The 57,671-nt window shown below is 44.5% G+C and carries 55 protein-coding genes and 4 tRNA genes (2 of these 59 running past the window's edge); 35 read left to right on the top strand and 24 right to left on the bottom strand.

Annotated features, from left to right (window positions below; all coding sequences use genetic code 11):
- The 3 genes from RJ47_RS15670 to RJ47_RS15660 all read left to right on the top strand — a co-directional run.
- A protein-coding gene (locus RJ47_RS15670; protein ID WP_039485035.1) for an efflux RND transporter periplasmic adaptor subunit crosses the window boundary here: on the top strand, window positions 1-91 show its 3' end. The gene continues 998 nt to the left of window position 1, outside the view; the window shows 91 of its 1,089 coding nt (coding positions 999-1,089); its start codon lies off the left edge, out of view; it ends in the stop codon at window positions 89-91.
- Entirely contained in the window at window positions 84-3,185 is a 3,102-nt protein-coding gene (locus RJ47_RS15665) for an efflux RND transporter permease subunit (RefSeq protein ID WP_039485033.1), read from the top strand. Before RJ47_RS15670 ends, RJ47_RS15665 begins: the two co-directional genes overlap by 8 nt.
- A gap of 70 nt (window positions 3,186-3,255) precedes the next feature.
- Window positions 3,256-3,816, top strand: coding sequence for a DNA-3-methyladenine glycosylase I (locus RJ47_RS15660; RefSeq protein ID WP_039485031.1), 561 nt, complete (start codon window positions 3,256-3,258; stop codon window positions 3,814-3,816).
- Here RJ47_RS15660 and RJ47_RS15655 read toward each other — a convergent pair.
- The 4 genes from RJ47_RS15655 to cls all read right to left on the bottom strand — a co-directional run bounded on the left by RJ47_RS15655 (window position 3,813) and on the right by cls (window position 8,553).
- Window positions 3,813-4,670: a lipase secretion chaperone gene (locus tag RJ47_RS15655; protein ID WP_039485029.1), complete on the bottom strand. Its 858-nt coding sequence runs from the start codon at window positions 4,668-4,670 to the stop codon at window positions 3,813-3,815. The genes RJ47_RS15660 and RJ47_RS15655 overlap by 4 nt on opposite strands.
- Before the next feature lie 10 nt (window positions 4,671-4,680).
- Window positions 4,681-5,595, bottom strand: a complete 915-nt coding sequence (locus tag RJ47_RS15650; protein ID WP_197058147.1) for a lipase family alpha/beta hydrolase — start codon at window positions 5,593-5,595, stop codon at window positions 4,681-4,683.
- Between the two features lie 235 nt (window positions 5,596-5,830).
- Entirely contained in the window at window positions 5,831-7,036 is a 1,206-nt protein-coding gene (locus RJ47_RS15645; protein WP_039485024.1) for a cystathionine beta-lyase, read from the bottom strand.
- Window positions 7,037-7,098: 62 nt separating this feature from the next.
- Entirely contained in the window at window positions 7,099-8,553 is a 1,455-nt protein-coding gene (gene cls / locus RJ47_RS15640) for a cardiolipin synthase (protein WP_038138621.1), read from the bottom strand.
- Between the two features lie 366 nt (window positions 8,554-8,919).
- Here cls and RJ47_RS15635 point away from each other — a divergent pair, with 366 nt between their 5' ends.
- From RJ47_RS15635 to RJ47_RS15550, 18 genes are all read left to right on the top strand, one after another.
- Entirely contained in the window at window positions 8,920-10,353 is a 1,434-nt protein-coding gene (locus tag RJ47_RS15635) for a sodium-dependent transporter (RefSeq protein ID WP_419831548.1), read from the top strand.
- Between the two features lie 130 nt (window positions 10,354-10,483).
- On the top strand, window positions 10,484-12,100 hold the full coding sequence (locus tag RJ47_RS15630) for a methyl-accepting chemotaxis protein (RefSeq protein ID WP_039485018.1): 1,617 nt from the start codon (window positions 10,484-10,486) through the stop codon (window positions 12,098-12,100).
- 71 nt (window positions 12,101-12,171) lie between these two features.
- Window positions 12,172-12,867 (top strand): TIGR01621 family pseudouridine synthase, encoded by a 696-nt coding sequence (locus RJ47_RS15625; RefSeq protein ID WP_039485016.1) that lies wholly within the window; start codon window positions 12,172-12,174, stop codon window positions 12,865-12,867.
- Between the two features lie 11 nt (window positions 12,868-12,878).
- A complete protein-coding gene (locus RJ47_RS15620) occupies window positions 12,879-13,814 on the top strand; it encodes a class I SAM-dependent methyltransferase (protein ID WP_039485267.1) in 936 nt (311 codons plus the stop codon).
- A 387-nt stretch (window positions 13,815-14,201) separates the two neighbouring features.
- Window positions 14,202-14,402, top strand: coding sequence for a Flp family type IVb pilin (locus RJ47_RS15615; RefSeq protein WP_039485014.1), 201 nt, complete (start codon window positions 14,202-14,204; stop codon window positions 14,400-14,402).
- Window positions 14,403-14,409: 7 nt separating this feature from the next.
- Window positions 14,410-14,847 (top strand): prepilin peptidase, encoded by a 438-nt coding sequence (locus tag RJ47_RS21650; protein WP_072036331.1) that lies wholly within the window; start codon window positions 14,410-14,412, stop codon window positions 14,845-14,847.
- Window positions 14,848-14,856: 9 nt separating this feature from the next.
- Entirely contained in the window at window positions 14,857-15,660 is an 804-nt protein-coding gene (gene cpaB, locus RJ47_RS15605; RefSeq protein ID WP_039472780.1) for a Flp pilus assembly protein CpaB, read from the top strand.
- A 53-nt stretch (window positions 15,661-15,713) separates the two neighbouring features.
- A complete protein-coding gene (locus tag RJ47_RS15600) occupies window positions 15,714-17,009 on the top strand; it encodes a type II and III secretion system protein family protein (RefSeq protein WP_005470599.1) in 1,296 nt (431 codons plus the stop codon).
- A 20-nt stretch (window positions 17,010-17,029) separates the two neighbouring features.
- A complete protein-coding gene (locus tag RJ47_RS15595) occupies window positions 17,030-17,521 on the top strand; it encodes a hypothetical protein (protein ID WP_038189598.1) in 492 nt (163 codons plus the stop codon).
- 3 nt (window positions 17,522-17,524) lie between these two features.
- A complete protein-coding gene (locus RJ47_RS15590; protein ID WP_038138603.1) occupies window positions 17,525-18,760 on the top strand; it encodes an AAA family ATPase in 1,236 nt (411 codons plus the stop codon).
- The gene (locus tag RJ47_RS15585; protein WP_005470579.1) at window positions 18,760-20,043 is read left to right on the top strand and encodes a CpaF family protein; all 1,284 of its coding nucleotides are present in this window, start codon (window positions 18,760-18,762) and stop codon (window positions 20,041-20,043) included. Before RJ47_RS15590 ends, RJ47_RS15585 begins: the two co-directional genes overlap by 1 nt.
- Entirely contained in the window at window positions 20,040-20,960 is a 921-nt protein-coding gene (locus tag RJ47_RS15580) for a type II secretion system F family protein (RefSeq protein ID WP_038189337.1), read from the top strand. The genes RJ47_RS15585 and RJ47_RS15580 overlap by 4 nt, the downstream gene beginning before the upstream one ends.
- Entirely contained in the window at window positions 20,960-21,850 is an 891-nt protein-coding gene (locus RJ47_RS15575; protein WP_052125098.1) for a type II secretion system F family protein, read from the top strand. The genes RJ47_RS15580 and RJ47_RS15575 overlap by 1 nt, the downstream gene beginning before the upstream one ends.
- Complete coding sequence (locus tag RJ47_RS15570; protein ID WP_038214877.1) at window positions 21,843-22,604, top strand: tetratricopeptide repeat protein; 762 nt, start codon at window positions 21,843-21,845, stop codon at window positions 22,602-22,604. Before RJ47_RS15575 ends, RJ47_RS15570 begins: the two co-directional genes overlap by 8 nt.
- Complete coding sequence (locus RJ47_RS15565) at window positions 22,601-23,092, top strand: TadE/TadG family type IV pilus assembly protein (protein WP_052125097.1); 492 nt, start codon at window positions 22,601-22,603, stop codon at window positions 23,090-23,092. The genes RJ47_RS15570 and RJ47_RS15565 overlap by 4 nt, the downstream gene beginning before the upstream one ends.
- A complete protein-coding gene (tadF, locus tag RJ47_RS15560; protein WP_005470592.1) occupies window positions 23,082-23,633 on the top strand; it encodes a tight adherence pilus pseudopilin TadF in 552 nt (183 codons plus the stop codon). The genes RJ47_RS15565 and tadF overlap by 11 nt, the downstream gene beginning before the upstream one ends.
- A 4-nt stretch (window positions 23,634-23,637) precedes the next feature.
- Complete coding sequence (locus RJ47_RS15555; protein ID WP_038214880.1) at window positions 23,638-24,894, top strand: TadE/TadG family type IV pilus assembly protein; 1,257 nt, start codon at window positions 23,638-23,640, stop codon at window positions 24,892-24,894.
- 45 nt (window positions 24,895-24,939) lie between these two features.
- Entirely contained in the window at window positions 24,940-25,566 is a 627-nt protein-coding gene (locus tag RJ47_RS15550; protein ID WP_039485265.1) for an OmpA family protein, read from the top strand.
- 182 nt (window positions 25,567-25,748) lie between these two features.
- Here the strand turns inward: RJ47_RS15550 and RJ47_RS15545 are convergent, their stop codons facing one another.
- The 7 genes from RJ47_RS15545 to RJ47_RS15515 form a co-directional block, all read right to left on the bottom strand.
- Window positions 25,749-27,236, bottom strand: coding sequence for a GGDEF domain-containing protein (locus tag RJ47_RS15545; RefSeq protein ID WP_039485008.1), 1,488 nt, complete (start codon window positions 27,234-27,236; stop codon window positions 25,749-25,751).
- A complete protein-coding gene (locus tag RJ47_RS15540; RefSeq protein WP_231565962.1) occupies window positions 27,236-28,252 on the bottom strand; it encodes a BMP family ABC transporter substrate-binding protein in 1,017 nt (338 codons plus the stop codon). Before RJ47_RS15540 ends, RJ47_RS15545 begins: the two co-directional genes overlap by 1 nt.
- A gap of 158 nt (window positions 28,253-28,410) precedes the next feature.
- Entirely contained in the window at window positions 28,411-29,016 is a 606-nt protein-coding gene (locus RJ47_RS15535; protein ID WP_038189322.1) for a CDP-alcohol phosphatidyltransferase family protein, read from the bottom strand.
- Window positions 29,009-29,656, bottom strand: coding sequence for an ATP-binding cassette domain-containing protein (locus RJ47_RS15530; RefSeq protein WP_039485003.1), 648 nt, complete (start codon window positions 29,654-29,656; stop codon window positions 29,009-29,011). Before RJ47_RS15530 ends, RJ47_RS15535 begins: the two co-directional genes overlap by 8 nt.
- Window positions 29,622-31,328 carry an ABC transporter permease gene (locus tag RJ47_RS15525; RefSeq protein ID WP_039485000.1) on the bottom strand — a complete coding sequence of 569 codons (1,707 nt, stop codon included), beginning with the start codon at window positions 31,326-31,328 and terminating at the stop codon, window positions 29,622-29,624. The genes RJ47_RS15530 and RJ47_RS15525 overlap by 35 nt, the downstream gene beginning before the upstream one ends.
- Before the next feature lie 24 nt (window positions 31,329-31,352).
- Window positions 31,353-32,495 carry an ABC transporter substrate-binding protein gene (locus tag RJ47_RS15520; RefSeq protein ID WP_038189316.1) on the bottom strand — a complete coding sequence of 381 codons (1,143 nt, stop codon included), beginning with the start codon at window positions 32,493-32,495 and terminating at the stop codon, window positions 31,353-31,355.
- Between the two features lie 181 nt (window positions 32,496-32,676).
- The gene (locus tag RJ47_RS15515) at window positions 32,677-33,123 is read right to left on the bottom strand and encodes an META domain-containing protein (RefSeq protein WP_039484997.1); all 447 of its coding nucleotides are present in this window, start codon (window positions 33,121-33,123) and stop codon (window positions 32,677-32,679) included.
- A 191-nt stretch (window positions 33,124-33,314) separates the two neighbouring features.
- Here RJ47_RS15515 and RJ47_RS15510 point away from each other — a divergent pair, with 191 nt between their 5' ends.
- Window positions 33,315-33,563 (top strand): DUF1289 domain-containing protein, encoded by a 249-nt coding sequence (locus RJ47_RS15510; protein WP_039472739.1) that lies wholly within the window; start codon window positions 33,315-33,317, stop codon window positions 33,561-33,563.
- A 130-nt stretch (window positions 33,564-33,693) separates the two neighbouring features.
- On the opposite strand, the gene RJ47_RS15505 is transcribed toward RJ47_RS15510, so the two are convergent.
- The 7 genes from RJ47_RS15505 to RJ47_RS15475 form a co-directional block, all read right to left on the bottom strand.
- The gene (locus RJ47_RS15505) at window positions 33,694-33,915 is read right to left on the bottom strand and encodes a hypothetical protein (protein ID WP_038138574.1); all 222 of its coding nucleotides are present in this window, start codon (window positions 33,913-33,915) and stop codon (window positions 33,694-33,696) included.
- 297 nt (window positions 33,916-34,212) lie between these two features.
- Window positions 34,213-34,611 (bottom strand): GspS/AspS pilotin family protein, encoded by a 399-nt coding sequence (locus tag RJ47_RS15500; RefSeq protein ID WP_038214905.1) that lies wholly within the window; start codon window positions 34,609-34,611, stop codon window positions 34,213-34,215.
- Between the two features lie 2 nt (window positions 34,612-34,613).
- The gene (locus tag RJ47_RS15495) at window positions 34,614-34,910 is read right to left on the bottom strand and encodes a YciI family protein (protein WP_038138569.1); all 297 of its coding nucleotides are present in this window, start codon (window positions 34,908-34,910) and stop codon (window positions 34,614-34,616) included.
- A 101-nt stretch (window positions 34,911-35,011) separates the two neighbouring features.
- Complete coding sequence (gene yciA, locus RJ47_RS15490; RefSeq protein WP_038138566.1) at window positions 35,012-35,410, bottom strand: acyl-CoA thioester hydrolase YciA; 399 nt, start codon at window positions 35,408-35,410, stop codon at window positions 35,012-35,014.
- A gap of 177 nt (window positions 35,411-35,587) precedes the next feature.
- Complete coding sequence (locus RJ47_RS15485; RefSeq protein ID WP_038138563.1) at window positions 35,588-35,815, bottom strand: hypothetical protein; 228 nt, start codon at window positions 35,813-35,815, stop codon at window positions 35,588-35,590.
- A 182-nt stretch (window positions 35,816-35,997) separates the two neighbouring features.
- Window positions 35,998-38,493, bottom strand: a complete 2,496-nt coding sequence (locus RJ47_RS15480) for a response regulator (protein ID WP_039484995.1) — start codon at window positions 38,491-38,493, stop codon at window positions 35,998-36,000.
- Entirely contained in the window at window positions 38,486-39,688 is a 1,203-nt protein-coding gene (locus RJ47_RS15475; protein WP_039484992.1) for an acyl-homoserine-lactone synthase, read from the bottom strand. The genes RJ47_RS15480 and RJ47_RS15475 overlap by 8 nt, the downstream gene beginning before the upstream one ends.
- Window positions 39,689-40,264: 576 nt before the next feature.
- Here RJ47_RS15475 and ihfA point away from each other — a divergent pair.
- Window positions 40,265-40,561, top strand: coding sequence for an integration host factor subunit alpha (gene ihfA, locus RJ47_RS15470; RefSeq protein ID WP_005476979.1), 297 nt, complete (start codon window positions 40,265-40,267; stop codon window positions 40,559-40,561).
- 103 nt (window positions 40,562-40,664) lie between these two features.
- On the opposite strand, the gene RJ47_RS15465 is transcribed toward ihfA, so the two are convergent.
- Window positions 40,665-40,985 carry an HI1450 family dsDNA-mimic protein gene (locus RJ47_RS15465; RefSeq protein WP_038138556.1) on the bottom strand — a complete coding sequence of 107 codons (321 nt, stop codon included), beginning with the start codon at window positions 40,983-40,985 and terminating at the stop codon, window positions 40,665-40,667.
- 2 nt (window positions 40,986-40,987) lie between these two features.
- Complete coding sequence (gene yeiP / locus RJ47_RS15460) at window positions 40,988-41,554, bottom strand: elongation factor P-like protein YeiP (protein ID WP_038138553.1); 567 nt, start codon at window positions 41,552-41,554, stop codon at window positions 40,988-40,990.
- 129 nt (window positions 41,555-41,683) lie between these two features.
- Between yeiP and RJ47_RS15455 the strand changes: the two genes are divergently transcribed.
- Together RJ47_RS15455 and RJ47_RS15450 are read left to right on the top strand one after the other, a co-directional pair.
- Entirely contained in the window at window positions 41,684-42,451 is a 768-nt protein-coding gene (locus tag RJ47_RS15455) for a nucleotidyltransferase domain-containing protein (RefSeq protein ID WP_038138552.1), read from the top strand.
- Between the two features lie 90 nt (window positions 42,452-42,541).
- Entirely contained in the window at window positions 42,542-44,605 is a 2,064-nt protein-coding gene (locus RJ47_RS15450) for a PTS sugar transporter subunit IIC/EAL domain-containing protein (RefSeq protein ID WP_052237966.1), read from the top strand.
- Here the strand turns inward: RJ47_RS15450 and RJ47_RS15445 are convergent.
- The 3 genes from RJ47_RS15445 to RJ47_RS15435 all read right to left on the bottom strand — a co-directional run bounded on the left by RJ47_RS15445 (window position 44,597) and on the right by RJ47_RS15435 (window position 49,503).
- Complete coding sequence (locus tag RJ47_RS15445; RefSeq protein WP_039484989.1) at window positions 44,597-46,960, bottom strand: DNA polymerase II; 2,364 nt, start codon at window positions 46,958-46,960, stop codon at window positions 44,597-44,599. The genes RJ47_RS15450 and RJ47_RS15445 overlap by 9 nt on opposite strands.
- Window positions 46,961-47,029: 69 nt before the next feature.
- A complete protein-coding gene (locus tag RJ47_RS15440) occupies window positions 47,030-48,796 on the bottom strand; it encodes a DUF4105 domain-containing protein (RefSeq protein WP_197058146.1) in 1,767 nt (588 codons plus the stop codon).
- A 221-nt stretch (window positions 48,797-49,017) separates the two neighbouring features.
- The gene (locus tag RJ47_RS15435) at window positions 49,018-49,503 is read right to left on the bottom strand and encodes a DUF3015 domain-containing protein (RefSeq protein WP_005476891.1); all 486 of its coding nucleotides are present in this window, start codon (window positions 49,501-49,503) and stop codon (window positions 49,018-49,020) included.
- A 352-nt stretch (window positions 49,504-49,855) separates the two neighbouring features.
- Here RJ47_RS15435 and uvrY point away from each other — a divergent pair, with 352 nt between their 5' ends.
- From uvrY to RJ47_RS15390, 9 genes are all read left to right on the top strand, one after another.
- Window positions 49,856-50,500 (top strand): UvrY/SirA/GacA family response regulator transcription factor, encoded by a 645-nt coding sequence (gene uvrY / locus RJ47_RS15430; protein WP_038138544.1) that lies wholly within the window; start codon window positions 49,856-49,858, stop codon window positions 50,498-50,500.
- Window positions 50,500-52,332, top strand: coding sequence for an excinuclease ABC subunit UvrC (gene uvrC / locus RJ47_RS15425; RefSeq protein WP_039484984.1), 1,833 nt, complete (start codon window positions 50,500-50,502; stop codon window positions 52,330-52,332). The genes uvrY and uvrC overlap by 1 nt, the downstream gene beginning before the upstream one ends.
- A gap of 72 nt (window positions 52,333-52,404) precedes the next feature.
- Complete coding sequence (pgsA, locus tag RJ47_RS15420) at window positions 52,405-52,962, top strand: CDP-diacylglycerol--glycerol-3-phosphate 3-phosphatidyltransferase (protein ID WP_038138539.1); 558 nt, start codon at window positions 52,405-52,407, stop codon at window positions 52,960-52,962.
- Between the two features lie 239 nt (window positions 52,963-53,201).
- Window positions 53,202-53,275: transfer RNA gene (locus tag RJ47_RS15415), tRNA-Cys, on the top strand.
- A gap of 3 nt (window positions 53,276-53,278) precedes the next feature.
- A tRNA-Gly gene (locus RJ47_RS15410) sits at window positions 53,279-53,354 on the top strand.
- A gap of 84 nt (window positions 53,355-53,438) precedes the next feature.
- Window positions 53,439-53,525, top strand: a tRNA-Leu gene (locus tag RJ47_RS15405).
- Between the two features lie 16 nt (window positions 53,526-53,541).
- Window positions 53,542-53,617 (top strand) — tRNA-Gly (locus RJ47_RS15400).
- Window positions 53,618-53,775: 158 nt separating this feature from the next.
- Window positions 53,776-54,285 (top strand): hypothetical protein, encoded by a 510-nt coding sequence (locus tag RJ47_RS15395; RefSeq protein ID WP_039484982.1) that lies wholly within the window; start codon window positions 53,776-53,778, stop codon window positions 54,283-54,285.
- Between the two features lie 35 nt (window positions 54,286-54,320).
- The gene (locus tag RJ47_RS15390; protein ID WP_005470701.1) at window positions 54,321-55,763 is read left to right on the top strand and encodes a sensor domain-containing diguanylate cyclase; all 1,443 of its coding nucleotides are present in this window, start codon (window positions 54,321-54,323) and stop codon (window positions 55,761-55,763) included.
- Window positions 55,764-55,775: 12 nt separating this feature from the next.
- On the opposite strand, the gene RJ47_RS15385 is transcribed toward RJ47_RS15390, so the two are convergent.
- The gene (locus RJ47_RS15385) at window positions 55,776-56,852 is read right to left on the bottom strand and encodes a PQQ-dependent sugar dehydrogenase (protein WP_039484978.1); all 1,077 of its coding nucleotides are present in this window, start codon (window positions 56,850-56,852) and stop codon (window positions 55,776-55,778) included.
- A gap of 227 nt (window positions 56,853-57,079) precedes the next feature.
- On the opposite strand from RJ47_RS15385, the gene RJ47_RS15380 reads away from it, so the two are divergent.
- Window positions 57,080-57,671 carry the 5' portion of a TetR/AcrR family transcriptional regulator gene (locus RJ47_RS15380; protein WP_005470716.1) on the top strand. It continues 197 nt past the right edge of the window, so 592 of the gene's 789 nt are visible here — the first part of the coding sequence; its start codon is at window positions 57,080-57,082; its stop codon lies beyond the right edge, outside the window.

The raw sequence follows: 57,671 nt of genomic DNA, 5'->3' as shown, positions 1-57,671 counted from the left end.
CAAAGACCAAGTTGTCGTGGTCGCAGGCGTATCACGATTAAGGGAAGGTATGCAGGTAGAAGTGATTGAGAAGGAGGCGGGTCATGAGTGAACAAAATCTCAACGCGCGTCAACGTGATGAAGACGTAACGGGTATCGCAGCGTACTTTATTCGAAATAGAGTCATCAGTTGGATGATCTCGCTGATCTTCCTCATTGGCGGCACCGCAGCATTCTTTGGATTGGGGCGCCTCGAAGACCCTGCATTTACCATCAAAGATGCGATGGTTGTTACTTCATATCCTGGTGCGACACCTCAGCAGGTAGAAGAAGAAGTGACGTACCCACTGGAAAAAGCCATCCAGCAATTAACTTATGTGGATGAGGTGAACTCGATATCCAGTCGGGGTTTGTCGCAAATCACGGTGACGATGAAAAACAACTATGGTCCCGATGATTTGCCACAGATCTGGGATGAGCTACGCCGTAAGGTCAATGACTTAAAAGGTCAGTTACCTCCGGGTGTCAATGATCCGCAAGTGATTGATGATTTCGGTGACGTTTACGGAATCCTACTAGCGGTCACAGGTGAAGGTTATAGCTACAAAGAGTTGCTCGATTATGTTGACTATTTGCGTCGAGAATTAGAGCTCATTGATGGTGTAAGTAAGGTCTCGGTATCGGGTCAGCAGCAAGAACAAGTGTTTATCGAAATCTCGATGAAACGCATGAGCAGTTTAGGGCTTTCGCCAAACACCGTGTTCAATCTGCTGTCTACTCAAAACGTTGTCTCTGATGCAGGCGCGATTCGAATTGGTGACGAGTACATTCGTATTCAGCCTACGGGTGAGTTCCAAAATGTGGACCAACTTGGGGACTTGATCCTCACTGAGAGTGGTGCTCAGGGGCTTATCTACTTGCGGGATGTTGCTGACATCAAACGTGGTTACGTTGAAGTACCAAGCAATATCATCACGTTTAACGGCGATCTGGCGCTCAACCTGGGTGTCTCCTTTGCGCAGGGTGTAAACGTCGTCGAAGTTGGTAAACGCTTTGACCGACGCCTTGCCGAGCTCAAGTACCAACAACCCGTTGGTGTCGATATTTCGGAAATTTACAGTCAGCCAAAAGAAGTCGACAAATCAGTCAGTGGTTTTGTCGTCAGTTTGGGACAGGCTGTTGCTATCGTAATCATCGTGCTCCTTTTCTTTATGGGATTGCGCTCTGGTTTGCTCATCGGCTTGATTCTTCTGCTTACGGTGCTCGGTACATTCATCTTCATGAAGTACTTCGCTATCGATTTGCAACGAATCTCTCTTGGGGCGCTTGTTATCGCTTTGGGTATGCTGGTGGACAATGCCATCGTGGTGGTCGAAGGGATATTGATAGGTACGCAAAAAGGTCGAACGAGGCTGCAAGCTGCGACAGATATTGTCACGCAAACCAAGTGGCCGTTGCTTGGCGCGACGGTGATTGCCGTGACGGCGTTTGCTCCTATCGGCTTGTCGGAAGATGCGACTGGTGAATATTGTGGCACGTTGTTTACGGTTCTGTTGATCTCGTTGATGTTGAGTTGGTTTACCGCAATTTCATTGACGCCTTTCTTCGCAGATATCTTCTTTAAAGGTCAAAAAGTTCAACAAGATGGTGCAGAGAGCGATCCGTACAATGGCATGATCTTTGTGGTGTACAAAAGCTTCCTTGAGTTTTGTATGAAACGAGCTTGGTTGACCGTCATTGTACTGATTCTTGGATTAGCCGCGAGTGTGGTTGGCTTTACCCACGTTAAGCAATCGTTCTTCCCATCTTCTACAACACCGATTTTCCAAGCGGATATTTGGCTGCCTGAAGGGACGGACATTAGAGCGACCAACACTAAGTTGAAAGCCCTTGAAACGTGGATCTCTGAGCAAGATGGAGTGGACCATATCACCACAACCGCGGGTAAAGGTTTGCAGCGCTTTATGCTCACCTACGCGCCAGAGAAAAGCTATGCCGGTTACGGAGAGATTACGACTCGAGTGACCGATTATGAGAAACTTCATGACCTTATGGCACGTTTTCGTCTGCACGTAGAAGAGAACTTCCCTGAGATTAACTACAAGTTGAAGCAAATTGAGCTTGGTCCTGGCGGCGGTGCTAAGATTGAGGCGCGTCTAGTAGGCTCTGATCCTACCGTATTGCGTAGCCTTGCAAAGCAAGTGGAAGACATCATGCACGCGGATCCAGGTACGACAAACGTTCGTCATGACTGGCGTGAAAGAACGAAGGTGCTTGAACCTCAGTTTAATGAAAGTCAGGCTCGTCGCTATGGTATTACCAAGTCAGACGTCGATGAGTTTCTCGCGATGTCTTTCTCAGGAAAAGCGGTGGGCGTCTATCGTGACGGTACTACTCTAATGCCAATCGTGGCGCGTTTGCCAGAGGACGAGCGTGTAGATATCCGCAACATCGAAGGTATGAAGATCTGGAGTCCAGCGCTCAGTGAATATATTCCACTGCAACAAGTGACGATGGGCTATGACCTTCGCTGGGAAGACCCGATCATCGTGCGCAAAAATCGTAAACGTGTCTTGACCGTTATGGCTGATCCCGATCTATTAGGTGAAGAGACGGCGGCGACGTTGCAAAAACGTTTGATGCCACAAATCGAAGCAATTGAACTCCCTCCTGGCTATTCGTTGGAGTGGGGCGGTGAGTATGAGTCTTCAGGTGACGCTCAAGCTTCGCTGTTCACAACGATGCCAATGGGTTATCTATTCATGTTCTTAGTGACGGTGTTCTTGTTTAACTCGGTCAAAGAGCCTCTGATTGTGTGGCTGACGGTACCGCTCGCGATTATCGGTGTGACGACAGGACTGTTGGCGCTCAATACCCCATTTGGTTTTATGGCGTTGCTTGGCTTCTTGAGTTTGTCGGGGATGCTTTTGAAAAATGGCATCGTATTGTTGGATCAGATCGAGATCGAAATGCATTCAGGCAAAGATCCTTATGTTGCCGTGGTCGATGCAGCGCTGAGCCGCGTGCGTCCAGTGTGTATGGCGGCCATCACCACGATTCTCGGCATGATTCCTTTGCTGCCTGACATATTCTTTAAGCCAATGGCGGTAACGATTATGTTTGGTTTAGGTTTTGCGACTGTTCTGACACTAATCGTTGTGCCAGTGTTGTATCGTTTATTCCACAAGGTCGCGATACCAAAATAGCGTAACTCGCCAATAACGTTTTTCAAACGCCCTTGATGAAGAATCCGGGGCGTTTTTATAAGGATTGAAAATGGATAACAAAACATGTGCTTGGGCGATGAACCACCCACTTGAACGTGAATATCATGATGCAGAGTGGGGTGTGCCCGTTTATGACGATAACGTGTTGTTTGAGTTCATCACGTTAGAAGGCGCGCAAGCCGGTTTAAGTTGGATTACGATTTTGAAAAAGCGAGAAGGGTATCGCCAAGCATTTGAAAATTATGACTTAGATAAGCTCATTCAACATGATGAAGTACGTACTGAGTTCATCGTTGAACACTTCGACGTGGTTAAGCACCGTGGCAAAATTAACTCGGTATTTAGCAACGCTAAAGCGGCAAAGCAATTAATCGAAGAATACGGAAGCTTATCTAATGCTCTATGGCAGTTTGTTGATGGCAAGCCTATTGTGAATCACTGGACAGATATGAGCCAAGTGCCAGTCTCTACGGAACAGTCCAAAGCGATGAGTAAGTTCCTTAAAAAGAAAGGCTTTAAGTTTGTGGGTGAAACAATTTGCTACGCCTTTATGCAGGCCGTGGGCATGGTGGATGATCATGTTGTTGGTTGCCCCAAAAAGCAAAATTAGTTTTTTGATTGTTCGTCGTGAATACGCTCTAGAGCTTTGATTCGCCTTTGTTGGTGTGGTTCAAAACTCTGATTTCTTAGCGAGGTGATTTCTTGTTGAATTGCTTCAGGTCCTAAAGCGGGATTGTTTAAAATGTCTGACCGTTGGCCGAAGTAGTGGTCAAGTGACGCTTTGAAGGCGGCCCTGTTGTCGTCAAGATCTTGCAGTCGCTGAGCACCTTGTTCACCAACCAACTCAACCCTCGCTAGATACTTTTGCTGTGAACTTAACTGTGATGTATTGACTAGTTGAAGCGTGAGAGCGTTATTTCGTTCGCTTTCCTGAATGTGGCTTGGTTGCGCGATTAAGAGTTGTTCTAAACGCTGCTTTTGGTCTATCGGGTCTAAGTTGTTCTCTTTAATGACCAGTTTGTCGACCGCGAGTTGGCGTAACCTGTTTTCCTCATCAAAAAGTTGTTTAATTTGCTCGTCATTAAAGAACTGCCGCTGCAGCGCCAGAATTTCATCATTGATTCGCTGTAACTCCGAAACTGAAAGTGACGTCGCGCCTAACGGCTCAAGATTCGTAAGCGCTCGTTTGTAGGCGAGGTAGGTGTCAAAGAGCGCAATACTGACGTTGATCGATGTTTGTTCAGCAGCATCAGAACGCACATTTGTCCGCACTTGATCAAGTGATTGCTCGCCAACACTGCTTAACGAATATTCAAAAAAATCCTTTTGGGAAGAAAGGTCGACAGCAACATCTTGTTGTGATTCTGCTTTGATTGGCATTGGTGAGGTCAGCGGATGAAAATAAGTCGCTCCAACGAAAAAAAGAGAAACGACAAACAGTGAGAACAGAGCGACTTTTTTCATAACGGACTCCTTACAAACCTTGTTGTTTCAGGCGGTTTGCATGTTGACGGTATAGCGTTACTGGATCTGTCTCGAATAAATGATGAATACCAAGCAACCCATTGATTTCATCGAGATGGTTCATCTTGTAATCGTCGCGAATGACTTTGCCTAAATGCGTACTGCAACTGGCAACCAACCCATCGTTTGGACCATCAAACGCCAGCCCTAAAACCATCATGGCACCGTCCGTTGGATCAAAGACGTTGGTAAAGTTTGCTGCACCTGTCCAAGAGTAATAGTACACACCATTAGATGCGAGCAGGTCACCGTTACCGCATTCGGTGCTTGGGATGCCCTCTGGGTAATATCGGTTAAAAGTCAGTGAGCCTTCGGTCGTAAGAGCATCTAATGACGCCAAAGGATCTTGCTCAAGATCGGAGCCTCCAGATAGCAAGTTAATCAATGTCACTAGCCCTTGTGCGAGTTTTACGGCTACTCCTTCACTGATTGAGCCCTCAGGTACCGTTCCACGAACAATGTCTGCCACCTTTGACCCTTTATGTACCCCACCAACACTTGTTACTGAAGCGACCAAGTCTGGGCGAATCGATGCAACGTAACGGGCGGTAGGGCCACCATGACTGTGTCCAATCAAGTTGACCTTTTGAGCGCCAGTGGCCGCGAGTAGAGTCTCAACTTGGTTTAAGAGCTGTTCACCTCGCGCTTCGCTACTATGAGTTGCAGATACTTGAGCAACATAGACGGTGGCGCCATCTTTAGTCAGTGATTGAGGTATGCCGTAGAAATAATCGACGCCAGCCAATGAATCAAAACCGAACAGTCCATGTACCAAAACGATAGGGTACTTGGTTTCGGTATACCCAGATGCATGGGCGAGGTTGACGACGGGCTGGACTATTGCCAAAGAGACGAAAAGAGTCAGTGCTTGGTAGAGTTTCAAATTGTTGCTCCTTCTGGTTAGACCTCTGATGAGAAATTACAACGTAGAAGAAACGCGACAGATAAGGCAAGAAACAATGTAAATAAAATGTTAACTCGTGAGCTTGAGATAAAAAACAACAGATTGGTTTAACTCGACCAAAGGTATGAGAAATATTGAAGAGTGTAGATAAAACAAAAAGCCCCGCAAATGCGAGGCTATAAGTTTGTTAGTGTCGTTACGCAGTCGCTTCTTTCTCGAAAATCAGCGCGTTATAACGCTCTAACCCTGCTTCTAGATCGGAAATTAAGTCGTCTACGTCTTCCAGACCAATGTGGACGCGAATCAATGTACCTTCAAAATTGGGATTCGCAACGGTACGCAAACTGTTGAAACTTTTTGGCTCGTTGGCAAGGATTAAACTCTCAAATCCTCCCCATGAATAGCCCATACTGAAATGTTTCATTCCATCAAGCAATGCTGTCGTCGCGCGAGGATAACTGGTTTTCAATACGAAAGAGAACAGACCGTTTCCACCCGTAAAGTCGCGAGTAAAGAACTCATGACCTGGACATGTCTCAAGGGCAGGGTGTCGAACATGATCGACTTCTGGACGGCTTTGTAACCACTTGGCCACTTTTAAGCTATTTTCCGCATGTTGGCGAAGTCGAACATCCAGGGTACGAATCCCCCGTAGGCCCAAGTAAGCATCATCAGGAGAAACGCATTGGCCCATTAAGTAGCTTTGCTCGCGCAATTGATCCCAATGCTTTTCGTTGGCGACTGCGGTACCCAGCATAACGTCGGAATGTCCCACGATGTACTTAGTCGCCGCCTGAATTGAGATATCTACACCGTACTCAAAAGGAGAAAAGTTAACGCCAGCGGCCCATGTGTTATCAAGCATTACAACAATGTCAGTTTCGTGAGCAATACGGGACAGAGTTGGAACGTCTTGTACTTCCATCGTGATTGAACCAGGCGACTCTAAAAATAGAACTTTAGTATTTGGCTGGATGAGTTCACGAATACCTTCACCAATTGTTGGGTCGTAATAGGTTGTTTCTACGCCCATTTTTTTCATGATCTTGTCGCAGAAATCTCTTGTAGGTTCGTAGCACGTATCAACCATCAAGATGTGATCGCCTGTCTCTACAAAGGCAAGTATGGCGTTTGATATCGCTGCGGTGCCACATGGATATAAAGCGCATCCCGCACCACCTTCTATCTCAACCATCGCGTCTTGGAATGCAAAGTGGGTATTTGTCCCTCTGCGCCCATAGAACAGAGTCTTGTTTGCTCTGTTAACGGTAGCGTGGTGCTTTTCGGCTACGGTGTTGAAGACAACGGTAGAGGCGCGTTGTACTGGGGGATTAACGACTCCGTTTGTCCATTTGCCATCACGGCCGGCTGTGACAAACTTAGTTTGTTTATTTTCTGACATTTGAAGTCCCTATCTCTAACTGTTGCCTTATTTAAAACATGACAACACTCAATAAGCAAGGGCTAGAGCAGGGGATTAAACAAGTAAAAGACTCGCTCAAGAAAACGTGAGTACAATGAGCGCTTCTGCCATTGTTTCAAACTGACTCGATGCGACTCCTGCATGTAGCTGTTTTGTAGCCAGAACATTTCTTTGGTAAATGACTCGTCGTCAATAGCCAGTGTCAGCTCGAAATTGAGCCATAAGCTACGCATATCCATGTTTACCGTGCCAACAAGGCAAAACTGTTCATCGATCACGACCGATTTTGTATGCAGAAGGCCGCCATAGAACTCGTAGATCTCAACACCGGCCTGCATGAGTTCGGTATAGAAGGCGCGCGATGCCCATTGGACCATGATTGAATCGTTCTTATGTGGAATGATTAGCTCGACTTTGATACCCCGCTGAGCGGTCATTTTAAGCGTTTCAAGTAAATCGGAGCTCGGGACAAAGTACGGCGTGGTGATCCGCACCGACTGATTCGCTTGGTTAATCGCCAATGTAAGCACTTGAGAGATCAGATGCTCTGGCATTCCCGGTCCAGATGGCACAACTTGAACAGGGTGTTGCGGCTCTTCGGGATTAATTCTGCATTCAGGCAGTTTGGGTAGCCTACGGTTTCCTGTTTCGACCTCCCAGTCCCAACCGTGAATGGCGGATAGGACGTTCACGGTCGGTCCGGTCAAGCGAACCATAATGTCTATCCACTGACCAACACCGCTACTTTGTTTAAAAAAGGCAGGGTCAACCATATTCATCGATCCCGTGTAGCCAATGTTATCGTCGATAACGATGATTTTTCTGTGCTGCCGAAGATCGAGGCGGCGAAGAAAAATACGCCAAGGGCTGACTTCTAGCGCTTGCACTACCTCTATGCCAGCGGATTTCATCATCTTGTACCATTCGCTTCGAAAGAAACGCGGGCTACCCGCAGAGTCGAGTAAGAGTCTAACTTTAACTCCACGTTTAGCCGCTTTAATCAGAGAAGCGGAGACGGCATCAACAAGGCCGCCCGGGTGCCAGATATAGAAAACCATGTGGATGCTTGATTTTGCCGTCTCAATATCTTGAATGACGGAATGGAGGATCTCATTGGGTGAACTTTGCAGAGAAAGTGTGTTGCCGCTCAATGCAGGCAAGCCTAGACGATTATTACACAGTTCATCGATTCGGTAGATATGGCGGCCAAAACTCTCTGGTGCATGTGCATGGCATTCATTCAAACTAGAAAACCATTGCTCGAAGGGAGCAAACATAAGCTTCGCTCTCTCGGCTCGCTTCCTGCCCAAGTTCAGTTCTCCAAACAGGAAGTAGCAGGCAACACCAACGATCGGGATGATATAGATGATCATCAACCAAGCAAGGGAAACACTAACAGCACGCCGTTTTAATACAACGCGAATCGTTACACCGGCCACAAGAATCCAGTAAAACACGATCCCGGCAAGGGTTAGAAAGTGATAAAACTTGTCCATTCAACTACCTAGAACACATATCGAGCGACTTAATAGTAATCTGCCATAGTCATAGTCACAACAACAAACTGGGTTGAATTAAGAGAGTATTGCAAAGTTTACAAAAAGAGGATTTGTGTTAGAGGAGTGTTAAAACTAGTGGGTAGAGCTTGCTATTGTGTAAAAAATCAGCATTTAAACACAATAATTACATTTGTGGTGAAGAAATGTACTTTTCGGGGTTTCAATTTTACTTTTAAACTGCTTTACTTGCTACAACGTTAGCGTCACTCAAAATTCTAATTAGTGTAAAAAAATATATACACCCACTTTTAAAGACGCCTAACAGAAGCAAACACAACTTATATAATGATTTTAATGGAGTAAATCGTGGCTACTAGTTCAAGTTCAAAGCCCCGTGATACGTGGGGGTCTAAATTAGGCTTCGTTATGGCTGCAGCAGGTTCTGCTGTTGGTCTTGGTAACATTTGGAAGTTTCCTTATACGGCAGGTGAAAGTGGCGGTGGTGCATTCGTTGCTATCTACCTTCTTTTTGTCATCTTTATCGGTTTTAGCGTCATGCTTACCGAATTCACGATTGGTCGTAAGACAGGTCTATCAGCAGTAGGTGCGTTCAAATCGACTGACCGTCGTTGGACGTTTACCGGTGTTATGGGTGTATTAAGTGGTCTACTTATTATGGGTTTCTACCCTGTAGTAGGTGGTTGGGCACTGGCTTACATCTTCAAAGTAGGCGGTGGTTTACTAAGTACCCCTGAAGCGATCGGTGACAGCTTTGGTGGTTTCATCTCTGATCCAGTTCAGCCACTTATGTGGATGGCTGTATACCTATTCCTTAACATCCTGATTGTTATGAAAGGTATCTCTGGTGGTATCGAGAAAGCAGGTAAGGTTCTAATGCCTTTATTATTCCTGATTCTGATTGTTGTATCAGTGAAAGGTTTAATGCTGCCAGGTGCAATGGCAGGTCTAGAATTCTTGTTCATGCCTGATTTCTCTAAAGTAGACAGTAATGTTGTTCTAGCGGCGCTAGGCCAAGCATTCTTCTCTCTATCACTTGGTATGGGCTGTATGATGACATACGGTTCTTACCTTAAGAAGAAAGAGAACCTAGTTCAGACGACAGGTATGGTTACTGCGATGGATACAGGTGTTGCTATCCTTGCTGGTGTTGCAATGTTCCCTGCAATGTTTGCATTTGGTATGGAACCAGCGGCAGGTCCAGGTCTAGTGTTCGTCGTCGTTCCTCAGTTATTTGCTGAAATGGGTGGCGTAATTGGTCTTCTATTCGCTCTAATGTTCTTCATCGGTCTAACGGTTGCGGCTCTAACTTCTTCAGTATCTCTTCTAGAAGTAGTGGTGTCTTACCTAATCGATGAAAAAGGCATGAAGCGTTCAACTGCGGTTATCTCTTCAAGTGTTGTTATGGCGACACTATGTGTGTTCGCATCACTATCGCTTGGCGGTGTTGGTCCAACACTATTCGGTACTGGCGCATTTGACATCTTCGACCTACTGACAGATAAGATCTTCCTAGCGGTTGGCGGTATGTTAGTGTGTATCTTTGCTGGCTGGCGTCTATCTCGTGCAGAGCTTGAGAAAGAAATTACTAATGACGGAAAAGTATCTTTCCCACTGTTCGGTCTATGGTACAACCTAGTTAAGTACGTAATTCCAGTTGCAATCGCAATCGTTGCCTTCATGGGCATTAAGTCTGGCTTCGATAGCGGTAAAGGTGAAATCATGCTGCTTGGTATCGGTATCATCGCTTTAGCTGGTATTTTCTCGAAGAAGCTATAACGCTAAGAAAGAACGAATCAAAAACCTCCCAATTGGGAGGTTTTTTCGTTTCTGTCAGCTACTTTTATTAAAGTTATTGATAACTAGTGCCGATACAGAACGATATCAGTAATAAATTGGAAGGTGCTTTGTGAAGTGGTCTGTTCGTAAAAAAATGTATGCAGGTTTTGGTTGTGTTTTAGCAATCATGACGATTATGGCCGCAACGATATGGGCTGAAGTCATTCGCTCACACGCAGTTGCGCATGAGATTCGTACGGATGATGTACCAGAAGTTGTCGGTTATCTTGTTCTTATTGATGAAGCCGGTGATGTTTACCGTGATGCGACTGGAGCCATTACAGGTGTCCCTGGCGCTATCAATGACTATCGAACCAACAAACAAGAATTTTCTGACGCGATAACCGTAGTAAAAAACCTCGAGGTTAGAGGAGGGGCGGATTATCAACGAGTTGAAAAGATTGAGAGTTTGATGTCTGGTTTTACACAAGGCTTTGAGCGAGAAATCGTCCCTTTGATTGGTAACAAAGATCAGTTGGATAAACAAATTTCCCAACTTCGGCAATTATATGAGACTTACTTATCGCCGATAGAAGCGTATCTAGATGAAGCATCGTCGACCGAGGTAGTAGAAACTGATGCAGCGCTGTTGGCGCTCACTGAGTCGTTCTACACAATCGAAACGACTATTATCATACTCTTTGTTGTTGCGCTGGTGCTGACATGTATTGTGGCATATTGGCTATCTCATTCCATTACAACTCGTTTGTCTAAACTTGATTCAGTTGCCCAGAAAGTGGCGAATGGCGACTTGACCACGGAGGATATAGTCGATAACTCAGGTGATGAGCTCTCTAATCTAGCCGGTTCAATCAACCAAATGCAAGCCTCCTTAACAACCCTGATTGGTAGTATATCTGCCGTTGCAGAAGAAGTGAAAGTGGTAACCAAAGAGCTTTCCGATGTAAGCCAAGACATTGTAAGTGGAGCTTCATCCCAAGCCGATAAAGCTAATCTGATTGCCACTGCCGCAGAAGAGTTGAGTTTGACGATTTCAGAAGTGGCACAGCAAGGTAATGCGACTTTCGAGGAAGCGCAGCGTTCTGAAGGAAACGCAGAGTCGGGGCGTAAAGTAATCAATGAAATGGTCGCGTCGATCCAGCAAGTCAGCGTGCAAATGACAGAGATGTCAAAGCAAATGAATGAACTCGGAACGCATAGCGAGCAAATCGGTTCGGTTATTCGAGTGATTGAAGAAATCGCAGAACAAACAAACTTGTTGGCGTTAAACGCTGCTATTGAAGCCGCGCGGGCTGGAGAGTTCGGTCGCGGCTTCGCCGTTGTAGCGGACGAAGTTCGAGCGTTGGCAGAACGCACAACGAAAGCGACACAAGAGGTAGGGGGAATCATCCAACAAATTCAATCAGGCACTCAAGAGGCTGTTACCTACACGGTAGAAAACTGTCAGCTAGTAGAAATCGGTGTCGAGCGAAGCTCTGGTGCAGTGAGTGCTTTGGATGAAATTGTATCAGGCGCTGCCAACGTCCAGGCGATGGTTAATTCGATTGCGACTGCGGCGGAAGAACAGACAGCTGTAACTAAAGAGATAGCCGCTGACATCACGGCAATCAGTGACATTTCGGAGCGTTCGCTACAGCTTGCGAACAACAGCTCACACAATGTCAATGGGTTGAACGCAAAAGTATTGGAACTTGAATCCCTCGTTGGCAAGTTTAAATTGAATTAACCTCATTTTCTCGCTACTGGCTTTCACTAGGATTAAAGGTATACTCTTGCGTCCTAAGTGGAGCCAGTCGTATGTTTGATATCCTTTATACCCACCCAGATTTTATTGCCGTCGTTAAACACCCAAACGTGTCTGTGCATAAAGACGAAGGCGAGACCATGCTACTCCAAGAAGTTGCAGCCAAGACGGGTGACCCTAAGTTGTATCTTGTCCACCGTTTGGACAAAATGACATCAGGTTTGTTATTGCTCGCAAGAAGTTCCAAAGCGGCGAGTGCCTTGGCAACACTCTTCTCTGACAGAGAAATTGAGAAATACTACCTAGCTATTGGCAGTAGTAAGCCGAAGAAAAAGCAGGGCGCAGTAATTGGCGATATGGAACGTTCGAGGCGTTCTACCTGGAAACTTATCAATCGGCGAGACAATCCTGCTATAACCCAGTTTTTCTCGACTGCTAGTGGTCAGGGAGAACGCCTTTTATTGTGTAAGCCTCACACTGGCAAGACGCACCAAATCAGAGTTGCCTTGAAGTCGGTTGGTTCCGCGATTGTTGGAGACGCGATTTACAACGCATCATGTAAAGCCGATAGAGGCTACTTGCATGCTTTTGCTTTGCGCTTTAATTATCTAAATGAAGAATATAAGTTCATTAGTGACCCAAGAGAGAGTACTGAACTTGGCACTAAATGGAGAGATGAAACAACGAGTCAGGCGATTGAATCCTGGCTCAAGCCTTGGGAGTTGTCATGGCCGAAGATCAAAAAGTAATTCCACTACCAATGCAATCAAATCAATTACCTGTCTTCTTTGAACAGCTCACGCAGCGATTAACCGATGCTCCAAACGAAGTAAGACGCCTGTTTCATGGGCGAGGACGCTGCTTCTCTGGTTTAGAGCAAATTACTTGTGACTGGGTAAACGGACAGCTGATTGTTGCTTTGTTTAAAGAGGGAGATGCACGCTTCGTTGAAGAATTAAAGCGTGGCTTGCTTGCCCTGGCGACTTCAGAGTTGTGGCGTTCAACAGCTGGACGCTCAATCGTCATACAGTATCGATACAAGGAAGGTGCTCCTTCTGAAGTGCTAATTGGTGAGTTGGAGAGCACCCCAGTAGTTGTTGAATCTGGAATCAAATACCAACTCAACATTGGACGCAATCAAAACTTCGGTCTGTTTCTTGATATGCGCTTTGGGCGAGATTGGGTCAGAGAGCATGCGCAAAACAAAAACATACTCAACTTGTTCGCCTATACTTGCGGGTTTTCTGTCGCCGCTGTAGAAGGCGGAGCAGACAAGGTTGTAAATGTCGATATGTCGAGGAGCTCTCTTTCAAAAGGGCGTGAAAACCATAAGCTAAATGGACACAACCTAAACAGCGTGAGTTTTCTTGGCTATGACATCTTTCGATCATGGGGGAAAATTCGCAAGCTTGGTCCTTATGACTTAATCATCATAGACCCACCTTCATTTCAAAAGGGGAGTTTCGCCCTAACGAAAGATTATAAAAGAATATTAAGACGCCTACCTGAACTGCTTACTTCAGACGGTAGAGTGTTGGCATGTGTAAACTCTCCTCAAGTAAGTTGCAACTTCTTAATAGACAGCATGAGAGAAGAAGCGCCGAGTTTGCACTTTGTCCAACGTATTGATAATCCGCCTGAGTTTAAGGACATCGATTCAGAAGCCAGTTTGAAAGTGATGGAATTTGCATACTAGTCCTAAAATACAACCCTACCTTATTTTGCGAGGAGAAATAAGGTAGGGTTTTTTTCCAAGTTTAACGTATCAAAAGTGAGATTTTTTGACCTTGCTAACTTCTGAGTGAGTAGGTGTTAAGTCAACTATATTGTACAGTAGTAAGTAAAGATGTGTTTTATGTCGAAATGTTCGTTTTCTGTAAATAAGTGCACTTAACCAAAACAAATTACGTCACATAAATCACTGTCAAATCGTGTTACACTGGTTTTGTTGTTTATTTTATGGTGTAAAATAAGTACCAGTAATTGTTTGTCACTTCGCATTCACTTATATAGAATGCGTACATCTTTGATGCATATATTGTTACAAAAATATATGCAATAGTTCTAGTAAAGGAAAAATATCATGTTAACTAAAGCTTTTGTTGCTGCTCAAAGCGCACTTTACTCATTCAAAAAAGACGAGCGCGGTGTCACTGCAATCGAATACGCAATCATCGGTGTTGCTGTATCTGCAATTGTACTGGCGATGTTCAACAGTGATTTGAGAACTGCACTGACTGGCGCGATGGATAAAATAGTAGGCAAAATTAACGAGGCCTCTTAATAGCGTTTTGGTTACACCTACAATTATTTGGTGGCTGATACTAGCCACCATTTGTCTATTTATATGTTGGCGCGACTATCGTTTCCGATTGGTTTCCAACAATAGTGTTTTGTCACTGGGATGTGTGTTACTTAGCTCTGCTTTCATAAACGGTTCACAAATCTACCCTTTTACTGCGCTGATGCTATTTATACCTGGCTTACTTCTTTGGCGGTTAGGAGTGTTTGGTGCTGGTGACATAAAATTGATATGTGTATTCTCATTGCTTATTCAGCCCGATTTTTTGCTCTTAGTCGGAGTGATTCTTATGCTGCTGGGTGGGCTCGAGGCGCTAGTCTACATACTAATTAAAAAATTTAAGCCTATAAGTATTGTCCATGACGGGCTGCCCTTTGCGATACCAATTGTGTTAAGTGGTGTGTTTGGCATAGGTGCTTCAATTTAGGAATTTAACATGCGCACAAAACTTATTCTCGCTGTCGCCGTTTTAGCCATCATCTTTGGTCTTTATGGATTAGCGGGTAACTTAACACGCCCCACAGACTCCAGCAGCCTACAAACGGCTCAACCACTCAAATTCTATTCCGTCTGGCAAGTTAGAAGCCAAGTCTCTGCAACTGACGTTGTGCGTCCGGAACACTTGCAAGTACTAAAAATCCAAGAAGACGACGCGGCCCTTCAGGGAATTACGGAAGACATGTTGTTCGAATACCCGCTAGGTTCTATTTATCGCTCTGATATGGCCGAAGGTAGCTTGCTGTATCCAACAGATATTGTTGCGCCTAATTCACCAGAATATTTAGATTTAACGCTTGCTGACGGGTATGTTCCTTACCCTCTAAAAGTGTCTCCCGAAGCAGTTGTAGGTGGGGTAATAAGAGCCAGCAGTTATATTGATATTTTGGCGTTGACGGTGCCCGGTAATGCGGCATCTATAGAAGTAGGGGCTTCTGTTTCTGCGCGAGGCAAGGCAATCTCAATATCGCCTGTATTGATGGGCGTCAAAGTGTTGCGCGTCGATCAATCAGATGCCAAAGAAGCGACCGGTGAAGACGTCGCATTGGAGACTCACCTCATACTCGAACTTGATAGAAAACAAGTTTCTATATTGAGTGTTGCGAAGCAGATTGCGACACTGGAAGTACACAAATCTGTGGGGAATTATCGCCCTGCTGACCTTAGTGCTGATGCTGGTGACGTATTACCGGGATTTAAATCAGTGATTGAATATCGAGCTGATGCTGTAACCATTAAGTAGGGAAAACGACAATAATGTATTTAGTTAGAGCGAGCGTTGCTATTTTCATTGCTATGTGGAGCAGTATCACCTTTGCGCAGGTTTTGATGAACCTTGGAGAGGGGGAAGCAAAAGCGATCAATACCAAGGCTGAAATAGCATCAGTTTTTATCTCAGACCCTCAAATTGCGGACTATCAAGTGGTTGATAAGAATAAGTTGGTAATTTTTGGTAAGAAAGTGGGTACAGTTTCGCTGCTCGCTTTCGATGACAATTCTGAGACGATCATCAGCAGAAAGCTCGTAGTAAATCAAAGTCTTATTCATATCCAGCAACAGGTACAAATTCGTTACCCTGATGTTAGCATCTCAATATACAACTTGGGTGAGCAGGTTGTGCTTGCTGGCAAAGTACCCAGTGAAAAAATTCGTGATGAGATAAATATTCTGGTGGGTGAACTTCTTAACAAAGAATATGAGGATTATAAGATTGAGTGGGATCTAGGCGAGAACACCTACGAGATGGAGTTCATGACTAGACGTCACTACAAGGGCATCGTTAACAACATTGAAGTCTCAACAACCAAGCAGGTCAATGTCAAATTATCGATTGCAGAAGTGTCACAGTCTTTTCTCGAACAGTTTGGCGTAAAGTACGGAACGTTGGATAGTAGCGCCAATTTTATGGGTGGCACGTTCGTTGATCAGCTTATTAATTTCAGTGCAGCGGATATTGTCTCTGTGATATCAGCAATCGGTGATGATGCAGTAGGGCAAGTATTGGCAGAGCCGAATTTATCGGTCATATCGGGAGAGACAGCTAGCTTTTTGGTTGGTGGAGAGATCCCCGTTGTGACGGTAGTTGATGGTGGGACCAACGTTCTGTTCAAAGAATTCGGTATTCGACTAGAGATGATGGCGAAAGTTTTGCAAGACGACAAGATCAAGCTATCACTAATGCCAGAGGTCAGCTCGTTAGATACCCAGTATCAAAATGACCGCTATAGCCTACCTGCACTTAAAACACGTCGTGCCCGCACAACCGTAGAGTTGGGTGATGGTCAGAGCTTCGTGTTAGGCGGCTTGTTAAGTACCGAGGATCGCGAGTCGTTGAGCCGAGTTCCGTTTATTGGAGATGTACCCATTTTAGGCGCGTTATTTAGACATACAGAAACAGTCCGAAATAAAACAGAGCTTGTTATTGTCGCGACGGTGAACTTAGTTAAACCAGTCAATCCTTCGCAAATCCAACTACCGACGATGAAACGAACAACGACCATGCAAAGATTTTTTAATGTCGAGTACAGCTACACGCCAGCAAGTAAGGCGTGGGCGGAAGAAGTACTGCAGGCTGGAGGCTTCAAGAAATGAGAAGTTTATCGGTTGTGCTAATGTCGAGTATGTTACTTTTTGGTTGTGCTGAACGTGTCGCAGAGCGAAACGGTATTTCAGTAGATTTGGTCCCAGTGACCTATACCTTTAAAGCGAAAGTAGATAAAACGAACCGTGATAAAGTCGATAAACAAGTGAACGAGTATCTCGATACGCATCGTGAAAAGGTGCAAACTGAGCAGCTATTTTTTACATGGTCTTCTGAACTGGCTAAAGAGCATGTATTGAAAACAAAGAAAATGCTTTTACAGCAAGGTATCGATCCGCAAAATATCCATATAGCAGAACAATCAAATGGTATAGGGCCGTTCAACCTGACTTTATCATTGCAGCAATACCAAGTGCTTGTACCAAGATGTGAAGGTGCCCAAGTCAATCGATTCGACTTTACGACACATGACTGTTTTGTTGAAGGGAATCGTTGGCATTCATTACAGCATCCCGAAAAAATGGTCGATAATAAAGCGCAATACAACGACATGGGTGAGTAGCAAATGTTAGATCTTGTTGAACTATTAAAGCCTTCTGAATCCAAAGAGCCTGAAACGCAAGGGCTGTCTTCTGTCCTGTTTTATCAAACAGAGGTCTGCAGAAAATTAGTTGAAGAAGCGTTCACTTTTGAAGGCCTTGCTGTCCCTAAACTATTAGAAAACGACGACGAAGTAATAAAGAAGTATGCGCGTAGTAGTGCGTTAGAGATTGTTATTGTAGAGCTGAATGAAAGCAACAATGTCACAGAAGATATGCGACGTATCAGTCATTTGTTGCCAAATTCTGCGTCAGTGATTGTAGTCGGAAGTGAAGATGCGATTTCGACTATTCGGAATCTTAAGGAGATGGGTTTCTATTACCTGTTCTGGCCTGTAAGTAAGCAAGAACTGATAGATTTCGTCAAAAACGTTTCTGACAACCGTCAGAGAAATGCTGGCTTGGGTAAGGCGCGAGAAGCAAAAAAAGTCGCGTTTTGGGGAGCGAGTGGTGGCGTTGGTAACTCACTGCTCGTTGCTGAGATTGCTTGTGAACTCTCGAGTAAGAAGAACAGTTCTTGTGTTGTGATTGATCACGACTTTGTCGGGGGCAACCTAGACATACTGCTTGGTCTTAAGAAGTTCGAGAAAAAAGACATCCCACCAGGAGCGTTAACCTCTAATCTGGACACCTCTTATGCGCTCAATATGACGCAAAAGATCACTCCAATGCTGTCCATACTCTCTGTTCAGTCAAAAGATCTCAACGAATTTCAGATGAAGGAATACGTAAGAACTTTATCTGATGAGCTGTCAGAGCAAACTAATTTTTTGATTGAAGATCTTTCCTGCTCAGTGAATTGCAAGCAAGACTTAGAGTACAGTGCAAAAGAGTGTGATGCGATTGTATTGGTATTGAAACCGACCGTTTCATGTCTTCGCGACGCCAGCCGGATAGTCTCCCAATTAAAAGAGTTAGAAACTAAAGCTCGAATCATAGTGGTCATTAACCACACTTCTCCCGAAAAGCACGCGACGGTGACAGAAGAAGAGATCGAGAAGTATCTTCGCAGGCCTATCGATGTAACGTGTCCTTATGATGGCCAAATGAGCAAAGCGCTTCTTGAAGGAAAACACCTTCATGAACTAAAGCTACCAATTAGTAAAAGCATAAAACAGATTACTGCAGCACTATTGGGCGAAAAACATGAAATCGGAAAAGTTGGTGTGCTGAGTAAGTTGTTTAAGAGGAGCCGTAAATAATGGATCACTCTAAGTCAATTTTCATTGCTATTCGCAGTCAAATTTTTGAGGCTTTAGATAGCGAAGCGGTCACCGTGTTATCTAAAGAGCAGTTGAGTAAACAGTTAGCTGAAGCTGTCGAGCTTTTGATTGAACGACAAGGGTGGTCAGTACCATCTATTGTCAAAGCCGATTATGTTCAAAGCCTTGTTAACGAAATCCATGGTTTAGGTCCGATGCAGTCACTTATGGAAGACGAGTCCATCAGTGACATCATGATTAACGGGTGTGATAACGTTTTCGTCGAACGAAATGGCTTGGTTGAGAAGTCAGAAGTTACTTTTATCGACGAAGATCAGTTGATTCAGATAGCGAAACGTATTGCCGCACGTGTTGGACGTCGTGTCGACGATTCTTCACCAACTTGTGATGCGCGTTTGCCAGATGGCAGCCGTGTAAACATTGTTATCCCACCCATTGCGATCGATGGCACTTCGATTTCTATTCGTAAGTTTAAAAAAGGCAGCTTGAGTTTTGATGCACTGGTTGAGTTCGGTGCGATGAGCCCGGAAATGGCCAAGTTACTTATGATCGCTGCACGATGTCGCCTTAATATTCTTATCTCAGGGGGGACGGGCTCGGGTAAAACAACCATGCTGAATGCTCTTTCCCAGTTTATTTCCGAAAAAGAACGTATCGTAACGATCGAAGATGCTGCCGAACTCAAGCTACAACAGCCACATGTTGTACGCTTAGAGACGCGTACCTCAGGTATTGAAGGAACTGGTGCGATTGACCAGCGTGATCTTGTGATCAACTCACTTCGTATGCGACCAGACAGAATTATTGTCGGTGAGTGTCGTGGTGGAGAAGCGTTTGAAATGCTTCAAGCAATGAACACTGGCCATGATGGCTCAATGTCGACCCTTCACGCCAACACGCCCCGTGATGCATTAGCACGTGTCGAAGCGATGGTTATGATGGCCACCAACAACCTACCACTTGAGGCAATCCGTCGTAACATTGTTAGTGCGGTTGACTTGGTCATTCAGATTAGCCGCCTGCATGACGGCTCTCGTAAAGTGATGAGTATATCCGAAGTTGTTGGTCTAGAAGGACAAAGTGTTGTACTTGAAGAGATATTCCGCTTTGTTCCGAATCAGATGCAAGGGGATGATGGGAAAGTGCGCGGAAACTTTATGACTGCTGGCTTAATGCAGCGCTCTGTACTCGTTGAGAAAGCGAAATTTTTCGGCTTAGATGCGCAATTGGGTCAGCTATTTGCTGCTAGAGAAGCGATATGATCTTCTGGCTTGCTCTCATTCTCGGAGGTGTTTTATTCATCATTGCGTTTTGGCCCTCAAAGCGCAAAGAGAATGAGTACCTCGAACAGCTAAATAGAACGCTGTATGTCAACTCCATGGATGAAGACCATAAAGCCGTCAACCTCAATAGTCTGACAGGTGAAACCTTCCGCCAGAAAATCCAGCGTAGAATACGCAATATCAAAATGCAGTTAGGAGCGTTTGCGCTACTTAAAGTATTGGCTTATTGCTTGATCGTTGCTCTGGTTAGTTTCTATGCGAACAACACCTTCATCAGAGTCCATCCTCTGTATGCACTGGTGATAGGGCAAATAGTCGGTATATTTTCTGGTTTGACGATACTCGAGAGTCGTCAGCAAAAAGAGTTTGAAATGGCCTTTCCAGATGCCCTTAACATGCTTGCCAGTGCTGTCAGTTCTGGTGAAAGTTTGATGCACTCAATTATCTTTGTCGGCAAGTCATTAGAGGGCAGTGTAGGCGAAGAGTTTAAACGCATGGGTGAAAGGCTACAAATGGGGGAGTCGCCAGATACAGTATTTAGGAAATCTTGTAACCGTTTCCCTTATCGATCTTTCCAGTTTTTCGTCATCACCCTGAGAGCGAATATGCAACGTGGTGGCCAGTTGAAAGATGTGATTACAAGACTCAACAGGCTAATGTTTGACGCAAGAGCCATCGAGAAGAAGAAATACGCACTAACGTCGGAAGCTCGAACGTCAGCAAAAATTGTTGCTGCTATCCCTTTTTTCTTTCTATTTATGTTGCAGTACTTGAGCCCAGAGAACTATGACTTTGTGATGAACCACCCTAAAGGTCAGCCGATTTTGTACTATATGCTGATCAGTGAAGCGATAGGAATCAGCATCGTTTGGGGACTCATGAGAGGGGTTCGCTAATGGATATCTCACCGCAACTTTATGTCTTCCTTCAGTTATGTGCGGTTTTTTTAGGTGTATTGTTAATCGCACTTGTTATTTTTCGTCTGACTAAGCGAAAGATGTTTTTAAACCAGCTTTCTTTAAAATCTGACTCGAATCGGATGGCTGGCTTTGTCGAGTTTATGTCTGAGAAAGTCGCGAAACCAGCAGTAGAACACAGCAACCAGGAAATAAACGACAAGTTTAAGCGTGCTGGCATATCATCGAAAAGTAAATGGGTTGCCCTTTACATGCCCCTAAAGTATGGGGCGTTGATGTTAGGATGTGCTGCGATATATATCTATTCAATTAAAAGCGCAATTTCTACACCGACATTAATCGCGTTTATGGCCACATGGCTAATTATTTGTATTGTGGTCCCTGATGCACTTCTGGATGGCAGAGGTAAGGCAAGGATATCTCGAGTATCTGGTCAGTTACCTTACCTGCTAGACCTGTTAGCTGTGTGTGTACAAACAGGTATGACGATTGAATCAGCGATGAACTATTTGTCAAAGGAGATGGTTGGTTTCGACAAGGAATTAGCTGGGCTGCTCAAAAAAACGAATGATCGCGCTCGATTGGTTGGTATGCAAAAAGCGTTGGACGAGCTCTACGAAGATATTCCTTCCAGTGAAATGCGCAGCTTTGTTATGACTTTGAAACAAAGTCTCCAATACGGGTCTTCCATTTATGGTGTGCTTACTACGCTTGCAGGCGACATACGTGATGTACAGATGCTTACTTTAGAAGAAAAAATCGGTAAGTTGGCCGCGAAAATGTCGGTACCTTTGATCCTATTTATAATGATGCCAATTGTTATTCTCATTGCAGCACCGGGTATTCTGAGGATGATGTCCAATGTCTAAATTAAGTTGTTTTTTACTCGCTGTTTTTTTAGTCGGATGCGCGAGCACAAACTCTGATGATCGCTCTCTGAATAAAGAGGCGTTGCTTTTACAGGCTCAGAATTACAACGAGCTCGTTGGTTACTATAAATCTCAACTCAGTGTCAGAGATACAGAAGAAGTTCGAATCAAGTTAGCAAGAAGCTACCTTAAAATTAAAGATGCAGATTCTGCACTATTTATCCTGAAACCTCTGATGGCACAAAAAAAGATATCTGCTGAGGCATTGTTGTTAAATGCCAACAGCTTATACGAACTGGGAGAATTTGAACAAGGTCTTCGAGACATCGAAAAGGCAAAAGAGATAGACCCCAAAAACGCTGAAATTCAAAATATGGCGGGTTTATTGTACTCGGCAAACGGAGATTATAACCGTGCGAGAATGATGTTTAATCACGCACGTAGTAATTTCTATGATGATATAACGGTCAAAAACAACTTGGCCGTATTAGACATAATTGAAGGCCATTATTTGGACGCAGTGCAGCGCTTGATGCCTATTTACACTAATGACAAAGCAGATGCTCAGGTTCAAGCAAACCTAATGTTAGCGTTAGCAAAGTTGGGGAATTTTGATTACGTGAAAACTATGCTTGGTCCTGAAGTTACGGAAGAAGAGGCGTTCAATCATTTTGCAGCACTAAGAAACAGTGAGCCCACTAGTCAAGTCAACCCTGAGCTATTAAAACAAAACGAAGAGAAGGCACTGCAATGATAAAAAAAGTGCGATCGTTTTATCAAAGAGGCATTGCGAGTATAGAGTTTGCTCTTGGGTTTATGGCTTTTTGGCTTATGTGTATGGCGTGGGTAGAAATGAGTTACCTCTCTTATGTAAGCGCTATATCTGACTTAGCCATTTCTGAAGCAGCACGTTCCGCAAAAGTCTCGAAAGGAAACTATAAACAGTCTTTTTCTAGTGTCATTGAAGATAGCAACGCCCTTTGGTCTGGAGTCGTCGATGAATCGAATTTTCGTATGTCGGTAAACTATATTCGTAAGGTTGCCGATCTAACCAATGTGAATCCTTGTGAAGTGCCCGATGGCGATACTTTTGCTGAGTGCGGCATAGCGGCGAATAGTGCGATGGCAATATATCGTGTTGACTACGATTTCAACTCTATCTTCACCTTTTTCATGGATACCTCGAATCTGGTAAGCCGTGAGGTGATTGTAGTGCAGGAGTACGAACGCGATGCCTTCTAAACCATCGCCTCGTAAACAACGAGGCACTTTTAGTGTTGAATTCGCCATTGTTGGCTTGTTCTTTAGTATTCTACTCGTCTTCAGCGGAGATGTGGTGATGAAACTGTCTTTGAAAGGCAAGCTTGACCGCCTTTCGTATTCGATGGTTAATATTCTTAAAGAGCGTACCCAACTTTATGATGAAGAGTATCGAATTAACAGCAGCGAAGCGCGTCAACTCTATGTGATTTCTCAAGGTTCGCTTGAACGAATGGGAGGAGCCTCTTTTGACAACACTAAGTATCGAGTCGTAGTTGAGGAACTGACATTTGCATCAAATGGTAGCCCAAACCCGTCTGCCACTTTCTCGTTTGGTCCTAACGTATGCACGTTAAGCAATAGGTTGAGTGATTTACGTCATCTATCTGTCATTACATCTTGGGATCGCCAAGCCACCCTTTATCGTGTGACCTTGTGTTATGAGACTGATAATTGGATAGGCGACATTTTAGGTAAAGACTTTAAGCTAGTCTCTTCAGACGCGGTCATTATAGGTAGGTAGCAAGATGAGAAAGATCAAAAAGCAATCCGGTCATGCTGCTCTGCTATTCGCCATGATCATACCAGGCCTCTTTGGGATATTTACACTCGCGACTGATGGAGCACGTGCGTTGCAAACTAAGGCGCGTATCGAAGATGCCTCAGAAATCGCAGTGCTTGCAATAGCGGCTCACAACGATGACAACCAGGACTCTCAGGGAGCTGGCTCAGGAAGCCGGGTTAATCGCCAGATTGCCACCGATTACTTAAACGCTTATTTGCGTGATTCAACACAGCTCACAGGTTTAAAAGTTAAAAAATACAATTGTGACCAAATCGCTGAATGTAGAGCGGGCTTGGCACGTGGTGAACCTCGTTTTTTCCAATATGAGATTGAAGTTTCTAGCGTTCAAGATACCTGGTTCCCAGGAAACGATTCGATAGAAGGGTTCGGAGATACTTTCTCTGCAAAAGGCGCTGCTGTTGCTCGCAAGTATCAAAGTGAGGCGGTAGATATCGTTTTTGTTGCTGATTATTCGGGATCGATGAAAGACCCTTGGCGTGGCGGGAGCAATGCCAAATATGTTGATCTTAGAAATATTATTAAGTTGGTAACTGACGAGTTGCAGAAATTCAACGACCTCAATAATACGGACGACAATACGGTCGGAATCACGGCGTTTAACTTTTACACCAGAACGAAACGAAACGGCAACGGAAGCCGTTGTTGGATGAGCCAACTGTACGGGAACTCATGGGGAGGCATCAATTACGCAAGTACAGTCTCCAACTTATGGGTAGAAAAAGGCAGTTCACATTGCGTCGGTGAGTCGGGAGGCGCTTCGTTTAGAGATATTCCCTTGACGACCAATTACAGTAATTTAAATTCAAATGTACGAGATTTTCGCCCAAATCACGGTACCGCTTCATACCAAGGCATTATGCGTGGTGCGCAAATGCTCAGAAAAGGCAAAAACCCGCGGCGACTGCTCATCGTACTATCTGATGGGGACGACTGGAAAGAACATAAAACTTATCATTCAAATCTTGTCGCGTATGGTATGTGTGATGAGATACGGCGTGGGTTAAACCAGGGCACTACCACTAGCGGGGCGAGTATCAAAGCGCGCTTGGCTGTTGTAGGTTTTGACTATGATGTAAATAAAAACCGGGCTCTTAGAGATTGTGTGGGAGCAGAAAATGTGTATAAAGCTCAGAATAAGAACGATATCTTAAACAAAATATTGGAGCTTATTACAGAAGAAATTGGTCACTTAAAATGATATTAAGCGAATTAAAATGATATTAAGCGAATTAAAATGATTACTATGCGAACTGTTATTGCAACCTCTCTTTGCCTTGTTTCTTTTCATGGTTTTGCCCAGGAAAATCAAGACCCTCTTGCATTATATTGTAACCAAGACGGATTGGAGTTTGAGCACTCTATGAAAGTTGGGCAAAGTATACAAGTGATGAATCACCAGGGTGGTTTTCAACAGATTGTCAAGCAGGGAGACGTTGCTCCCGAGATGGCTTGGTTGAAAGAAGAATTAAAAGCAATTGGTCTTTCCCTAAACTGCACAGAATATCTTCTAACTAACTCCGAAGTCCGACTTTCTAATGATCCTGAAGTGATTGCAAGAGTCTATTTTAACTTCGATCAATCAACACTGACACAGCAGTCGGAATATGTACTTACGCGGGTTATCAGAATGGTTGAATCCAACTCCTCTAACCTTGAGTTGGCTGGTCACACGGATAACGTTGGGGATGCAGGCTATAACTTTTCGCTGGGTCTAAAAAGGTCTAAGTCGGTAGAAGACTATTTGATAGACCAAGGAGTGGATCCCAAACGCGTGACTACAACCAGTTATGGTGAAACGAAACCATTCGTCGATAATATGAGTGATGAGAATAGAAAGCTCAATCGACGTGTTGAAATTTCCACACTTTAGTTGTGAGTGTGACTAAGCCATTTGCCTGCTAAGTATTTAAGTGGGCAAATTTTACTAAATAGTGATTTGAGAATAGCTAAGTCCCAATCGATGAATGTGTATAACAGCTTAATCAAGGGCAAGAAGAAATACTTCATGAGCTATGAGGTTTTCGATGCGAATCTAAAACCACAAACCGTTAATTAAGATTCACTAACTGGCTCATGACGACTTATTTCCCAACCAGTTTGCTTTTCTTTCGCTTCATACATGGCTAGATCGGCGTTGTGAATGATTGCGGATATATCCTTGTAATTTTTAGGCTTAGACGCAATACCAATGCTGGCAGACACATGAAGTAACGAGCCCCTATATTCGATCGGTGAGCTTATTGTTGCAACAAGGCTTTTTGCAAGTTTAGTAGCGTCATCCGAATTAAACGCCTGTTCACAAATAAGAACAAATTCATCCCCTCCTAGGCGATAAACTTTTGTATTTGAGTTTGCTTGCTCATGAAGCCGAGACGCAATCTCTTTTAACAAAAAGTCCCCAGCACTGTGCCCATAGGTGTCATTGATAGGTTTAAACCCATTTAAGTCTACCATTACAAAGTAGACAGCTTGGTTTGGAGTCCTCTCTAGTTTTTCGATGTGTCGATTAAATCCTACACGATTGCCAATCTTCGTCAGTGAGTCAGTGATAAGCTGTGTCTCTAGCTCACGTTTAGTTGCAATAAGAGAGGTTACATCAAGGGCTGAGCACTCAACGATAAAATCATCACTGTCAGTTGTATTAAAGTGAAATGACCGTTCGCCGTGCAATGTACTGACTTGGAAGTACTTTCCGTTTCGAATCTGTTCATTTGCAATGCGCATAATTAGGCTAAGTTGCAGGTCATTCACGTCGTCAGACGTACTGCCAAAATGTCGTTTGAACTCGTTGTTAGAACGGACAATAGTTTTGTTCTTTGTGTCTACGACAAACTGGCAGACCTGAGTTAGGTTATAGCTTGTGTTTAATCGCTGCTCACTTTTCTTGAGTTCGTTGATATTATCGAGCAGTCGTTCTCTAAGGTTATCTATTGAAGCGAATAGGGCACTGAACTCCACATATTGGTGCTCTGGTGGTGCAACGTTTATTTCTCCTTTTGCCATCAGATAGCCGTATCGCTGCGCGTCATAAAATGGTTTGCTGAGTAGAGCTAAAACTTTGCGACTAAACAAAAAGCCAAGAATTAAGAATGAAAGTACAAACAACATGGCAAAAGGAAGAATGGCGGCAATTTCGCTTTTTCCTATCGCATCGGTGTTTTTTTCAACCAAAATAGATCCGACTTTATTGTGAAGGTGATCATACAGAGGGAATTTGAACTGTTCCGTCTCTGCTGAGTCGGTAGTGGAGATCACCTCGGACAGAACAAGGTCATATACGGAAGAAGTTAACGTCACTTTAGTGACATGTTCTACATGGGAAATGTGTATCGCGACTTGTTGCGCAATTTCAGTATCGAGCTCAGTAGCGGCGTGCACCGCATTTAAAGTTTGTGACTCGATAACCTCATAAAACTGGTGGTTAAGAGACTGTAGGTTGGTTTGGTAGTAGAAAACAAAACCAATCGTTCCAAGAACAGTAAGAGGGAGTAAGGTAAAGATCGTGTAGTAGAAAATAATCTTGTGTGTTAGTCGTTTCATTAGAAGTGTCTGCTACAGTTCCGGTTAAGCGCTTTTAAAGGCCCACTCGAGGTCATTTTCATCTTATTGCTCAGTTGTTCTAACAACACTTTGTCCTCTTCACGAACGGCTTGGTGCTCTGGATTTAGAATAATCTCAACCATATTTTGAGAGGTTCCAAAGTGTTTGTGGTTGCTATTCCATATGCCAAGGTATAGCTGTTTCATCACCGCAAATGTTGCATCGTCAACGTGCTTGAGCATAGACGCCATAACAACGTGCGAATATGCATCATTTTGGTTGGTGTCTACGCCAAAGGTGGTGATGCCGTTCTCACTTGCTGCTTTATACACACCTTGGCTTGCAAAGCCTGCTACTGGAAATAGAACATCTATCCCTTGCTCAATTAAGCCCTCTGCGATTTCCTCAGCTTTAGTGCTGTTTAGCCACGCATCAGATGTTGTCCCGACATATTCGCTATAGAGCGCCGCATTTGGGTTTGCGTCGTGTAACCCAAGCTCAAAACCACACCGAAAGTTCTCAACTGCTGGGTTGTCTATGCCGCCAATAAAGCCCACTTTTCCTGATTCGGTTTTCGAACCAGCAAGGTAGCCTAAAATGTATGCCGCATGACTGCTGTCAAATAGTATTCCCAGGCTATTAGCGATATCGAAACTGATATCGTAAAGGACGAATCGCGTGCCTGGATAGGCTTTCATCACGTTACTTAGTTGAGGTGTACTCGTCGCATAAACGGATATGATTGGGTCGTATCCAGCTTTTACCGCGCTAATTATCGACGCTGTATAACTCTCTTCTTTCGTGATGATCTTACGTGTCGTTTCAATCCCTAACAGCTTGTCCGTTTTATCAAGCCCTTTTTCTATCAATCCAAGAAAGCTTTGTGGATTTGGCTTTGATTTATAAATAACGATTGGCTTTAAACCAAGCGACTGAGTTTCTGCCAAAGCACTCTGAGTGAAAACTAGTGATGAGAATATCGCTAGTAGGGCAACAATGTTTAAAATAGGTTTCACTAAATCAAAGCCTGTATGTGCGCATTTGATATGCATCTAGTTATTGACAGCAAACGCAGGATTTTATTGTATGTTTAATCGTCATTCAATTGTCGTCGTCAAAAAGCCAGATATTTAGTAATAAAACCTTATATCCAATTATTTAGCAGTGAAAATTATCACTTGAGAGTCTGATAGCCTGAGTAGATTCGGGTAAAGGTTGTAAACCAACAGGCAAAACCAAATGCATATGCAATGATGGAATAATGCGCAGGCATTAGACAGAACAGCACGAAACATCCGATGGTTTCTGTTCCTTCGGTTAAACCACTCATGTAGTACAACGACTTGTTTTTGTAGATTGGATTTTCTATGCCTCTCTTGTTTGCCATTACTGCAAACGCGAGGAAACTGCTCCCAGTGCCAATAAATGCAAAGATTAAAAAGGCACTCGCTAATGCATTTTGTTCAGGGTTAGCAAGCGCGAAACCAAAAGGAATTAATGAGTAGAACAGGAAGTCTAAACTGATATCCAGAAAACCTCCCGCGTCAGTAATGCCTTGTATCCGCGCCAGTGCACCATCAAGCCCATCAGCTATTCGATTGAGCAAAATAAAGATAAGCGCTAATTCAAATTGTTGATAATACAGCGCAGGTAGAGCAAAACAGCCAACAATAAAACCTCCCACAGTGATTTGATTCGCCCTAATGCCAAAGGTATCAAGACGTTTTGCTGTCGAGGAGAGTGGGTTTCGAATGAGTTTTATACTGTAACGATCAAGCATGGTCTATGTTCCAGCTGGGTAATATTAAGTTGCCATCTTTAGGTATGTCGCTTTGGTCATGCGTCACGAGCAGAGTGGGAATATTCGCTTTTCTGAGTTGGTCAAATACCCAGTCTCTGAACTGTATACGTAGCTGTTTGTCTAGCTTGCTAAATGGCTCATCGAGCAACACTGCCGAAGGTTTAGTGAGCAACATGCGCGCTAAGCTGACTCGAGCGCGCTGCCCTCCGGATATTTGTTCTGGATATGAATGTGCTATTTTCTCCAACCCTATATGGCCCAATGCGCGTAAAGCGTGAACCTCTCTATCATTCGGTTTGACCGACTCTGGGAGAGCAAACGCCAAATTTTGCCAAACGTTTAGATGAGGAAAGAGCAAATCGTCTTGAAACAGTATCCCTACGCCTCTTTTGTGGGGTGGAATGTCTAATAAGCTTTTACCATTAAGTATCACATCGCCTTGAGGGTGAAAGTCGTCGCTGAGATGACCTGCTACTAGGTTGAGCAGCGTCGATTTTCCACAGCCACTTGGCCCCATAATCACTGCTACCGTGCCTGCTTCAATATCTAACGTTAGGGGAGAAAACAGAGGTTGCTTGTGCTTATCATGGATGACGATGTTTTCGAGCCGTAGCGTCATTGATTCGTGATTCCTTATGTATGATTTGAGGTGCTTTCTTCCTACTCAAATAGAACCGAGGTAGGAGTATCGCCAAAGAGAAAAATGCGAAAGGAAGAAGCGCTTGCCACAATGCGTAAATCGCGGTCACACGACGATCGTAGCCACTCGAGAGTGCGACAGCTTCCGTAGTTATGGTAGCGATGCGCCCCGCCCCCAGCATCAGTGTCGGTAAGTATTGCGCCAAACTGACGCTCGCCCCAATTGCCCATGCATAAAAAATGGGTTGAAGTAATATTTTTGCCTTTATCTGAACAAATACTTGCCAAGGGGTTTTACCGAGGCTCAGCGCGACCTGAGAGTATTGGTTGTTGTAACTTTTCCAAGAGCCATCCAACGCTAGGTAGACAAATGGAAAAGCGAAAAAGACGTGCGACCAAATCACCCAAACGTAATAGCTATCATTGGATACATAGAGCGTTGAAACCTGCAAACCAAATAACAGTGAAAGCTGTGGCATCAACATGGGTAATGCAATGACATAACTTGGTAAGTGAAGCCGATGCTTGAGCCGGTACTCATGTGCCAATATCGCCAAACTGAGAGCGATTAAAGCGCTGATGAGAGCGAGGTTGATACTTTCGACCAGTATCGGTAAAAAAGAGCCCGATTCGTTTGCCCAAAATCGAAAGCTAAAGTTGGAAGGAAGCAGATCAGGAAAGCGCCACCTATGGGCCACAGACCACATGGCCATGATTGGCATGAGTAATACATTAATAAACGCAATACTCAGGACAACAAATGTGCCTGGTAAACGAAGCCCGAAGCGGCCAGAGTATTGCCAACTCTTTTTGTTGACTAGATATCGCTCCACTATGTAGACCGTCAATAACAAGCACGCGCAAATGACAAAGAGTAACATCGCCCCCGCAGCGGCTCTGGGCAAGAGTGATAAATCTGGCTCTGCAAACCATTGCCATACCAATACAGCAAGTGTTGGTGGCGTAGTTGGGCCTAGCACTAGTGCGAAATCAACGACAGAAGCTCCGTAAGCGATGACGGCAAACAGAGGGAAGCGCATTTTATTTAGCCATTGAGGTAAAACGACTTTCCACCAAAACTGGTGAGGAGAATATCCCAGAGACGTCGAGACTTTAGCCAAGTTGTCGACGTTAATTTGATGCAAGATTGGGATGCTCATCAAAAGCAAGAAAGGTAACTCTTTCAAGGCAAGGGCTAACGTCAACCCGATAGCAAACGGATCGTGCACCAGCCAAGATGCCGCCGATTGGTCACCTTGGAACCAAGGGAGTGTATTTAACACTCGATTGGACAAACCGGTTGAAGCAAACAAAAAAGCGAATCCGATAGCAAAGGCGACGTGAGGCACGGCTAGCAGAGGGGACAACAAGTTTTCGACGTATTTCCAACGTCTGCTGTTCCAAAGGCTTTGCAACACCATAAAGCACAAAGCTAATGATAAGTAGGTACTGACTAATGCAGAGAATATCGTCAATAAGCTTGAAGTTATAAACCCAGGCCACGCCAAGGCTTGGCGATAGCCTGAGAGTGATAGTTCGAATGAACCAATGGGTGGCAAGTAACCTACAGACGAGAGCATGATGCCTAATATCCCAGGAAGAGTGGGTAGGATCACGATGAAAATCAATAATAAATACGCAGCTCTAAACATCAGGCTCTCGTTGTAACACTCAATTTAATTTCCGTAACGCTTCTGCCATTCGGTCTCAATCGCAGTTTGCCAACTAGGATGAGGCTCCGCGACTGACTTGAACAGTTTCGTGTTTTTAGCTGAACCACTAACAAACTCGTTTTTAAGCACAGATGGATCACCCCATATAGTTAAATCGCCTTTGCGAGATTGAGCCTCTGGGCTTAGGAGGAAGTTGATCGCCACTCGTGCACCTTCGGAAGCATTTGCATTCCAAGGAATGGCGAGAAAGTGAATATTAGATAGCGCCCCAGATTCCATTGCATACGCCTTAGTCGTTTCTGCTAGCGTGCCATTCGCTTGAGAAGAAAACACTGCGTTTGGGTTAAAGGTAATGGCTAGATCCAACTGGCCGTCATCCAACAGTTGGAATGTTTCTGCGCTACCTCCGGGAAACTGCTCGCCTTTGCGCCAAGCTACTTTGTGAAACTCTTCTAGGTATTGCCATAACGGCGCTGTCACCTGTTCAAAGTTATCAGCGTTTACCGGTTGACTCAGCGACGGATCGTTTGCTGTAAGCTCGATGAGAAGCGCTTTTAAAAAGCTGGTGCCATGAAACTCAGGTGGCTGAGGATACGTCACTTTATTTGGGTAGGCTTTTGCGTAGCTCAATAGTTCAGTAAAAGACATAGGTGGATTGTTCAGCGTTTGAGTATCGTGAATAAAAACCAACTGGCCAACTCCCCAAGGCGCTTCGAGTCCTTCGGTTGGTTCGGAGAAATCACTATCGACAGGTAAAGTTTTATCAACATATTCCCAATTTGGTAATTGCTCGACAAACGGTCCAAACAGTAATTGGTTGGATTTCATAGACTTGAAGTTTTCACCGTTGATCCAAACCATATCAACGCTGCCGCCTTGGTTTTTGCCCGCGGCTTTTTCAGCAATCAGTCGTGTTGTTGTTTCGGCTATATCTGAGACTTTTACGTGCTTTAACGTTACGCCATATTGTTGATTCAGTTGCTCGCCGGCCCAACGAATGTAGTTATTGATTTCTTGGCTGCCTCCCCAAGCGTGAAAATACACGGTTTGGCCTTTTGCCTGTTCGGTAATATCTTGCCAAGTATTGCTGGCATAGGCAGCAGTGGAAAGTAATGTGGTGATAAGTAAACTGATAAGCCTTGTCATAACATTCCCTGAGTATGATTAAAATGGTCTATTTCCATGTAGAGACCGAGCACCGGCCCACATTCTTTCATTATGACGGAAAAATACTAATTTTTTTATGTATTTGCTGATTAAATGTATCAATGGGTTAGGAACAAAAAAAAGCAGCCACGTTGGGCTGCTTATTTGTATTGAGAGTCAGTTAATTTTTCCAGTCACTGAGCTTGAATGTAAGAGTGTGCACATCATTCTTTAGCGTTAAATTCTCTTTAGTTAGAGAAATTGTGCTCCAATCAGAAAGGGTTTGAGAAAATGCTTGCTCAATATCCATGATATCTCCAACACACATCTTCATCGTCATTCCCATTTTCTCGACACGAAACTGATTGTTTTTTAACTCCGCTTGGCCAAAGAAATTGTTGCAGCCAGCATTGCCGTTTGCCATCATTTTTTCGCCGATCTCTAGGTTTGGTGATTGCTGGCGTCCTTCAGTTTTCACTTCGTTTCCGTCGACACTGACCAGTACCCAATTATGGTGTAGTAAATCGTTTGCAGAGATCTGCTTTACATCGTCACTGTTGCTTGCGCAAGCCGTCATCAGAAAAGGCAACGATACTGCAGCAAGGAATGTTTTTGGACTAAACTTCATAATAATCGACTCCAATATACGGATAGACTCGTCGGAAGTACGACGACAAATATGGGTGCCAGTATAGTTAATAAAACGCTGTTTTTGTCAGCTTTGCGTCATAGTTTGTTGCAAATCACATTGTGGAAGTTATTGATAAACATTCGGTTACGCTTATCGTAAATTAGAATCTGGTGATTAAAGGAGGCTGGATGGAGCAACTAGAATTTTTTAACGTTCCAAGTCCTTGTATCGGAGTATGCACCGTCGATGAGCGGGGCTACTGCAAAGGATGCATGCGAAAGCGAGAAGAGCGTTTTAATTGGTTGTCTATGACTCCCGCCCAGCAGTTGCATGTCATTAAGTTGTGCCGTCAGCGATACTTGCGGAAAATAAAGCAAGGAAAGAGCAATCCAGAAGACATTTCTTCTTCTACTAGCCCTCAACAAGAACTTTTTTAATGCCCGTGGTGAGGTAAAGAAAGTACAAACGTGTAAATGTCATACCAGATGCCTTCGCATCGTTCTTAAATCAATAAAAGAGACGCATTAAAAAGTCGTTTCACGCCTCTTCACTTAATATTTCTTACGGCTATTTCATACCCCAGCGATCGCTTACCCAACCACCGGCTGTTTCGTCAAAGTGATTACCAGAAAAACGGTGGTTTTTATCTATGGTATTGTCAACTTCTGGACGAGCATCGATAAGGGATTGGATATAACTGGCCATTGGATCACCGCAACTAAGCCGCTCTCTCCGAGTTGCGACCTCTTTAATCAGTTGAAGTCGATATGAGTTGCTTGCACGTTTCATTTTGTGATCCTCCGTGGTTGTGACACTAATATGAAAAGTTAGAAGCTCAAATCGATCCCGTCAACGCAGGAACACTGTTTTTTAGCATTATTCTCTTTATCGAAAGCGATAGGTTGGAGCTAAGAATCACTTGAGATTGTTAAGTGGTTAAAATGTCGAATAATTCACTAAATACACAACTCGAACATTCACAAAAAATTAACAAAGGGGCTGATGACGAAAAGTCTTGGGTTTTTTTAGGCAGGATGCTTTGTTCTAGTTATTCAAAGCCCCACGATTGCAGAGCTTTGAATTGAATTAGTTGCTTTCACAGGTTTGTGCAGACACTAACTCGTCAGCCATCAGTTGACCGCGGGTATTGCGTATTTTTATCCGGTAGGTTAATCCAGCGTTGAGGTTTCCTCGAATCGATGGATTAGTGCAATAAGTATTGATGCTATGCTTTAAAACCGCTGAAGTTGGTTTTGCACCGGCTTGATCTTGGTTGTATACCATCATCAATTCAATCGTTGTACCACTTGCTGACGCGCGCATTACAGAGAGAGGGCCAACTTCAAGTGGTAGCTCAGAAGAAAGAAGTTGAGCACGATTGTCTGCCAACAACTCCAAATTTCGTTGTTGTTGCGCATTAGACGAACATCCAAACATCGCGGCCAAAATAGCGAGCAATAGAGTGTTTTTGATGTAATTCGTCATGGTTAGAACACTTTCTTAAAGGGTTTGACGATGACTTTCTCGTAAACTCCAGCTGCAACATACGGGTCGGCATCCGCCCAAGATTGAGCCTCGGCGAGAGAGTCAAACTCTGCGATAACGGTTGAACCAGTAAAACCTGCTTCCGCTGGGTTATCTGAGTCAACAGCAGGCATTGGCCCAGCTGTCAATAAACGGCCTTGGTCTTGTAATGCTTGGAGTCTTTCTAGATGAGCAGGGCGAACGCTGAGTCGTTTTTCTAGAGAGTTTTCCACATCTTGAGAAAATATAACGTACCACATGACGAGATATCCTTATTTGGTATTGGGCAGATAGGCTAACACTTTACTTAAATTCGATTCATTTAAAAGTAGTTACGACAATATTTTTGTGAAATCAAACATTAAGCGGTGACAATAGGACGTGGTTTACCGTTACCATCAATTGCCACGTAATTAAAGGTGGCTTCACAAACTTGATAGCGAGATTGTATGCCATCTTCAGTTACGGGTTTTACCCAGACTTCCAAATTGATTGACATTGACGTCCGGCCAATTTTGGTACATTCACCGTAGCAACATACCACGTCGCCTACTTTTACTGGTTTTTTAAACGTGATACTCGATACGGATACGGTAACGATACGACCTGCTGAGATCTCTTTCGCTAAGATACCGCCAGCCAAGTCAAGTTGAGACATAATCCATCCGCCAAAAATATCCCCATTAGCGTTGGTATCGGCAGGCATGGCTAAAGTGCGCAATAAAAGTTGGCCTCGTGGGGCGCAATTTTCTGAATTCATATTTAACATCCACAACAAACAAAACAGCGGCTAGTGAGCCGCTGGAAATCCTTTACAAGGAGAATGAGGTGGATTGTAACAAAACTTGCCGCGTTGTCGCCAGAACCACGCCTATGAGCGAAATAATCTCGCGATGTGTATATCTAAGAATCGAGAAAGCGAACGCATTGTAAATGGTTAAGTGTGAATTTGGCGCTTCCAGTCTTCTAGATAACCTTCATTACGTAAGTTATCGACGGTTGATTCTAACTCTTCGTCGCTCATCGCAAAGCAACTAGATTTACCCGTCATCAGGTTTAGATATTCGTGATATTCCATTTCTGTAAAGTGACCCAATCGGTCGACTAGAAGACTTTTAATCCCATGATGGATAAGTCGGTAATATGTGTGACGATGAACTTCCATAACCAGCCCCTTACAACTACCAGCAAAGTCGAGACTTTGCCGCTTTGAGTGATGTAGTGGAAAGATGCATGATTGGTGCCATAAAAAACGTCAAAAATAGGGGGATGTTGCCTCAAAAATCGTAGCGGTGAGTCATTCTGAGAATTGACGTTTCAAAATGAGAAAATCAGTGTGTGGCGTTACTATGCGGGTTCTTTCGTCTCAAACGTTCCGATTAAAATTCGTTCCAAGGCATTTTTTGTTGTCGGTTTAGAGAGACGACCATCCATGAGTTGACTCATGCGCAATATGTCTTGTTCACCAGACTCACCGGAGAGAGCAATAATCGGTATAGCAGGGTAGGATTGTTTGATGATGCCCGCCGCTTCGAATCCATCCATGACCGGCATCTGTATATCCATAAAGATTAGGTCAATTGGATTATTGTGGATGATTTCGATCGCGACTTTTCCATTGTTAGCGAGTACCACACGGTAGCCAAGTTGTTCCAAATAAAGTTTTACCAACGCTCGTTGGACTTCTTTATCGTCAACCACAAGGATTAATTGAGGCTTACTGGCGACACTAAGAGGCTTCGCTTGAATTGTGGCGGACGCCGTAACTCGCGGAGGAAGTGGTGTTTCTTCCGGTGCGATTGAGATGTTACTGATCGGAAATGACAGCGTAAACTCCGTATAATGCCCATACTCGGAACGGCAACGAATAGAACCTCCAAACGACTTCATTACACGTTGACAATAGCCTAAACCAAGCCCGCTACCACCGCTCTTGTTGTGACTGAAAAAATCATCAAAGATTCTGCTGAGCAGATCTTCGGGGATGCCGGGCCCTAAGTCTTTAATTATGATGCTATTCTCATAGTCATTGACGTCAGTTCGGATCTCGATACCGCTTGAAGGGTAGGAGTCAAAATAGTAAACCGCATTTCTTAATATGTTGAACATTACAAAGTTAAACAAGGTTTCATTTATCTTGGCAATAAAGTCATGTTCGGCGGTTATCTTTACTTTCTTGGCGTCCTCGTTGCTATCGAACCCATACAGTGAAACTGCGTTGTTGATTGCTGTGCGGATGGATGTAGGTTCGACAGGCTCTTGGTCAAGAGACGAGTTGTTCACCTCTCTTAAAATGATGTCGATTAACTGGCGACCACGCGCGATTGCTGAGCGACCTTGTTCGACGTGATGGTACAGCTCTTTAGTGGTTGCATGAGCCAACAGTTTTTCATTCAAGCATTCAAACTCTAACTGCACTTGAGCCAAAGGGTTTCTCATCTCGTGAGCGATTGAGTTAGCTAATGCTTGGGCTTGTCGCAAACGCTGATCGTAGTTTATATGGACTTGGGCTTTTTTCAATACGCGAGACAACGCGACCAACTCCTCATAAGAGAAGTTGTGTCCATCTGGTTTATGGCTTGAGACGAGCACATGAGAAAGCTTGTTTTTTGACTCGTATAGCGGTAGGACCAGAGCATAATCAGTCTCGTTCATTTGGCTATGAAGTTCAGACAACTCTTTCGTTTTGGTTTGCTCCAGTTCATCTTCGAGTTCATCAATTACCAAAGGATCGGTGTGGCTTTCAAAATATTGCCTATAGGTGTTTGCCCCTTGGTAGTCATCAAGCAGTTTTAGCTTGTCATTCGGGACACCTAGATATCGCGCGAGGTGTGAAATGGCTTGAGAAGGAGACTGCTGAAACATATCTTCGAGACGCACGATTTTGTCAGCGGGTGAAAGTGTCGAGCCATACATCAAGAAATTGGCAATGACCTTGGTTCTTTTGTAAAGATATGGCCAAGTAGCCCCGATGACAATCGTGCTCAGTAGAAGAGATGTGGTAGTAAGTTCAATTGAGTTACTAACCAACAACAGTGTCAAGGTATAGATAAGACCTGCAAGGATGGCAGCAATCGAGACAGTACAAATATGACGGAAGCTGTAAAAGCGAGACGCCAAGATGGCGTAACCCATAAAGAGCATCTCACTCACAGATAGAGCAGGTGGTAGCCAAGTTAACGAGAAATCTTGGAAAAAATAGGTGAACCCTAGCTGAATGATGGCGGTAGAACACATGAAAATAGTCATCCCCAGCAACATATAGTTGATTCTGGTTCGACGTATTCTCTTCGCACTACCGCGAATCGAGAATAGGTTAATAAACGTGAGTACTACCAAGGTTGTTAAGCCTAGGAAGAAGGGCTTGGTGTAGTCACCAAAATCAATGATAAATTGGCTGGGTGCGACGATAGTGACGCCGCGAATGGTTAGATCTGGTATGAGGTTCCAAGATAGGCATAACACAAATGTGATGAGTGCGAGCGCTCGTTGAATATCCCAAGGCTTACTGCGAGTGTAATGATGTTTGAGCTTTACGGTGAACTGATAAGCGGATGCAAATGCGACCAAAGCAGATAAGTTTGCCACTATTGCCATCCATACGGCAGTGCTTTCACCAAAATCGACCAAGTACCCGGTATGGAAGTAGGCGTTACTCAATATCCATATTGACAGTCCTAGCGTGTAGCTTATGTAGTAGCTGTATGATTTAACACTCTTACCGCCAAAACGCTTGTGTAAAGATAAACAGAAGTAGCCCGCCCACACAAAAACGAGTACTGCGGTAAGAATCAGAACGATGGCTTTGGGGTAAAAAGTGTTCGCAGCAAAAGTACTAAGCATGGTTGAGCTCATTATGACGTGTCTTTTTTATTTGTTGTAAAGTTTGTTGCTTGTAGCGGCGATAATCTGAGGATGTCAAAGCGTGGTGCATTTGAGGAACAACCCAAGCCCCTTTATACGTTGGATTATCTGATCCCACTAACGTGCATGACCCAAATTGGCAATAAGATCCCAAAGACAAGCTTTCATAGTACTTGATCATCAAAGGTTGTTCGACTACCACGAACGACAGCATCATTTGTTGTTCGTACAGCTGTTTCATCAAACGCTTTTGCGAAAGGTACAAGTAATACATTTTTTGTAATTTGGTTCCGCTCACGGTTAGCCGAATCACTTCACAAGATCTCTCAGGGCAAACTAGGTGCTCCCAGACTAATTTATCAAACTCTTGTTGACTCCGTGGCTCTTGAAGCAATGCTTCCGCAGAGAGCAGCCCCTTTTGTATCAGTGTTGTAAGTTGCTGTGTGTGACTGATGCTTCGCCAATGTTTGCTTTGAAAAAAAGAGGAGAAGTAGAGCCAGTCTTGCATCCCGACGGCAAAGTTCACTCTTGCGGTTGAGACGAGCAGTGGATGCTCAAGCTGTGGATCTGAATAGGTGAGTAAGAAGTGTGTGCCAGACTTAGACAGTTCGATATGTTCGAGCAGCTCATACCACTGAAGCTCTAAAACCAAAGTCGACAGATTGATCATCGCCACTGCATCTTTTAGGACCATAGCGAAAGGAGAATGAAGCGTGAAAAACAATTTCTGGTTTTGGTCGATATCGTCGACAAGGCCATCGTCATACTCTGCTTCGTTTTCCGGCAGTGCTTGCCAATGGTTTAGATTTATACGTCGAGTTTGTACTGCTGTGTATTTTTGCTCTAGCGACCAAATTTGAAAGTGCGTCCATGCTTCAGCCCAGTGCGAAAAGTGCGCGAGCAGTAAGGATTCATAGTAACACCAATCTGAAGGCCAAAAGGTTAGGGGCGTGCGCGAGCTAACGTTGAACTCAGAAGAATTGATTTTGCTTGAAATATTATCGTCGCGCTTTTCGGGGAATCGCTCGTGAAACTGTTCGAGCCGGGATTTGAGACATTGAGAAAAGAGCTGATTCGCGGAATCGCCAAATTGACTTTGGATGCGATAAAAGACATCGGAGTAGGTTTCAGACGCTGAGAGGCAAACCGAATTTGTATGATCGTAACTAGCCATCACGAAGTTTGGTTCTGTTGTTATAATTTGACATCATTATTGATTTGTTGTGAATGATACGCAAATTATTTTATAGCAAATAAACACATCTATCAGTATCTTGCAACGAAAGTTGTAGCGAGTTTGCGTTTTCAGCGGGAGATACCATCGTTTATCCAACGTGTTGATCGACTGTTGTGGTTTAAGTGAACTTTTTCTTTCGGGTGGCGCTGACACTGAAATATAGGACAAAATGACTTAACGTATTGATTTAATAATCAATAAACTAGCATGTAACAGCAATCTTTTGGTTTTTAGCGTTTTATATTAATAGTTATATCAATTTGGTTTGTTGTTTTGATGAGTGGTGTTTTTATGGTGTTTTTTGGCATTAACCTCTGTTTTGATTTGCGCTAAGTTGGCGACTTTGAAGCGTTTTTTGTCTCAAATGATCAACATTTCATAAAAAAGTTGGCGAAAATCATAAGCTTGGCATACACTTTCCAAAGTGAGGCCGATATGTTGTTGATTGGCTTGACGAAAGTGATGGTGTCGCCCTTGGGTGACGAGGTTTAACACAGCTTTGAGGAAAGTTTTATGGCGCTCACAAAGGCCGATTTGGCTGAGAACCTGTTTGAGAAGCATGGATTCAGTAAACGGGATGCCAAGGAAACGGTTGAGGCGTTTTTCGAAGAGGTGCGTAAGGCACTAGAAGGTGGCGAGCAGGTTAAACTATCTGGTTTTGGCAACTTCGATCTTCGAGATAAAAATGAACGTCCAGGTCGAAACCCTAAAACAGGGGAAGACATTCCTATTAGTGCTAGACGCGTAGTTACCTTCCGTCCGGGTCAAAAGCTAAAAGCACGTGTAGAAAACATTTCAATTGATGAGTAATGACAGCTAAATTGGCTAAGCATTGACTCATTCGCCATTCTCTAAAGCAGACAATGGCAGATAAAACACCCAAGTCTATTTACTTGGGTGTTTTTCTATTTAGCTAGTCTCTTTTCCACAGAATGTGGCAAAACTTGTGGTCTGGGTCTCGGCTTACCAGCAGTCGAGCAAATACATCATCAAGAACGTCGTTTTCCTCGTTAACCAGTCCAACTCTGACTTCTGCATAGACCTCTTTGTCCACATCAAAGCCAACATGGCCAGACCAATCATCACCTGTCTCAACCAGTTCAGCCGCGCCGCGCTCTTCAAATTGCGCAGTGAAGATAATGACGTCTGCCGCCTCTAGGTTGTCGGGTGCCATTTCCAAGAAGATGTCGTAGGCCGTGTCGATGGCATCATCGTAAGAGATCAAATCGGTCATCACTACGCGCGGCTCATGTATTTACGTTCAGCAGTGTTCACGATGATACGATCACCTGTCGCGATGTACTCTGGTACTTGTACTGTTAGACCAGTAGGAAGACGCGCTGGCTTAGTGCGTGCAGACGCTGAAGCACCTTTGATCGATGGGTCTGTCTCTTCGATGGTTAGCTCAACGGTTGCTGGAAGTTCAATGCCTACCGCATTTCCGTTTACCAAAATGATATGCAAACCTTGGATCTCTTCAGTGATGAACAGCAGCTCGTCTTCGATTTCGTCTTTTTTGAATGTGAACTGAGTGTAATCTTCGTTATCCATGAAGATGTACTCGTCGCCATCAACGTAAGAGAATGCTGCCGCACGCTTAAACATATCTACCGTTTCAACAACGTCATCAGACTTGAAGCGCTCATCAACGCGAGCTCCTGTGTTTAGGTCTGTGCAACGCAGCTTGTAGATTTTTGCGCCGCCGCGACCACCAGGCGTTGTTACTTCGATATCTTTGATTAACAGTGTTTTACCATTAGATTCAATAGCAAAACCTTTTTTAAGCTCACTTGCCTTAGGCATGAACGTTTTCCTTTGTATGGTGTTGAATTCGAGCATTATATACTTAGCAAGAGGTAGAAGGAATATCTTGATTCACAACCTTCTCTAAGCGAACATTGTAGGATTACCAAGAATAAGCTCCTTTACGTTATGTATCTGTCAACTATCGATTCCGACCAACCATTTCAAACGCCATACCGACCGGCGGTTAAAGAGCTGATTGGCTTTTTGACAAGCGGGTTGGAAGACAATCTGCATAGCATTTATTTGTATGGCAGTGTCGCTAGGCGCACTGCGAAACCCGGCTCGTCTAATCTCGATGTGATTGTGGTGACTCACAAATCATTTAATGACTCTAAGGCGGCTCTGTTTAACACCATCAAGTGGCGTTTTCAAAAAAGTTATCCATTTATCACTGAGGTGAGTTTTAAAACCGCATTGGTTAGTGACGTAGTCAGCTTAGACAGTATTTTTTCTTGGGGCTTTCAGTTGCGACATTGCGCAGTTTGCGTTCACGGTGAGAACCTAGCGGAGTGTTTTGGTGATTACGAGCCAAGCTGGGAAATCGCCAAGCATTGGAATATGGACGTGGAAGATTGGGTAGCGGTTTATCGCAATCGAATAGCACGAGCAGATAAAACGGAAGACTTGATAAAATCACAAAAAATTATCGCTAAAAAACTGCTTCGTGCGAGTTACTCAGTGGTGATGTATCGTGATAAAAATTGGTTTGATGATCCGTTAGAATGTGGCCAACAATTCTTACGTTACTTCCCCGAAAAACAGGTAGAAATTGAGCGTCTTGGTATCTTGCTGTCAGGCCGACTCATTGCCAAACGCTCTGTTATTGGGATCTTGGATAGCTTCGGTGATTGGCTGGTGAAACAGTATAAAAAAACCGAATTTAAAATTGGTTAAACCTCCGAATACACTCATTTTTTGATATGTCTGTTACTAATTGTGCTAGCTTTATTAAAGGAGAGGGTTCCACCGAGAGGTTAGATACCAGTGCAGGACCATGCGAAAAATCATCAACTTTCTAAGGTGATTACTTCAAGCCACATTCGACGTTATATTGTCCCTTCCTTACAAGCGATACGAGAGGGGATGTTGTGGCTGATTCCATGCCTTATGATCTCCTCGTTTGCTCTATTCTTTGCCAGTATTGGTGAGTTTATTGCGGGGCATAGATACCCTTGGATCGAGCTTTTTTATCAAGCTCACGCAGCCATTGCGACCTTTTTCCCTTATTTGATGACCTCTACCATTTCCTATGTTCTAGCGATGCAGTGGAAATTGCCTCGCCCTCCCATCGCGTTGTTGATGATGACGTTTCTAGTGACGGTCAGTAACCTTTTGCCAGCCGAGAATACGGTGCTGACATTCCATATCATCATGGCGATTACGATGCCCTTGTATGCCATTCCCTTGCTTGCCTATTTACTCAAATTTGACGCGTTGAAGTTGACTAAAACCGACTCCGCAGGACAAATAGTCAAAGAGTCGCTGAATTTTGTGCTGCCTGCATTGATTACGGCTTTCATTGTATTGGCAGTTAACTATGGTGTTGTTACCGCGTTGGTGAATGTTGAATTTTTGTCTTTGCTTTCCGTCGACTATTCCAATGAACCTACTTTATTTGGTGTGACATTCGCTGCATTGAACTCAACACTCTGGTTTATGGGCGTACATGGGTACTACGCACTGTTGCCGCTGGTGGAACTATTACAAGAAGCCAGCAACTTAAACTATTCCACAACGTTAGCGGGTGGTGCGGCCCAGTATCATATGAACCTGTCCTTCATGGGCGCGTTTGTTTTTATTGGCGGTAGTGGCGCAACCTTTTCTCTGGTTATTGCTCTTCTGCTATTTGCCAAGCAGCGAAGTTTAAGGCTGATCGCGCTTGCTAGCATCCCGATAGGAATACTGAATATCAACGAGATTCTACTCTTTGGTCTGCCTATTATCTTTAATCCGAGACTATTTTTGCCTTTCTTGATCGCGCCCATCGTGAATGTAATGACGGGAATGGTCGCAGTCTCATTTGGCTTGGTGGATTCGCCCTCCGTGTCGGTGCCGTTCAATAGTCCCATCTTGCTCAACGCATGGATGGCCACTGACGGTGACTTTAGCGCAGTGATGCTTCAGTTGGTCAACATCGCGGTTGGCGTTCTCATCTACTACCCAGCAGTTAACTCGTTGAGCAGTCATCAGGAGAAAGCAAGTATTCGCCTGTCCGCATTTGATACTTCGTATACGCGCAGACAAGAAGAGGCCAAAACCCTGATGGATGATCCAATTGCACAGGCGGTAAACCGTGAAAAGGCCACCATACAAGTGGAACAAGCACTAGAGCAAATTAGCCAAAGAGACTTTTGTTTAGAGTATCAACCGCAAGTTTGTTCATTGACTGGAAAAGTGATTGGTTGCGAAGCCTTGATTCGTTCTGTGGATACGAAAGGGCATATGCAGTATCCGAACACCTTTTTACCATGGCTAGAAAAAGCCAATCTCATGAAAGATGTCGATTTATGGGTATGTAAACAAGTTGTACGTGATCTTGCCGATATGCAGGCGAAAGGACTATACATCGCGGTGAGCGTCAACGTGACGGCTGATGTTCTTACTGATGAAGAATATCTGACTGAGTTAGAGAAAACGATAGAGCCTTATGCGCGTTTCATTCACATTGAAATTACCGAAGAGACCTTGCTGGCAGATGAGCAGGTCTTGGCGCTTGCCTTTAATCGGCTCCATATACTGGGGACTAAAATTCACATTGATGATTTTGGTACTGGGTATTCTTCCCTGAGCTACTTAAACAAGTTTGAAGTGGATGTACTCAAAGTTGATCGTTCTTTTGTTTTAGCATTGAGCAGTGACAAAGGGCAGAAAGTATTTTCCAGTATTATGTCTACTGCGCAATTGCTTGACTTGGATGTGATTGTTGAAGGCGTGGAGACCGACGAACAACTTTCCCATATTCCCAAACAGAAAGGGACGTCTATTCAAGGCTGGTATTATGCAAAATCCCTGTCGCTCGAGAAGCTCATTGAGTTCGTCTTAAAATAGCCCCATTTGAGGTTCACTTAGCGATGTAAAGTCCAGTCCGATAAACGGCAAGATCGCATCCGCGACAGGTTTGAGCTGTTTATCGATGTAGTGCTGGTAGTCAATCGCACTTTTGACATACTCCTTGGGTTCGGGGCCTGAGAGCGTGATCAGATATTCGATTCTCCCCTTGTTCTGGTACTGTAATGGCCTACCGAGTTGAGTATTGATCTCGTCAGCCATTCTTGCTGCCCTTACTTGAGGAGGCACATTCTTTTGATATTCGTGCAGTTTACGGCGGAGACGCTTTTGATAGATTAACTCCGCATCAAAATCACCTGCCATGGTCTTTTCGACCATTTCACGCACGTATTCGCTTGGGTTTTCTCCATGGAACACCATTGAGTAGAGCGTTGACTGAAACCTCTGCGCGAGAGGGGTCCAGTCAGTACGAGCACTTTCAAGCCCTTTGAATACGATGCGTTCGTTATCACCCTCGCCAATCAAACCCGCATAGCGTTTTTTGGAGCCTGTTTCTTGGCCTCGAATGGTTGGCATCAAAAAGCGGCGATAGTGGGTCTCATATTCCAATTCAAGAATAGACGTTAAGTTGTATTGCTCTTTTAGATGTTCAGTCCACCACCTGTTGATGTGATCCACCAATGCTAGGCCAATTTGGTCGGCGTCTTGTTGCGAATAGGCGCCGTTAAGAGACACAAACGTAGAATCAGTGTCGCCATAAATAACCTGATAGCCTTGCTCTTCAATCAACTTTTTGGTCTGCTTCATGATCTCGTGACCGCGCATGGTGATGCTTGAGGCTAAACGGGTATCAAAAAAACGGCACCCCGACGAACCAAGCACGCCATAGAAGGAGTTCATGATGATTTTTATCGCTTGAGAGAACGCCTTTTCGTTGTTCTGCTTGGCAATATCGCGTGCTGCCCACAAGTCTTCGATCATCTTAGGCAAAAAGTGTTTACTCCTGTGGAACTGACCGCCGCGAAAACCCGGCACAGCTTGATCCATTTGATTGCCGATCTCTAAGCGAAGGCCTTCAATCAAGCCCATAGGGTCGATGAGAAATGACCGAATGATCGACGGGTAGAGGCTTTTAAAGTCCAATACCAGTACTGAATCATAGAGATTTGGAATCGAGTCCATCACATAACCACCAGGGCTTGCGATCCAGTTTTCTGAATGAAGATTGGGCGCGACATAGCCTGCTCGATGTATCTGAGGAAGATAGAGGTTGGTGAATGCCGCAACTGAGCCACCGACACGATCTAGCTCAACACCGGTTAACCTTGAGCGCTCTATGGCAAACTCAAGCAGGTGTGTATGAGCAAAGATTTTATTCACCAGAACGCAATCTTGCAGGTTGTATTTTGCCAGAGACGGTTTGTCGTTGCGAAACATCTGGTTAATTTCATCCATACGGTCATGGACGTTATGAATCTCTTTTCCTTCACCGAGCAGCTCTTGGGAAACCGATTCTAAAGACCAACTTCGAAAGTGATAGGTTGCTGTCTTGAGAGTGTCAATACCATCTAATACCACCCGACCTGGAATCGAAATAAAGCCTTGTTGCGTGGTATTTGACGAACGGAAAAAACTGGATTGTTTTGCACGACCTAGCGTCAGTTTGACTTTATTCCACTCAGCTCGTTTATGCAGTAAGCGGAAGTCGAAGTCGATAACGTTCCAACCGATAATGACATCTGGATCAAAGCGTTCAAACCAACTTACTAAAGCGTGCAGTAGCGCGCGTTCATCGTTGACCCATTCGACGGGCGTGTCGCAAGGTTGTGGTGCGCCAACCATTATTACTCGGCTATCCATAGGGCTATCTAAACCGACAGAGTAAAGAATTCCTTTCTCAGAACATTCAATATCCAAAGAGACAACCTTCAATTGAGGAAGGTAATTTCCTTGGCGAATTTTGGTTTGAGCGACGCGTTTGTAGCCGGATTTCTGAGCTATTGAGCCAGTAAACTCAAGGCTCCCTTTTACGAACCGCTCCATGAGGTAGCGATCTGCGAGGCGGATGTCGTCCTCAAGCACTAAAACGTCGTGATCTTTTAATCGTTGGCTCAGAGCTTTAGAGTCTTTGATGGTATTGCAGTAACATGCCGACAGGTCAGTCTGATCAAAGTCTTTGAGTGCTAACGATTTGAACGTGACCGACAGGTTCAGAGAATCTGCGACTTGCTGCGCTTTGTTGCATTCAGCTTGAGGGATGAAGAATACGGGTTGCTCATCTGTGATTATAAGCTGGGCTGGTCCGTTATCAGTGGTTACCCAAAGTTCAATTTGAGTTGTGCCTGAAACATCTCTTGCTTGTCGAGTGAGAAGGAAACCTTGTTCAACTGTCATTCTTGCGCTACTACATAGTGAAATCGAAACACCGTTGTGATGTTTCGAACTCGCATATTAGCACAGACCTCAGTAATAGAAGTAGCCAGTCAACCGAGTGGTAAGCTCTTCGCTTGTCCAATGTTGGTAGTTCACCTGACCGCGAAGCGCAAAGTGACGATTCAGTGACCAGTGCCAAGTCGCGGTTGCGTTGGCATTTTGCTTCGCTTTTGAGTTAAACAAAGAAAGGTATTGCCCTTCTAGACCAAGTCTGTGCTGGTCGTTCAGTTGGTAAAGGATGCCACTTTCGACACCGACTCCCAGTGTTGATTGATAGTCAGTGAGTTCTCCGCCGCTCAGTTCCCCTGAGAGTAAGCTATAAACGTGGAGTTTATCTGAGTTCCCCCAAGCTTTACCAAATCCAGCTTGCCCAAACCAACGTCCCAACGAGTCATTTAGGTGGGGTTTACGATCAAAGCCTGTGCGGATGTTCCAAGCCCAACTGTCGAAGACACGATTACTTGGCGCGAGAGACATTGCGTCGAGTATGTAAAGCTTATCAATCTGAGTGCGTGAATGACCGTCGATGCTTGCTTGAAGGTCAAGGAAGCTAATTTGTGCTCCTGGGATAAAGCCCGCAGGTGAATCGAGAAGATCATGATAAGCGGCCCGCCATTCAATCAAACCTTGATTAAGGTACGAATCGCTGTATTGATAACTGAGACCAATTCGAGCGGAGGCATGGCCTTTCTCTGGGCTAACGTTTGGTTTTGGTACAGGCGTGAACGGTGAATCAACTTTTATGAGGCTTCTTTGGTAAAGGAGTGCGGTAAGCTGTTTTGCGGTCGGGTCTCTTTCAAGTCCTAAGTCATACAACTCAAAGTTCAGCCATTCATAGGCAAACTCGAGGATGGCAGCTCGCTCAGCGTCAGTGTATTCATCTTTTGACGGGAACTCTCCTTGTTTCGCTCTTTCAGCAGCATCAAACAGTTGCTGATCGATCTCGTTGGCTTGGTGGAGTAACCGCGTACCGAATGCCTCGCGATAGTTCGGCTCTTCTAGCAGGTTGCTATTCGCCAGTGCCTCTACGGTATCCGATGGAATTGCCTTGAAAGGAAAATCTTTGACCAAATACAAATCATCTCGCGCAAGCTCTAACAGTGCCAGCAACTGATACGAGCAGTTTTCGTTAAGAAAATAGTAGTCAAACTCGGCGTCTTGCATTTCCCAAAGGTGCAGCAACACCCTCTCGACTTCCTGTGGAGTTAGTTTGAGTTTGTATTCCCAAATGTCCCTTGACTCTATGTCATTGTACTCACGAACCTTTCGATAATAGGGCATAACCGTGTACCTACCTGGGTAACTGCCGACTAAACCTTTAAGGGCATAAAGTGCAGCGTTGTCATCACTGTCTGGCTCGGCCGCAAAATTGATCGCAAAAGCAACAAGCTCTTTATGTCGGGTTTGGTCTTTGGCGTCCACACGAAGTAGCGTGTGCCCAAACATAGAAGAAGGGTTGTTCATAAATGCAGTGGGGAATACCAATGTTAGACCTTCTGGGTCCAACACATCACGCCATCGATTTAACTCCTCACAGTTTAACTTAGCCTCACGCCCAAGCTTAGCTTCGAGCCAGGTATAACGAGCGGGAAAACGACATTGCGCAGCCTTCGCTGCATCATTGGACTGTCTATAGAATGCCTCATAGGTTGCTTGCAGTTCATTGGCTGGGGATGTCTTACCGTCTTTTGCAAAGAAGAATGCCTCTGAGTCAACCGTGCTTGTATGTCCAGTCAGCGTGTTGGGTAAATAGTGTCCTAGTTTCAACCAGTATGGGTCGTTAGCTAGATCGGCCATGTCAGGAACTGGGTTCGCAAAACTGACAACCGAGGTTAGTGCGCCAATTCCTATAAGGAAGGAGTGCTTAAGATGGATTAACTTCATGACGACTGCTTACCTGTAGACAGTTTCCAAACGAGAGTGGTTTCTATAACGTATTGAACAATAGGGAATAATACAATAGGAAAGAAAGGTGCTCACAAAGGAGCACCTCAATAGGAGACACTTATCGATCTAGATTAAATCGCGTAAGTTGCAAGTGTACCGTTGTTAGCAACAAGCGCATTAAGGTTTACGAAAACTTCTTCTGACGTTACGTTTTCAGATTGGAAGATTGACGCAAAGTTTTCTTGTGCAAGTTCGTTGAATGCTGCTTTGTCAGACTCTTGAATGCCCCACACTTCAGAAAGTGTCGCTAGGGTTTCACCTTCGCCTTTCGCGATGTCACGCGCTAGGTTGTCCATATTGCCATCAATGAATAGCGCTAATTTTTGCGATGAACTGATGGTGCCAGAGCCGTCACAGCCCAGTGTACCGAATGTGATACCAAAAGTTTGGTTACCTGAGGTGCCGTTTGTTGTCGCACCAAGGACTTTAAAAACTTTGCCTGATTGACCGTCAAAGATCATTGTACCTAGACCACAACCGATGTCTGAGTCAGCCATTGCGATGTTTGAAAGAGGAAGCGTTGTTGCCAAAGCTGCCACTGCGAATAGCTTTTTCATAGTATATCCTTATGAAGTTATCGTTCACTAATGAAGTAATTCGTTTTTATGCAACTCAATGAGTTCAGCTAAGAAAAAATAGTGGAAAGTTGACATATAAGCAATGTGAATTATTGCATAACCATGCATTGTTCCAACAGCTGAGACACTTGGCATAGTTGAGTGCCAAGTTATTGATTAATAGCTAAATAAAGATTTAGTCATCAGATATGAGAATAAGTACTTGCTAAAGTTTGCGTTTCGGCACATATTCAGAATACGTAAATTCTCGAATTTGCGCTAAAATGCAACCATCCTGCTTTTCTCATAGTGAGAAGTAGCAGAGCTGAACAAAAAGTGTGGAGATACAAGTTTGATAAGTGTTTTCCTTGTAGATGATCACGAGCTGGTTCGCACAGGGATACGACGTATTATTGAAGACGTCCGTGGAATGAACGTAGCAGGGGAAGCTGAGAGCGGTGAAGATGCGGTAAAATGGTGTCGTAGCAATCATGCAGATGTCATTTTAATGGACATGAATATGCCGGGTATTGGTGGTTTAGAAGCAACCAAAAAAATCCTGCGATTCAATCCAGATGTCAAAATCATCGTTTTAACTGTTCATACGGAAAATCCGTTTCCAACTAAAGTGATGCAGGCCGGTGCTGCCGGATACCTGACAAAAGGCGCAGGGCCAGATGAAATGGTCAATGCAATTCGTGTGGTGAACAGTGGCCAACGCTACATTTCACCAGAAATCGCGCAACAGATGGCTCTTAGTCAATTTTCTCCAGCATCGGAAAATCCTTTTGCCGATCTATCTGAGCGTGAATTGCAGATCATGATGATGATTACCAAAGGGCAGAAAGTGACAGACATTTCTGAGCAACTGAATTTAAGCCCTAAAACGGTAAACAGCTATCGTTACAGACTGTTTAACAAACTCGACATCTCCGGTGATGTAGAGCTAACCCATCTTGCCATCCGTCATGGAATGTTAGACACCGAGACATTGTAGTGACCTCTTCATTTGACTCGGTTTCGTTCCTCAAAACAGTAACGAATCAGCCCGGCGTTTATCGTATGTATAACGCCGATGCTGTCGTTATTTACGTGGGCAAAGCGAAAGACCTCAAAAAACGCCTTTCTAGTTATTTCCGTAAAAAAGTCGACAGTGAAAAAACACGTGCTCTAGTCGCCAATATTAACAAGATTGATGTCACGGTCACCCACACTGAGACCGAAGCGCTCATTCTTGAGCACAACTACATCAAGCAGTATTTGCCTAAGTACAATGTATTGCTGCGTGACGATAAATCTTACCCCTACATATTCATTAGTGGTCATAAGCACCCAAGAATATCTATGCACCGTGGGGCTAAGAAGCGCAAAGGTGAATACTTCGGTCCCTACCCAGACTCGGGTGCGGTGAGAGAAACACTCCACCTCATTCAAAAGATTTTTCCCGTTCGTCAATGCGAAGACACTGTATACAGCAATCGAACCCGACCTTGTTTGATGTACCAAATTGGTCGTTGTGCCGCACCTTGTGTCAGCTCAGTCATCAGTGATGAACAGTACGCTGAGCTTGTTGAGCTCGTACGACTGTTTTTGCAGGGCAAAGATCAACAGGTGCTTGAAACCTTGATTGAGAAAATGGAGCAGGCGAGCAAGACCCTTCGTTTTGAAGATGCGGCGAAATTTCGTGATCAAATCCAAGCTATCCGCCGTGTTCAAGAGCAACAGTTTGTTTCTGAAGACTCGATGGATGATATGGATGTACTTGGGTTCGCCCAAGAAAATGGCATTGCCTGTGTTCATATATTGATGATTCGCCAAGGTAAAATTCTTGGTAGTCGAAGCCATTTCCCCAAAATTCCAAACGACACCAATCGCGAAGAAGTGTTCTATAGCTTTTTGAGCCAATATTATTTGAGCCACAATGAAGCGAGAACGATCCCAACTCGTATTCTACTCAACAGTGGACTTCTTGATGACCCAGAACCGTTGCAGCAGGCGTTGACCAGTATTGCCGGACGAAAAGTACGTTTTCATGTCAACCCAAGCGGTACGCGAGGTCGATATCTTAAATTGTCGAATACGAACGCGTTGACGGCGATTACCACCAAAATTAACCATAAGATGACCATTTCCCAACGTTTTAAAGAGTTGAGAGAAGTCTTGGGGATGGAGGGTATCTCGCGAATGGAGTGTTTCGATATCTCACACACAATGGGTGAAAACACCATAGCTTCATGTGTGGTGTTCAACCATGAGGGGCCGCTCAAGCAAGAATATCGTCGCTACAACATTAGTGGTATTACTGGTGGGGATGACTACGCGGCGATGGGGCAGGCGTTAGAGCGTCGCTACTCCAAGCAACTCGACGTTGAGAAAATTCCGGATATTGTTTTTATCGATGGTGGTAAAGGGCAACTAAATCGTGCCCACGACATAATTTCTCAATATTGGTCTGACTGGCCGAAGCGACCAAAGCTCATTGGTATTGCGAAAGGTGTGACTCGCAAACCAGGTTTGGAAACTTTGATTACGACCGATGGTGATGAGTTTAACTTGCCAAGTGATGCGCCTGCTTTGCATTTGATGCAACACATTCGCGATGAGAGCCACAATCACGCCATTGCTGGCCATCGCGCGAAACGCGGTAAAGTGAGAAGAACCAGTGCTTTGGAAGGTATAGAGGGTGTGGGTCCTAAGCGTCGTCAGTCGCTTTTGAAGTACATGGGCGGATTGCAAGAGCTTAAACGTGCAAGCGTTGAAGAAATCGCCAAAGTGCCTGGCATTAGTCACTCTTTGGCAGAAAACATTTATCAAGCATTGAAACAATAAGAAAAATCCCGCACCATAAGGGCCTGTTTTCAAGCAGTAAACAGCGCAACACGATAAGAGCCATTAATAAATATGCGTTTAAACATCCCTAATATTCTATCTTTACTTCGACTTTTTCTGATTCCAGTCTTCGTCGTGGTCTTTTATCTTCCTTATAGCTGGGCTCCGTTTGCGGCTGCTATGGTTTTTTGGGTAGCAGGTTTCACCGACTGGTTAGACGGTATGCTAGCAAGAAAATTAGGGCAAACCTCTCGATTCGGTGCATTTATCGACCCAGTTGCTGATAAAGTGCTTGTCGCTACCGCTCTTATCCTGATTACGGAACATTATCATTCGATTTGGGTCACCATTCCTGCCGTCACCATGATTGCTCGAGAAATTATTATTTCGGCGCTCCGAGAATGGATGGCGGAAATTGGTAAACGCGCGAGTGTTGCTGTCTCTTGGGTAGGTAAGGTAAAAACCGTCAGCCAGATGTTTGCTTTGTGGGTGTTAATTTGGCGCTACGATGATTGGATGATTTGGGTCGGCTTTGCTGCGCTTTACATCGCGACCATCCTCACTTATTGGTCGATGGGGCAGTATTTACTTGCCGCCAAAGATGACTTGCTCAATGAGGAGCATCACTGATTTAAATGAACGGGCTCAGGCCCGTTTTTTTGTATCTGTGTTAGCGTTTATCCTAGGAAACTTACCGTTATTCAAAGAATTAACGCGAGTAAATTGAGCAATTTGGCGCTTTTTGAGCGTTAATTAGACAAACGATTCAAAAAATTAAAAATAGTGTTGACTCATTAGTTCGAATCCGTAGAATGCATCCCGTACCCAAGAGGAACGCAGCAATTAAGCGAGCTAATTGGAGTATCGAAGGCGTGTTGGCAGAGTGGCTATGCAGCGGATTGCAAATCCGTGGACCTCGGTTCGACTCCGGGACGCGCCTCCATTTGCGACACTAGCTCAGTTGGTAGAGCGCAACCTTGCCAAGGTTGAGGTCACGAGTTCGAACCTCGTGTGTCGCTCCAAATTATTGGATAGCGAAACAAACTTCGATATCTAGATGGTGTTTTACTTACTTCAGTAAAGGCCTCACAAATTTAGATTTGTGTGCCCTGGTGGTGGAATTGGTAGACACAAGGGATTTAAAATCCCTCGGCGTTCGCGCTGTGCCGGTTCAAGTCCGGCCCGGGGCACCATCTAACACAGATTATTGCGACACTAGCTCAGTTGGTAGAGCGCAACCTTGCCAAGGTTGAGGTCACGAGTTCGAACCTCGTGTGTCGCTCCAAATTCTAAAAGACCAGCCATTCGGCTGGTTTTTTTGTGCTCTCACATCTCCTTTGATGATAAAACACTCAAATAAGTGTTAATTCACTCGTAAATCCCATAAAATACGCCACAGTTTATAAGGTTGTTCTTGCTACGCGAAAGGGTGTTGGATTGCGTATGAAAAAAGTTTTGCTGTTGAGCCTGTCGGCAATACTGTCTTTGGCGTCCTCCTGCGTGTTATCCCAATCATTAGCGAGTTACCCTCAAAATTGGTCTCAGTGGCCTGTAGTCAAAGAGTCGATGAACCTTCCTGCAGATACCGTCCTTCCTGACGACGCTTCGCTCTTTTTACAAGAATCTGTAAAAGCATACAGCTGGATCAATAATGGGCAAGGTTCCCCCCTGACGATTCGGGTCAATCCTGAAAAAATCGAACAATATCAGAATCATGGCCCCTATACTGACGGGCCAACCGCGGTCGCTATTTCAGAAGTTCAAGGTATTGTTTGGGTTACCGAGCACATAGGTGGAGAGGCCATTTACGGCAGTTACAACCGAAAAGGTGAGGATATTAGCCACACTCATCCATCACTCCAGCCAAGTTATTGTCAAAGCTGTCATACGACTTACAAAGATATTTGTCGCAACGGGACATGTGTTTCGTCAACTTCTCTTGATGCAGAGTGACGCTGTTTATGAGATTGAGTGCCCCGCTGCTTAAAATGACCATTAAACAAATGCTGATAGTTTCTCACTTGGTATTGGTTGTGATGATTGTGCTCGGCATGAGCTACGCACGCTATTCCAGCGAATGGGATCGTCAAGTCAGATATTCGGCGTTGCTGGCAAAGCATTCTCTTGATACGCAGGTAAACTTCTTCTCTGGTTCTGTTGCTGGCGTAAACTATGCCAATCTCACGATGTCTTCGACCAAGCAGGTGATAAGTTCGATCGAGGACATTTTGTTTTTTGAAGTTAAAGGCGTCTCAGACTACTCTAAGCGAAATGTCCATGTCCGGTATTTAGCGGAACGTGATTTGCTTTGGCGAAATGATGTTGAAGCTCAAGAACTGATAACGGTAGCTCGGCGAATAGAGATACTTGAGCAGAGGTTAGCGGACTCAGCAAACAGCAATCCAGTGACGGTCAAGAAGCTCAATTACCTGTTGAAAAGGAATAAGACTGAATATGATTCACTGCTCCGCAGTCAGGAGTTGAGTGAAACCATCACGCTCGATTGGGATAAGCCAAAGTATCAAGGGTTACGATATTATCTTGATCAAGAACGGTGTGCTTTGCACATCGAAGTGCCGCTCACTAACGCAAATGGTGGCTACATTTGGGCGGTTATCGACGCGAGCAATTTGACGAAAATCAGAACTCACTTGATCAAAGAACTTGTTCTGGAAGCCAGCGTTGCGTTACTGATCTCTTTACTGTTGATAGGTTGGGTAACGCACTGGATTGTGTCACCGATGAAAAATTTGGCTCGCAGCATGGACTCGGAAAATGCCTATCAAGAGATTGATTCTCTGGTGGAGCTCAAGCGGTCGGATGAAATCGGCCAACTTGCCAGAGCGTATAAAGGGTTGTTGGTTAAAATTGAAAACCAGCTGAACATATTGCGTACGAAATCCGACACTGACCCGCTTACTGGTTTAGGATCTCGGAATAAATACACTCGCATGGTGCAACCGTTTATCAAACGCCACCTGAGTAAAGACTATTACGTTGGAATGATTGTCTGTGACGTGGATAACTTCAAAGCGTTTAATGATTTGTATGGGCACACAGAAGGTGACAATGCATTAGCGAAAGTAGGAAGCAAAATTGCTGAGTTAGTGCGCGATACCGATCTTGCTTTTCGTTATGGTGGAGAGGAGTTTGTGATTCTTTGCGCGCGCCCGTCCGGATCCCAGCTGGACTACTTTACAGAACGATTAAGGCTAGAAATTGAAGGTTTAGCCATTCTACATGGAGGCAATGATCCGCACCGAGTTATTACGGTGTCTGCGGGAGGAGCTCGAGTTCGGGCTTTCAAGCCGACATCGGAAACGGATTACGAAGCATTGCAAGATCAACTGTTTAACGCTGCCGATAAATCACTGTACTTGAGCAAAGAGCAGGGACGAAACTGCGTCAACTGGAAGAGTATTGACGCATAACTCGTTTGTTACTTATTCCACGAGACGGTAGATATTCCCGCTGTCAGTGCTAAACAGAATCTCTCCTGCTGGTGCTACTTCTAGATCTCGTATTCGCTCTCCTAAGGATTCTAGTAGCCGCTCTTCAGCAACGATATTTGCTTGCTCATCGAGTGTGACGACATTGAGGTGTGTGAGCTTCAATGCGCCAGATACCAGTTTGCCATTTAGGGATGGGTACTTATCCCCTCTGTAAAGGATGAGAGAGCTAGGTGCGATAGAAGGCACGTACACCTTCTTCGGTGTTTGAATACCCGGCAGGGTTTTGGCTTCACCGACTGAAATTGGCCCCCAATACTCTTTGCCGTGGGAGGTAACAGGCCAGCCATAGTTTTCTCCTTTGACAATCAAGTTGATTTCATCTCCGCCGCGCGGACCATGCTCGATAGACCATAGCTGTTGAGTGCTGCGGTCATAAAACAGTCCTTGAGGATTGCGGTGACCATAACTCCATATCTCGTTTAACGCTGAGTTTACTTTGGTAAACGGGTTATCTTCTGGGGCTACCCCGTTTGGTAACAGGCGCAGGATCGAGCCAGCGTGTGTTTTCTGATTTTGTCCGTTGTCGCGAACGCCTCTATCGCCGACAGACATATACACGAAGCGTTTGTCAAAGGTGATTCGGCTACCAAAATGCCTGCCCGTATCAGATCCAGACTGAGTCACGAGAAGCTCTTTCCATCCAATCAGTTTACCTTGTTGATATTGAGCGGAAGCTAATACCGTTTCGTATGCATCTTCCACTTGCTTTGAATAGGTAAAATAGAACGTATTGTCTTCGAAAGGAGACTTGGCAACATCAAGCAAGCCTCCCTGACCAACAGCACTCACCTGTGCCGGTGTAGCGACAGTACGATAGGAGCCATCATCAAGGTTAACCACACCTATTTCGCCGTGGCGTTGTGTGACAAGCAATTGGTTGTCGTCAATAAAGCTCATCCCCCATGGTACCTTGAGGCCAGACGCAACAAGCTCGGCTTGCCAAGCGTATACGGAAGTTGAGAGCACTGCTCCAATCGCGCCAAGAGCCAAATATATGTGTATCTTCATCGTCTGCCGCACCTCTCAATTGGGTTTAATGACCATCTAAGTTGTATACGTTCAATGGGCTGTCATCAATCATTCTTATAAATGTACTTGAAATGTTCAATAAATGCACTATTATGACGATGTGTCAAAAATGACGAGTCGTCATAAATTGCTGTTTATCACGTTTATGGTAATCGTGTTACAATGACTAGGTTAAGGAGTAACGGATTAGTACGGATTGATACATCATGTTTGGCTTTAGCTGTAGTAAAAATGACAAAAGTGAACGTTCTGGTGGTGGTGGCGCTCTTTCGAAGAAGCAACAGGCAATCGCTGACAGAGAGGTTGAGTTAACGCTTCTCGCTAAGTCGATAGTGCAAGAGCAAGGTTGGAGTAACTTGACAATGGACAAGTTGACCGCGGCGAGTGCTTATTCGAAAGGAACGATCTACAACCATTTCTCGAGCAAAGAAGATGCAGTGATCGCACTGTGTATTCATTCGCTCAAGAGTGAAGCCATTTTGTTTGCTAGAGCCGCAGCTTTTGAGGGAACAACACGTGAAAAAGTGATGGCGATGCACGTAGGTTATCGAATTTACGCCCGCATGGAGCCAGTTCTTTCAACGTGTGCCATTATGGCCAAGAGCCCGTGGGTGCTTGAGAAAGCGTCACCTGAGCGAGTCAAAGAGCTCAACGAGCTGGAGGAACAAGTCATTGGCCACGCCGACTTACTTGTGAATACCGCGGTAGAGCAGGGGGACTTGAAGTTTTCGCCAGGCATAGGCTCTGATGCCATTGTTTATGCGAACTGGTCCATTGCTTTTGGCTCCAATGCTCTAA

Origin of the sequence: Vibrio sinaloensis (assembly GCF_000808535.1) — a bacterium.
GTDB lineage: Bacteria > Pseudomonadota > Gammaproteobacteria > Enterobacterales > Vibrionaceae > Vibrio > Vibrio sinaloensis_D.
Note: the sequence above shows the minus strand (reverse complement) of the source record. Positions and strands in the feature narration are given on the sequence as shown.

What these genes read in the sequence shown, in the direction of transcription:
- RJ47_RS15665 (WP_039485033.1), top strand. Translation starts at nt 84, where the DNA reads ATGAGTGAACAAAATCTCAACGCGCGTCAACGTGATGAAGACGTAACG.
- RJ47_RS15660 (WP_039485031.1), top strand. Translation starts at nt 3,256, where the DNA reads ATGGATAACAAAACATGTGCTTGGGCGATGAACCACCCACTTGAACGT.
- RJ47_RS15655 (WP_039485029.1), bottom strand. Translation starts at nt 4,670, where the DNA reads ATGAAAAAAGTCGCTCTGTTCTCACTGTTTGTCGTTTCTCTTTTTTTC.
- RJ47_RS15645 (WP_039485024.1), bottom strand. Translation starts at nt 7,036, where the DNA reads ATGTCAGAAAATAAACAAACTAAGTTTGTCACAGCCGGCCGTGATGGC.
- cls (WP_038138621.1), bottom strand. Translation starts at nt 8,553, where the DNA reads ATGGACAAGTTTTATCACTTTCTAACCCTTGCCGGGATCGTGTTTTAC.
- RJ47_RS15625 (WP_039485016.1), top strand. Translation starts at nt 12,172, where the DNA reads ATGTTTGATATCCTTTATACCCACCCAGATTTTATTGCCGTCGTTAAA.
- RJ47_RS15620 (WP_039485267.1), top strand. Translation starts at nt 12,879, where the DNA reads ATGCAATCAAATCAATTACCTGTCTTCTTTGAACAGCTCACGCAGCGA.
- RJ47_RS15615 (WP_039485014.1), top strand. Translation starts at nt 14,202, where the DNA reads ATGTTAACTAAAGCTTTTGTTGCTGCTCAAAGCGCACTTTACTCATTC.
- cpaB (WP_039472780.1), top strand. Translation starts at nt 14,857, where the DNA reads ATGCGCACAAAACTTATTCTCGCTGTCGCCGTTTTAGCCATCATCTTT.
- RJ47_RS15600 (WP_005470599.1), top strand. Translation starts at nt 15,714, where the DNA reads ATGTGGAGCAGTATCACCTTTGCGCAGGTTTTGATGAACCTTGGAGAG.
- RJ47_RS15595 (WP_038189598.1), top strand. Translation starts at nt 17,030, where the DNA reads ATGTCGAGTATGTTACTTTTTGGTTGTGCTGAACGTGTCGCAGAGCGA.
- RJ47_RS15590 (WP_038138603.1), top strand. Translation starts at nt 17,525, where the DNA reads ATGTTAGATCTTGTTGAACTATTAAAGCCTTCTGAATCCAAAGAGCCT.
- RJ47_RS15585 (WP_005470579.1), top strand. Translation starts at nt 18,760, where the DNA reads ATGGATCACTCTAAGTCAATTTTCATTGCTATTCGCAGTCAAATTTTT.
- RJ47_RS15580 (WP_038189337.1), top strand. Translation starts at nt 20,040, where the DNA reads ATGATCTTCTGGCTTGCTCTCATTCTCGGAGGTGTTTTATTCATCATT.
- RJ47_RS15575 (WP_052125098.1), top strand. Translation starts at nt 20,960, where the DNA reads ATGGATATCTCACCGCAACTTTATGTCTTCCTTCAGTTATGTGCGGTT.
- RJ47_RS15570 (WP_038214877.1), top strand. Translation starts at nt 21,843, where the DNA reads ATGTCTAAATTAAGTTGTTTTTTACTCGCTGTTTTTTTAGTCGGATGC.
- RJ47_RS15565 (WP_052125097.1), top strand. Translation starts at nt 22,601, where the DNA reads ATGATAAAAAAAGTGCGATCGTTTTATCAAAGAGGCATTGCGAGTATA.
- tadF (WP_005470592.1), top strand. Translation starts at nt 23,082, where the DNA reads ATGCCTTCTAAACCATCGCCTCGTAAACAACGAGGCACTTTTAGTGTT.
- RJ47_RS15555 (WP_038214880.1), top strand. Translation starts at nt 23,638, where the DNA reads ATGAGAAAGATCAAAAAGCAATCCGGTCATGCTGCTCTGCTATTCGCC.
- RJ47_RS15550 (WP_039485265.1), top strand. Translation starts at nt 24,940, where the DNA reads ATGCGAACTGTTATTGCAACCTCTCTTTGCCTTGTTTCTTTTCATGGT.
- RJ47_RS15545 (WP_039485008.1), bottom strand. Translation starts at nt 27,236, where the DNA reads ATGAAACGACTAACACACAAGATTATTTTCTACTACACGATCTTTACC.
- RJ47_RS15535 (WP_038189322.1), bottom strand. Translation starts at nt 29,016, where the DNA reads ATGCTTGATCGTTACAGTATAAAACTCATTCGAAACCCACTCTCCTCG.
- RJ47_RS15530 (WP_039485003.1), bottom strand. Translation starts at nt 29,656, where the DNA reads ATGACGCTACGGCTCGAAAACATCGTCATCCATGATAAGCACAAGCAA.
- RJ47_RS15525 (WP_039485000.1), bottom strand. Translation starts at nt 31,328, where the DNA reads ATGTTTAGAGCTGCGTATTTATTATTGATTTTCATCGTGATCCTACCC.
- RJ47_RS15520 (WP_038189316.1), bottom strand. Translation starts at nt 32,495, where the DNA reads ATGACAAGGCTTATCAGTTTACTTATCACCACATTACTTTCCACTGCT.
- RJ47_RS15515 (WP_039484997.1), bottom strand. Translation starts at nt 33,123, where the DNA reads ATGAAGTTTAGTCCAAAAACATTCCTTGCTGCAGTATCGTTGCCTTTT.
- RJ47_RS15510 (WP_039472739.1), top strand. Translation starts at nt 33,315, where the DNA reads ATGGAGCAACTAGAATTTTTTAACGTTCCAAGTCCTTGTATCGGAGTA.
- RJ47_RS15505 (WP_038138574.1), bottom strand. Translation starts at nt 33,915, where the DNA reads ATGAAACGTGCAAGCAACTCATATCGACTTCAACTGATTAAAGAGGTC.
- RJ47_RS15500 (WP_038214905.1), bottom strand. Translation starts at nt 34,611, where the DNA reads ATGACGAATTACATCAAAAACACTCTATTGCTCGCTATTTTGGCCGCG.
- RJ47_RS15495 (WP_038138569.1), bottom strand. Translation starts at nt 34,910, where the DNA reads ATGTGGTACGTTATATTTTCTCAAGATGTGGAAAACTCTCTAGAAAAA.
- yciA (WP_038138566.1), bottom strand. Translation starts at nt 35,410, where the DNA reads ATGAATTCAGAAAATTGCGCCCCACGAGGCCAACTTTTATTGCGCACT.
- RJ47_RS15485 (WP_038138563.1), bottom strand. Translation starts at nt 35,815, where the DNA reads ATGGAAGTTCATCGTCACACATATTACCGACTTATCCATCATGGGATT.
- RJ47_RS15480 (WP_039484995.1), bottom strand. Translation starts at nt 38,493, where the DNA reads ATGCTTAGTACTTTTGCTGCGAACACTTTTTACCCCAAAGCCATCGTT.
- RJ47_RS15475 (WP_039484992.1), bottom strand. Translation starts at nt 39,688, where the DNA reads ATGGCTAGTTACGATCATACAAATTCGGTTTGCCTCTCAGCGTCTGAA.
- ihfA (WP_005476979.1), top strand. Translation starts at nt 40,265, where the DNA reads ATGGCGCTCACAAAGGCCGATTTGGCTGAGAACCTGTTTGAGAAGCAT.
- RJ47_RS15465 (WP_038138556.1), bottom strand. Translation starts at nt 40,985, where the DNA reads ATGACCGATTTGATCTCTTACGATGATGCCATCGACACGGCCTACGAC.
- yeiP (WP_038138553.1), bottom strand. Translation starts at nt 41,554, where the DNA reads ATGCCTAAGGCAAGTGAGCTTAAAAAAGGTTTTGCTATTGAATCTAAT.
- RJ47_RS15455 (WP_038138552.1), top strand. Translation starts at nt 41,684, where the DNA reads ATGTATCTGTCAACTATCGATTCCGACCAACCATTTCAAACGCCATAC.
- RJ47_RS15445 (WP_039484989.1), bottom strand. Translation starts at nt 46,960, where the DNA reads ATGACAGTTGAACAAGGTTTCCTTCTCACTCGACAAGCAAGAGATGTT.
- RJ47_RS15440 (WP_197058146.1), bottom strand. Translation starts at nt 48,796, where the DNA reads ATGGCCGATCTAGCTAACGACCCATACTGGTTGAAACTAGGACACTAT.
- RJ47_RS15435 (WP_005476891.1), bottom strand. Translation starts at nt 49,503, where the DNA reads ATGAAAAAGCTATTCGCAGTGGCAGCTTTGGCAACAACGCTTCCTCTT.
- pgsA (WP_038138539.1), top strand. Translation starts at nt 52,405, where the DNA reads ATGCGTTTAAACATCCCTAATATTCTATCTTTACTTCGACTTTTTCTG.
- RJ47_RS15395 (WP_039484982.1), top strand. Translation starts at nt 53,776, where the DNA reads ATGAAAAAAGTTTTGCTGTTGAGCCTGTCGGCAATACTGTCTTTGGCG.
- RJ47_RS15390 (WP_005470701.1), top strand. Translation starts at nt 54,321, where the DNA reads ATGACCATTAAACAAATGCTGATAGTTTCTCACTTGGTATTGGTTGTG.
- RJ47_RS15385 (WP_039484978.1), bottom strand. Translation starts at nt 56,852, where the DNA reads ATGAAGATACACATATATTTGGCTCTTGGCGCGATTGGAGCAGTGCTC.